Source organism: Pedobacter sp. FW305-3-2-15-E-R2A2, assembly GCF_038446955.1.
GTDB lineage: Bacteria > Bacteroidota > Bacteroidia > Sphingobacteriales > Sphingobacteriaceae > Pedobacter.
Genome location: NZ_CP151803.1, coordinates 6746792 through 6804462, shown reverse-complemented (window position 1 = coordinate 6804462; position 57671 = coordinate 6746792). Strand labels below are relative to the sequence as shown.

The following is a 57671-nucleotide window of genomic DNA, read 5'->3' as shown; positions in this document are numbered from 1 at the left end:
GATTGTCTATAATCCTTCGCATTTATATGGTTTAGTTTCTGTGTTTAATCCCGATGTGGTGAACAACGTACAGATTTACAGGGATTATATGCCGGCTAATTTTGGCGGAAGGCTTTCTTCAGTGCTGGTGAACAAAATGGCGGAAGGCAACAACAAAGAGTACCACCTTAGTGGTGGAATAAACCTCATGTCAGCCCGCATGGCTGTAGAAGGCCCGATTGTAAAAGAGAAAGGTTCCTTTATCGTCGCTTTCAGGAGAAGCCTGCTGGATGTTTTTCAAAATAACTTCAAGTTATTTAGCCCCTATTCCGTCTATTACGACCTCAATGCCAAGGCCAATTATAGGCTCAATAAAAATAACAGCATTTTCTATTCTGTTTATGCTGGTCAGGATAAATTGTTATCCGAAAACTCCTATACCAACAACTGGGGAAACCTGACTTCCACATTGCGCTGGAACCATATTTTTAACTCAAAAATTTTCCAGAACATTTCTGTGATTTACAGCAATTATAGCAACCTGCTCGATCTGAATGCAGATACACTTTCACAAAAAACACAATGGAGTACGGGAGTGAGGGACATTACTGTGAAAGCAGATTATACCTATTATCACAGTCCGGTAAATCAGATTAAGTTTGGTGCTTCAGGCATCTACCACCTCTTTAGTCCGGGCGAAATCCATAAGTCACCAAAAGATGAGTTTAACATCTCCCGTGATGAATCTCTGGAAGCAGCATTGTATTATGTGCAGCAAATTACACTGAACAGATCTTTTGAATTGAGCTATGGCCTTAGACTGGGATTGTTTAAAAATGTGCAGGCACGTAACAATGTCTTTGATCCCCAGGGAAACCGCTTAAATGTAAACGATGTGAAGGTCTTTGTTAATCCGGAACCTCGTTTAAACCTCAGTTACCTGCCGAGTTCATCCGAACGCTTTTTTTTAACGTATAACCGCAATTACCAATATCTTCAGCTGATCCAGAACAGCACACTGGCATTTTCTTCATTGGAGCCCTGGATCCCTGCCTCAAAAACTATTAAGCCTCAGCACTCTGATTACTTTTCTATGGGCTATCGTTATTCTCCAACAGACTTCGCACTGTCAGTGAATGCCTATTATAAATATCTGGACCATCAGTTGGATTTGATTGATCATGCGCAAATCATTAAAAATCCGGAAGTGAGAAGCCAGCTGAGAGCGGGAAAATCAAATGCGTATGGACTGGAGATCGAACTGACCAAAACAGAAGGAAAGCTTAGTGGAACGATTGCTTACAGCTATTCCAGGGTATTTCGGAAGATCGCCGACATTAACTTCGGCAATAGGTTTCCCGCAAATTATGACATCCCGCACGAATTGAAAATAACGGCCAGATATGACCTGACTAAACAACTGTCCTTCCAGGGATTTTTTATCTATTCTACTGGAAGACCACTGACCCTGCCCGTTGGTTACTATCAGCATGATGGTTTAAATGTGCCGATTTTTGAGGAAAGAAATACCTCCAGGTTTCCCGATTTTAGTCGCCTGGACCTCTCCGCCCAATACCAGTTTCAAACCAGATTATTTGGAAAACGCCACATTTCCAGTACCATCTCTATAGGTACCTATAACTTGTACAACCGGAAAAATCCATTGTATTATCACTTGAATTCTTCTTCATTTGAAACAAAAAAGAGTAGTATTGAATACGGTTTCGGTTTTTATCCATGGATCGCTTACAGTTTTAAGATTTAATATGAAGAACTATCTGCTGTTAATGGTACTTCTTATCCTTGGATTTTCAGGATGCAAAAAATCTCTGGACGATCGGTTCCTTACTCCAAAACGTCAATATGATCTGTCTGTGGAAGGAGGTTTTAATACCCGGATCACCACCCAGTCTATCAGGCTTTCCAAGCCAGCCATGAGCCCTGGTCAGAATCCTACACCCATTTCAAAAGCAATAGTCAGAATAAATGATGGGAAATCCGACATCATATTCAACGAATCCTCAGTAAAGGGAGTGTATACAGGGACGGCGGTAAATGAACCCAATTATAATGGAGCATATACCTTGACTATCGAATACAACAACAAATCGTATACTGCCGTGGATACCTTAAGGCAAGTGGTTAATATCGTGGATGATTTCCTGCCGTTGTCGACAAAAATGACCGCCGACGGAAAGTATAGCGGAACGATTCCTAAACATACCTTCGGCTATTTGAATCCTAATAAATGGATGATTTCTTATCTGGATCTCCCGGTATGGAATCCCGGTAAATTTGACCAGTCCAAATATTACAGTTATACCCATTTTCTAGGCTCTCCGAATTCGCTTTATCCACTCAATAATTTAAAAAGAACTTTTAGCCTGAACAAAGAGGATTACATCACGATCGTCAAGCTGTCGCTTTCGGAGCGTTATGCCAAATACCTCTATGATGTGTTTATGGAGACCGATTGGAGTGGCCTTTTTTCCAGTGTTCCGGTCAATGCTACGGGGAATATATCTGGAAATGTGCAGGGTTATTTCTATGCGATAGACGTCGATACCCGGAGGTATAAGGCAAGCGCATTGTAATGCACCCTGATTTGTGGCCCTGATATTGCAGGTCGTTATTACAATCAGGAGCTTATGGCACAAGAAAAATCAGTAAAAAGAAATTGGTGGAAATGGGTCGGTGGAATTTTGGCGACCCTTCTCCTTATTGGGATTGGATCAGGACTTTACCTTTACCATAAATGGAAACCGATTCTTTCTGAAAAAATAAAAAAAGTGGTTGTAAATAGCTCTCAAGGCTTATATACCCTCAATTTTAAAGACATTCATTTAAATGTACTGACGGGTACAGCCTCCATAGATGAGGCAGTGTTGACTCCGGACACCACGGTGTTTTCTATGTTGAAAATGGCTGGATTGGCACCGGCAAACTTGTTTCAGGTTAAAGTCAAAAAGCTGCAAATCAATCATGTTGGACTGTTAAATGCTTATTTTAATAAAAAGGTCAATATCAAAAGTATTGTGCTGGATCAGCCTTCCATTAATATGATCCACTATAAGGTCCGCAAAAGAAAAGACAGCCTGAAGCCAGACCTCAGCCTATATCAACTCCTGCCGAGGAGAATAAAATCCATCCAGGTCAATGCCATCAGAATCGTAAATGCGGATTTTGATTATGTAAAAGGAGAAACCTCGAAAACTTTAAACAGAATCAGGAAACTAAACCTGAATGTGAAAGATTTGCTGATTGATTCTCTGTCACAATTTGATACCACCCGTTTTTATCATACTAAAGATATTGGTTTTGAATTGACGGGATACCAGTCTAAAGATAAAATGTACCTGATGAAAGCAGATACCATTTCGGGTTCTGCAACTGGAAAGACCATCCGGATCAAGGGACTCAAAATGATCCCTTTGCATCCTGATCTGGCCTTTAGCCGGATGTTCAAATATGGAAAAGACCGCTATGATCTGAACTTTAGCGAGATCCGCTTTTCTGGAGTAGATTTTCTGCGCTTAAATGAAGAGGAAGCGTTTCATGCGAAAGCATTGACCATCGGCCCGTCTAAAGTGGGCATATTTTTAAACCGGGAGATGCCGGCAGTCCCGGGCCTGGATAAAGGCGCGAATTTCCCGCACATGGCCCTGAAAAAACTCACCCTGCCTGCGACTATAGATACAGTAAAACTCGATAATATCGATCTCGCCTACACCGAGTACAACCCCATTAGTCAAAAGAGAGGAACGGTTTATTTTCAAAACCTGAATGGAACAATACGCAACGTTACCACCGACTCCTCAAGCCTGGTTAAAAGCAATCATGCCATCGCCAATCTGAATGCTTTAGTGATGAAAAAGACTAAAATTAATCTTCGGATAGATTTTAACCTGACCGACAAAAACGGCGCGTTCAGCTATTCCGGTGCTACAGGGCCCTTGGATTTGAAAGCCCTGAACCCGGTATCCGTTCCATTGGGACTGATCGAAATTGAAAGCGGCAATATGCAGAAAGTGGACTTCAATTTTAGCGCAAACCGCAATGGCTCTTCTGGTAAAGTTCATTTTTATTATACTGATTTGAAGCTAAAATTGCTCAAAGAGGGAAAAAATGGGGAAGCGCCTAAGAAAAAAGGACTGTTGTCTTTCCTGGCCAATAATCTGCTCGTAAAAGATGCAAATCCCACAAAGGGAGAAACAGCAAGAACGGCCAGCGTTACTTTTCAGCGTTCTCCGGCCGCCTCCTTTTTTAACCTGCTCTGGAAAGGGGTGTTTGTGGGCATGCGCGAAACAGCTGGCCTTGGCATTGTTCCGGTAAAAACTCCGGAAAAAGCAATGGAAGCGATCAGGGATAAGAAAAAGGAACGTAAGGAGAAAAGTATAGCGCGAAAGGAAAAGAAGCCCGAAAAAAAAGTATCTTAGGATATTCAGCGTAAGGCCTATGATTGAAAAATCCAGAAAAAGAAAGAAGATACTGGTATGGACAGGGGGCATTATACTAATATTGGTACTGGGCATCAGCCTGACCTCAAGGTATTTTGCCAATAAGTTCAAACCCTTAATAAAGGCACAGATCAAAGAGCTGGTTTTAAGGTCTACGGACAGCCTGTACCATATAGAATTTTCTTCCATCCGGATTAATCTGCTCACTGCAAACGCTTCTTTAACGGAAGTGAAAGTCATCCCCGATACGCAGGTTTTCAAAAAACTGATCGCTTTAAAAAAAGCGCCCAATAACATCTATTATGTGGAACTGGAGAAATTGGGAATCAGAAATTTTCACCTCTTCCGGTTCCTTAGACACCGCAAACTAGATATCAGTCAGCTTCGCCTGGACAATCCAAATGTGGTCATGATCAATAAACAGTTCGACTTCAATGAGGATAAGCCGCCACGTCCCAACCAAAGTCCCTACGATTATATCTCTGGCTATCTGAAAGAATTCAGGATTCATGCCATCGATTTTAACAACATCAGGTTTAAATACATCAACAATAACAAGGCAAAACCGGAAATGGATTCCGTGAAAAATCTGAACATTACGCTGAAAGATTACCTGATCGATCCTCATTCTGCAACAGACAAAAGCCGCTTGTACTTATTGAAGGAGGTGAAGATCAATTTAAACAATTATACTTTTGCTACACCGGATAGCCTGTACCACCTCAACCTGAATCAACTGGATTTCTCTGCCGCTTCCGGCAAACTGAACATTAAAAGCTTTAGCCTGATCCCCAGATACGATGAGATGAAGTTTGGTCAGGTGCTCGGTTATGCGAAAGACAGGTATGAGATTCAAATGAGCGATATTAGTCTGGACGGCATCAATCTGCCTTTGTATATTCTTAAACAGGAGCTTTCTGCCAAAGAAATGAACATTGCCAATGGCTCCGTTGCGGTATTCAATAACAACTCCCTCGCCAAAAAGAATACGGAAAAAATTGGAAGGTATCCCCATCAGCTGCTGCAAAAGATAGAAGCAAAGCTGAACATCAGTAAACTTAACCTGAGCAATGTAAATATCAGTTATTCTGAATTTGACCGCGATAGCAGACAGAAGGGAACGATTAGCTTTGAAAATACATCGGGGAGTTTTAGCAATGTGACGAATACCCCGAAGTACAAATCTATAAACCCATTTATGACGGCTGGTTTAACGAGCTATCTGATGGGAAAGGGGAAGTTGGATGTGAACTTTAAATTCGATCTGAATGCCAAAGATGGTGCCTTTTCCTATTCCGGGGTTCTGGGTGCCATGGAAGGACGATCGCTAAACCGAATCACGAAGCCATTGGGAATGATAGAAGTGAAAAGCGGAACAGTGAAGAAACTCGAGTTTCTGATTGATGCCAATGACCAGAAGGCCAGCGGGATGATGAAATTCCAATACAACGACCTTTCGGTAAATCTGCTGAAAAGAGAAGAAGGAGAGAATCGTTTGGTGCGACAAGGCTGGATGTCTTTTCTGGCCAATGCGATAATTCTTAATCCCAATAATCCCGACAGCAGTGGCATCCTGATTACCGCACCAATTCATGAAGTCCGTAAAACGAACGGTTCCTTCTTCCAGTTTATCTGGAGAAGCCTTTTACAGGGAATCAAACATAGTGTCGGCGTAACTGAAGCGAAACAGCAAAAGATCAAAACACAAATTGCCCGTTTTGGACAAATGAAGATCGATAGAGAAGCCAGACAGGCCAGGAGAGAAAAAAGAAGGCTCCTGCGGAAAAAAGCAGAAGCCCTTAGAAAAAAATAACTATTTGTTGATGGATAACTGTTTCCCTGCAAGGTCTTCCCAACGGTAAAACTGGAAAGTCTTATCATCGCTCATGGCCACAAATAACCCATGTTTAAAGTCTCCGTTTAGTGGGCCTGAATAAATGTCGGAACCATCACTGTTGTTGGTAGAAACGGGAATACTGGTCAGTAAAACATGGTCATGAGGACCGGACTTTCCTTCGCGGTTAAAGACCTGGAAATGATTTGCCGCCTGATCGGATACGAGGATATAACCAGTAGTAGGGGATGTTTTATAAATGCTGATTCCTTCATTGTCCTCTTTGAATCCTGTTTTTGCAAATAGCGCAAGTTCTTCATTTCCTTTGGCAGGATCTGCATAATATTTTCTTACCCCAAACTGCTCATCGGAGTAATAGATATAACCCAGCTCATTGTCTACTGCAATCGATTCGATTTCTTTCTTTCCGCTGTATTTACCGAACTTTCTTTTCAGGCTGGCCTTCAATTTGCCTGTGCCATCGTCCTCCAGCAGGTATTGCCATAAATAACCATCAGCAGGACCTGTTTTACGGCCTACAATGGCGTAAATTTCTCCTTTTGGCGTTGTGTATAGGGCAATGCCCATCAAGTCTCTGTGCATCTCTTTTTCTTCTCCTTCGAAAACCGGTATTCCTCCATTATCGATAGGTTTCATGTCTGGTAAGGAAAAGATGCGAAGTTGATGCGTCATTCTTTCAGTGGCCACTGCGATGTCTACCTTTTTGCCGCCGAGCAGCAGGCCATAAGCGATGTCTACGTTGTTGGGTCTTTTCAAACCTTTGACCGTCTTTTCTTTGATCGCTTTTCCTTTAAGGTCGTAAACATATAGGCCGCCATTTTCATCTTTGTCGGTGCCAATTACCAAAGATTGGGCAGGATCAGAAGGGTTTACCCAGATCGCAGGATCATCAGAATCAAACTGTACCGGATCTGAAGTATATAAGGGTTTTACGGCTGAAGAATCTTTTTGTACGGTAGAACAAGAGATATTTAGTGTCAGCAATAATGCGGAAAGACCAAGGGTTAATGTAGGTTTATTCATTAAAAAATTCTTTATAGTTGGTTAAAATTGATTAGTTGGTTCCAAAAGCACCGATATAGCTGGCTGCTGCCGGAGAGGTATAGCTGATTCCGTTCATCACGAGTCCATTTACCGCATAGTGTGGTTTGATGTCCGTTTTTCCTTTGCCCAATGCCGGTGATCCTGCCTGAAGGTGGAAATCCCATGCCGGAGTAAAGGTCGCATTGTTAACAAGAGTGGTTAAAGGGTAATTTACAAATTTAGGATCGTTCAATCCTGCCGTTTTACCAATGATGTCGTTCGTTCCTGCAATGATATCAGCAGAAGGCTGAAACTGGTCTACGGTAACCTGACTATTTCCATAGTAAAGGTTATTCCCGAACAGGGATCTTTTGTCTTCTGCTTTTTTAGTGTCTCTTTTAATGCCGAAGCGGGTATTGGCGAAGAGATTGTTAAAGACCTCAACGCGTACGGTTGCTTCTACCCATATTGAGCCCCCTTTAGCAGTGGGTCTGCGCCATCCGGTATTGACCATGGTATTGTTATACACCATCACATAGGCCTGTGGCGTACGGTCGCCGCTGTTCGAAAGCTTCAGGGCATTGGTATTTGCACTATAGATCAGGTTATAGGCCACATCTGCCACACAACCGGATTTCAGGTTAATGGCCTCGCCACCGGACACTCCGGTTGTGTAGAATTTATTATTGGAAAAAATGATTTTCCCTCCATCAATATAGGTACAGTCTTCCTGTAGATTTCTGAAGATGCTATTGGTTACGACCAGCTTTCCGTTGACATTGGCAAACCAGAGCGCAGGCAGGTTCTCTCCAGCTTTTCCTTTGTACAGGTTCTGTTTTACTGAGGTGGAAGCATCTGAAGTCGTTGCTCCGGCATATTCAATAATGGTATGGTCTAATAATAACTCCTGACAACTTGGGGCTGCAAGAATCCCTCCCCACAAACGACCAAATTCTTTAGTTCTGGCCCCTTCTGCTACCGTAAATCGGATTGGAAATTCTGAAGTTCCCTGTGCATAAAGATTTCCCTTTACAATGATCTCTGGTTTTGCAAGGGTATCCATGAGCACAGTAACACCTTCTTCAATCGTTAAAGATTGTCCTTCCGGGATGATGATGTCACCTTTAATCAGCTGGGTACTTCCTTTTTTCCAGACTCCGGATGCCTCTCCCGAAATGGTACCATTGCCGGTATCCGGATCTACGTCACTATTGGCTTTCTTACATCCTGCAAAAAGTGCTGCGGTTAAAGCCAGGCAGATAAATAGTTGTGTTGCTTTCATGTCTTTTATAATTTATAGCGAAGGCCTAATAAATAATTTTGTTTGTAATAATCGTTACGAATGAGGGTATTGCCATCAAATTCCTGAGCAGTGGTTTGTAAGTTTTTCTCATTCGTTCCTTTGATGAATAATTTTAATGGCGTATTCAACAGGTTTCCGGCTTTAACAAATACGCTCAGGTTGTTCTTGAATTTCTTCTCTGCCGATGCATCCATTTGGATAAAACCCTTTTGCCAGAGATCATTATTTAAAAACTGAGAGATGGTATTGATTCTTTCGCCGGTATAAGAGGCCGCCAATTGGGCATCCCAACCTTTTTTGCTGTCTTTATAAAGCAGGGATATATTTGCGATGTTAGCAGATTGTCCAAACAGAGGCCTGCTTTGGTTGGCGCTGAGTGGCTGAAGATCTCCGTTTGCATCACGTACTCTATACGTTTTAGTGGTGGTAATCCTTGAATGGGTATAAGTGTAATTGGCCTTCACGCCGAACTGATGGAAGAACTTGATGTAATCCAGTTCCAATCCATAATTTTTTGCCGTTCCGAAATTTCCAGGCACATAATAAGTATCCTGTCCGCGGGTAGCATCAGCCTGAAAGGTATATTCTATAGGGTTTTGTATGTTTTTATAGAATGCACCCACCATGAGCTGATCTGTCCCATTGGGAAACAACTCATAACGCAAGTCAAAGTTATCGGCCAAAGCCCTTTTCAGATCCGGATTTCCTCTTTCCTTATATTCTTCCCTGTTTCCACCACCGGGAATGAGTTCATAAAAACCAGGACGGTTTAGAGACCTGAAATAGGAGGCACGAAGCTGTTCCTTCTTGTTGAGCTTATACTTTAAGTTCATGCTGGGCAGATAGTCAGTATAAACCTGCTTGCCTGTAGGACGAAGTTCTCCTGCAGGAAATAACATGCGGTATCCCTGGTCGGTATGTTCCACACGTAAACCACCAATCACCTCAAGGTCTTCCGCATTCAGTTTAAACATCCCGTATCCTGCGCTGATTTTCTCCGAAGCGTCATAAGTTAGCGGATTATTTACTGCTCCGGCAGGGTTCTTTACGGTCCAGGAAATGTCGCCGTAATTGCTGAAATCTTTACCATATTCCAGGTTCTGCGTAGCAGGAGTCAAGGTGTAGTTGTTGTAAAAACTGCTGCGTTGTTTGTCGCGGTATAAACCTCCGGCGCTGAAATCTACATTCATTCCGGCAATAGGTACCGTATAAGTCAGGTCCAGATAACCTGCCTTATCTTCTTCCGTATTGCGTTCCCAACGACGGGTGTATACGTCTCCAATCGACTGCACCACGGTTTTCCGTTCTGCAAAATTCTCCCTTATTCCAAGGATATTGATGGTGCTTTGATCAGGAACATCGTTTTTTGCTGAAGAGTATACCGCAGACCAGTTCAGCTTCAGTTGTTTCGGAATCAGCTGGTGGTCACCCTGAAGGGTGGTATTGAAAATCTGCTGTTCTGTAAAGCGGGAACGGGTTTCATAGTTTAATTTGGCATTTCCTGAATCCTGGTTATAACCCGAAGAAAAATCAGTTTCTTTTGAATCGCGGAGTTGCGTGCTTTGCAGGTTCACATAAGCATTGTATAAACTTAATTTATGCTGCGGATTAAAGGTGTAATCTAATTTTGCATGGGTGCCATAGCGTTGTTGCCGCTCCGAATACTGACGGTCCTCCCTGGAGGTAATGGTTGCAAAAGGATCGGTATCCACATTGGAGGAATTATAAAAGGTACTGTTGCTGCCGCGGTAAGTATTTTGGTAACTTCCGGCAAGGAGTACACCGAGTTTATTATCCAAAAAGCGTCTGCCAATAGATAATCCACCTACCAGACCTGGAGCAGGATGTTTTGAACTGTAATCTATGGTCCCTTTTGGAAAATCAAGCTGTGTGGCTTTATAGTCCTTTCCATTCATTTCATAAGGGGATTTCCGATGGATGCCATTGGTCTGGAAAGTGGTAAAACCACGGTCCAGAAATAACTGGCTATAGCCAGTTGCCAGATTTACTTTCAGCTGTAATTTATCGGGAGCATCTTTCATGACCATGTTGATGGCACCACCAACGGCATCAGCTTCCATATTGGAGTTGAGCGTTTTGTAAACTTCTAACCTTTCCAATAATTCGGAAGGAAAAATATCCAGGGGCACATAACGGTATTTATTGTCCGGACTGGGGATTTTCACGCCATTCACGAGTGTGTAATTATACCTTTTATCCATTCCGCGAAGAATGGCATATTGTCCATCTCCACTGCTGCTTCTTTCTACAGATACACCGGAGACGCGCTGAATGACATTGGCAACTGTCAGGTCGGGAGAGACTTCCATTGCCCTGCCGGAAACAACATTGACCAGTTGGGGGGATTTCTGCTCAATCCTTCTGGCTGTTTTCTCTGCTGATCCGTCATTTTTTGCAGAGATCATGACTTCATGTAACTCGGCATCTTTAGTTTCGGACAAAAAAATCTTAACTACAGGGTTGTCTTCTTTAAGGATACTGATCTGTTGGCTAAAGGTTTTGTACATCAGGTAAGATACTTTTATGGTAAATGTTCCTGTTGGCGGATGTTTGATCACAAACGATCCATCGAGCCCGGTTAGAACGGCACGATCTGTCTTTTCCAGAAGAACAGATGCGCCTACCAATGCTTCCCCTGTTTTCTGGTCGTAAACATAGCCCTTCAGGCTGGTCGCCCGGGCTGCGGTAATGCTAAATAATAGGCAAAAAAGAACGGGTAATAGTGTCTTCATTTTCTTAATTAATTTGTTGTTGCTGGTTTGTGTTTGCTAACGTTGGTCAAATGTGAGCACTCGCAGATCAGCTTCGAAATTATTGCCGTGAACAAAATGTATACAGCGTTACATGAAGGGTATACAAAACGCGTACAGCGTGAACATGATTTGTTTAATTGATTGATTTACAGTATATTGTTGGTAACATAAAACGCCATTACCATTTGATTAGCGTAATGTTATGCTATTGTTAAGTGTCGGTGATTTTGAAAAAATGCCTATAAAGTCTGTATAAAAGTGCTGAGGTTTTCTCCTTGCGGGAGGTTCAGTTTCTTCCTTAATCTATAGCGTGCTACCCGCAAACTGTCTTGTGAAATTCCAAAAAGTGCGGCCATATCTTTGGAGCTTAAATTCATTTTGATCAGGGCGACCAGCCGGATGTCATTTGCGGTGAGTTCATCACAATGTGCTTTCAGATGATCGAAAAAAGTCTGATGAATCTGTTCAAACATTCCTGTGAAATCTTTCCAGTGTTGATCGTGACTGATGCTTTGATTGATCCGTTGCACAAGCTGTTGCAATTGTTTCTTCTGGTCCCGCTTGTCTTCTTTCACCATTTCTTCAATCTGTGACCTGAGGCTCTCCAGGAACTGATTGCTTTGAATGATGTGCAGGGTATTGCTGGTCAGTTCTTTGCTCTTTAACTCCAGGGCGTCTTTGATGGCCGTTTTCTGGGTTTCGTATAACCTGTTGTTCTGCTCGTTTACCTTTTGTTCATTCCTGATCTTCAGCCTTTGACGGCTGATGGTGCTTGCGGCGAGGGAAATGAGGAGCACAATAATGAGGACAGCGGCAATCACCATAATGCGGTTGATGTCTTTTTCATTTTCAAATTGAAGAATAGCATCATCTTTTTGTTGTATCTCGAATAAAGTTTGCAGGAGCGCCAGCTGTTTATTGTTGTCCTCCGTAAAGATTTTCAGAAAGATGTTCCTGCCCAGTTCACTATAATGATAGGCGCTGTCGTATCTTTTCATGAGGTCGAAATTTTTGGAAAGGTCTCTGTAGGCGCTGCTGAGCTGGTATTGATCGTTCATTTGCCTGGCCAGGCTTTCTGCTTTTCTGGTATAACCCAGCGCTTCTGTATATCGGCCGGTCTTCCGGTACACATCCCCGATGTTGTTAATGATCTCTATCTGTGCACGGTTATTCTTTAAAGCCGTATTCCCTTCCAGGGCCAGGGTGTAATATTTAAGTGCAGAATCTAAATGAGGTTTGTCTTCGTAAATGCTTCCGATATTTTCATAGATCTTCTCAATTCCGGTCTGGTCTTTCTCTTTTTTATAGACGTTTAATGCCAGTTGCTGGTATTTCATGGCATTCTGATAGTCCAGACTTTTCTCGTAGGTCTGCCCGATAAGACCATAAGATCTGGCAATTCCTTTAGGATCACCGGATTGCTGGTAGAGGCTTAAAGCTTCCTGGAATTTCTCCAGACAAACGCGGTATTGGCGGGCATAATAATAGGTTTCCCCAATCTTATGCAGGTTTTTTGCCAGGTTATTCCGGTCCTGTTGCTGCCGGAAAATCTGATCAGCTTTATAATAATAAATGATGGCCTGAGAATAGGCTGCCTGATAATAAAAGAGTTCTCCGATTTGCTGATAGCAAAGTGCGGCGGTAATAAAGTCCTCCTTTTTCAAAGCCTCTTTTAAGGTTTGTTTGATCTTTAGAAAGGCGGTATCCGGAGCCTGATGTATTAGCGTATCAATTACAGGGAAATTGGGTTTGATATTTTCCTGGGGGAATGCCGCAAAGGGAGATAGGTTGCCGTATAACAGCAGAAAGAACAGGATCCGGAAGGTCCGGCTTGGATATACTTTTTTCACCCTTTAAAATTACAGGGCACAGTATTAAGGAATTGTTAAATCGGCTGGAATACTTAACGCAAAAAAAGGGCCGCTTCTAAATCATAGAAGCGGCCCTCAAAAGCGTATAAAAAGAGTTAGAATTTATCCCAGAAAATTTTAGAACTTACTGCATCTCCACCCATTGCGGCAGAGGCAGCTTCAACATTTGCCTGGTTTAAAGTTCTTTCATTATCAGGATAGGTGATACGTAAAGGAATCACGCTGACAGAACTGATCGCACGTTCCAATACCGGGAAATCCAGACGTCTCCATTCTACCCAGGTGTCATACCCGCGGTTATATAAAGCAAGGTACTTCTGGATGCCTATTTTTTCCTTAATGTTTGCAGAGGCAGTGGCATAAGCTACTTTAGGTTGAGCTAAATAAGCAGTTGCTTCGGCTTCGCTGCCTCCCCAGTAGAGGATAGAAGCAGTGATCCCTTTATTATAATGGTCTACAGCTGTTCCGGCAATTCCCCATCTTGCTGCAGCCTCAGCCAGGATCAGCTCCACTTCAGGATAATCCAAAAGAAGGGCCGGGAAATCAGGTGCAATTATTTTATCACTGATATGTGAAAAGTTAGCAAAAGTGTTATTTATACCAATGATTCCACCAATATAATTTCCATTAATAGGGGTAAAATACTGCGGCCTTCTGGGGTCGTTAAGGTTATTCATGATGTCTATCATGGTTTTTCCACCAATATAATCCTGCCTTTTAGTGAATGCACTATTCAAATCAGTTGAAATAGGATTATTATTAGGCGTTTCCTTCAGGTATTTAAAGGTTGCATTGTCAGCATTACTGGTGAAAGCTTTATCTGCGGAAGATTGGATCACACTCTTTGCGGTCGCTTCATCCACATCAGCCAGGGTAATCGCCAGTTTCAGCTTCAAACTGTGTGCAAATTTTATCCAGCCTGCAGTATTGTCATTATAAAGCAAATCCGTTGGGCCGAAATTTGATCCTGGAGTCATTTGCGCAATTGCTCCATCCAGTCGTTTCAATAAATCAGCATAGATGTCTGCTGACTTATCATATTTTGGTTGATTGACATCGCCCAAAGCCTGAGAATATGGAACATCTCCCCACGTATTTACCAATACAGACCAGGTATATACGGAAGCGATCTCTGTTAATGCAATTCGGTTATTCTTTACTGCATCGCTTATTTTGGCATCGGCTTCTGTAAGTCTTCTGCTTTCTTTCAGATCCTGGAGAATCTCACTATACATAGGAGTCCAATAGGCGGTGTGAACCTCGCGGGTGATATAGTCGTACCTGGGTTCATCCTGGTAGGAAGTTGCGGTCCATTGCTGAACCCAGTACCTGAAAACATTTACGTTTACGTTTGGAGAGGTCTGATTGTCGGCCAGTTCTTTCAGCGCATTTGCAAAAAGAGAACCTGCAGAGACGTTATCCGGATTTTTCTGATCGATGTTGTAATCGTCCAGGCTTTTTGCACATGATACCAACAGCATCAGGGGCAATATATATATTAATAATTTTTTCATAATCTGTTGTCGTTAAACGGGGTTATAATCTAAATTTGAAGTTAAAACCAAAGGTTCTTACTGATGGGTATGCGCCACTTTGGTACCCCTGAATATTTCCTGAACTTAAACCTGCTTCCGGATCTGAGTAAGGAAGGTTCTTATGGATGATCCAAAGGTTCCGTCCCACCAATGATACGTCAACAGACTTAAATACTTTTTCGCCGATCCATTTTTTAGGTAACGAATAGGTAATTGCAGCCTCACGTAGTTTAACAAAACTGGCATCGTATACGAATGCCGCTGGTGGATTGTTAATGTATCCATAAGGAGTAGATGTTCCGTCGAAGGCTTCTGCCCTGACCTTATTGGGATTTCCATCTTTATCTACGCCAGGAAGAAGGACACCACCACCTTGACTAACAGGAAGCCTTTTCGGGTTGCCCAGCTCATTTAGCCCTGCAGTTTCGGGATAAATACCTGTTGCTTGTCCGTATGCCTGATCTAAGGAGAATACGCTTCCGCCGTGTTTAATATCTACAAGGAAACTTAAGGAGATATCTTTGTATTTAAAGTTATTCTGAATACCTCCGGTCCAATCGGCGTTGATGTCGCCGAGTACCTGGTTTGGAGCAGATTTAGCATAGTATCCATTTTCTTTAACCACTTTTTGTCCGTTGATATATTGGAAGTCCACTCCGCGGATGGTGCCATAAGCTTCACCTAATGTAGCATTCAGGGATACGCCACCACCGCCAAGATCTCCAACCTGCAGGTTGGTATTTCCTTCATAAAGTTCAATCACTTTATTTCTGTTTCTTGCAAAATTGATGTTCATTGTCCAGGTAAAATTATCATTCCTGACAGGAAGGACGAATGCAGAGATCTCTATACCCTGATTTCTTATCGTACCCGCATTTACCCATTTCTGATTAAAACCGGTGGTATTAGAAACATCAACCGGCATGATCTGGTTGACAGAGTTGGTGCGGTACCAACTAAAGTCAAAACCTACTCTTCCCTGTAAGAAATTCATTTCCAGACCGGCCTCTATACTTCTGGTGCGTTCCGGTAAAAGATTAAGATTGTTTTTGATAGTACGCATTGAGGTTAGCAGATTTCCACCAAAGATTGGGTTGATGGTGTATACATCATATAAGCTTAGTGCTGCTGCATCATTACCTACTTCTGCGTAATTCAATCTTAATTTACCATGGCTTAACCAGGTTGATTCTTTCATCAGGTTGGAGAAAAGAAAACTTCCCGCTACTGATGGATACCAATAAGTGTTATTTTTTAGTGGAAGGGTAGTGGATTGATCCCGACGGATACTGGCATCCAAGAAAAAAGTTTCTTTATAACCGAGGGTAGTACTGGCAAATAAACCATCTACTCCTACGCGCTCATAACGTTCAAGAGGAGCGTTGATCGCATTTACCGAGTTGGATAAAGAATATAATTCAGGTACAACCAGACCTCCGTTTGTTACTGCATTGATGGAAGTTAATTTGGCTCTCCTGATGTTACTTCCTAATAAACCTGTGAATTTAAGGTCGGGAGTAATCTCTTTATTGAAGTTAAGGAGCAGGTCAAAGTTAACCTCTGAGTTTGTACCGTTAATTCTTCTGTATTCAGGGATATCCGGACCGCCTATCGCGATACGTTCTTCCTGCATTTCGCTGGTGCCATCATAGGTTACGCGACCAAGGACATCAAACCAATCTAATGGTTTCCAGGTCAGGGCAACGTTTCCGAAGTACCTGTCTCTGCTATCATTTTCGAAGTTCTTGTATCTGGTCCAATAAGGGTTATTGGAATAGATTGCACCTTGTGCTGTTTCGTCAGCCCAGTTCCAGGTGACGTTTTTTTCTTCTCTTTCGTAAGCTGCTTTTTGTTCTTTTATGTCAACATTGGTTTGCCACCATTGTCTGAACTGCTGATTGACGTTTTTTCCGTCATATCCGGTACCGTAGCGGCCTAATCCAGCAATATTCGTGTAATTTGCAGCAGCACTTATTTTTAGTTTTTTGTTAATCTCATGGTCAGCGGCAAAGTTAAAACCGTTTTTGATGATCTTACTGTTTGGTAAAACACCGGTTTCGTCACTTCTTTGATAGCCAAATTTAAAGGTAGTGCTTTCTCCGCCACCATCTAAAACAACACTGTGACTAGAGCCGATTGCCGTTTTATAAAATGTGGATGGATCATTCGCTGAGGCTACCCATGGCGTTGCTTTCTGATAAGAAGGAGAGGTCGGATCAAAGGAGTTCCACTGATAGATCAGGAGATTCGGATCAAATTTACCACCATAAGATGCATCATCAGTAAATGGGGTCATTAGGCTGTTTCCTTTACCAAATATATCCCGGTACCAGAAGTTACCATCAGGTGATTCATTCTTGCCCTGGCCACTATATTGATTGGCATAGCCAGCGCCGTACTCTTTCTGATATTTGGCAAAGGTTGTTTTGTCGATATTTCCAAAAGTAACACCGCTGTTTAAGGTTACTCCCAAAGCGTTTTTCTTGCCTTTCTTGGTGGTGATCATAATGACACCATTCGCTGCTCTGGAACCGTATAGGGCAGTTGCAGCAGCACCTTTAAGTACGTTTACAGAAGCAATGTCATCAGGATTGATATCCGCTGCGGCATTTCCATAATCATACCCTCCTCTACCTGTTTTTTGGTTGGCACTGTTTGTATTAACGTTGCTTACCGGAACTCCATCTATAACAAAGAGTGCCTGATTATTTTGCGTCATTGATTTGATACCCCTCATGACTACGTTGGTAGAACCTCCCATAGCATTGGATTGCTTAATGTCCAGGCCGGCTACTTTTCCGGATAAGCCGTTGATGAAGTTGTTATCTCTGGTTCTGGTGAGGTCTTCGCCTTTAACTTCCTGAGCGGCATAAGGCAGCTCATTTTTTTTACGTTGAATACCTAGTGCAGTGATCACGACTTCCGACAAGGATTGATCATCGTTTTCCAAAACTACGTTCAATACGTTTGATGTAGGAATGACTTTCGCCTGGCTCCCAAAACCAAGGGAGGAGAAGGCTAGTGATTTCGCTCCCTGGGGAACGCTGAGTGAATATTTCCCTTCTGCATTGGTTAGCGTTCCGCCCTGGGAACCCACGATTTTTACGGTAACTCCGGGTATTGGAAGCCCGTCTTCTTTTCCTGTTACTGTGCCGGTAATCGTCCGATTTTGTGCAATCGCCGATCCGAAGAGGCACAGAAAGGCCATTAAACTTAGGATAAGTTTTTTCATGTGAATGAATTTGATTAGGATGTTAGTTAATAATTATACAATATATGAATAATGTCATATTATGTAGAATTTTTTTGTCACATAAAAATTTTTGCGCCAAATGACCTTGCTTAAATTGATTCAAAAGGCAATTAAATTTACAAGTAGGAATCCTAATCTCTTTTGTGTGTATGTTGATGCTTTTTTTATAGGCCAATACTGACATTTTTATTCCATTATGGAATGTTTATTGTTTTTTACCGTTTTTTTTTACTCATGTTGACCAATATGACTGTCTGTTTAGTCGTTTTGATTAAATGAAATTTCTTGTTATTGGAGGCTGAATCTGAAAGAGAAATCCAACAAAAAAGCCCTGAAAGTTTTATCTTTCAGAGCTTTGTAAAATATTTGTTTCAGGAAGGAGTTCCGCTAGTTGAGTAATGTTGCGGGAACAGGCTTATTCAACAGATGCTCATAATAAAAACGGTAACGTTCTGCTTTATCATGAGGCGTTTTTAAACCTCCCCAGCCATGTCTTCCTCCGGGATAAATCATCAGTTCAAAATGCTTGTTTGCATTCTGTAATTTATCGATCAGCTGGATCGTATTCTGCATATGCACATTGTCGTCCATATCACCATGCATAATGCGCAGCAAGCCCTTATACTTGTTTACATAAGTAAGTACGGAACCATTTTTATAACCTTCAGGGTTTTCCTGTGGCGTATCCATAAAGCGTTCTGTATAATGACTGTCGTACAACTCCCAGCTGGTTACCGGTGCACCTGCAATTCCGAAATCGAAATCATCGGCACCCATAGTTAAGGCCATACAGGTCATATAACCACCATAACTATGTCCGGTGATCAATAGTTTTTTGTTGTCTACCCAGGATTTTGCTTTTAACCACCTCGCGGCAGTAGTATAATCTTTCATCTCCCATTTGCCAAGGTTCCGGTGCATGAGTGCAACGCCCTCTTTTCCAAACTGTCCTGATGCACGGTGATCCACAGCAATCTGAATGATGCCTTCATTTGCCCACCATTGGCTTGCGGTTCCTTTCCAGGTATTGGTTACTGTACCTGCATTAGGACCACCATAAATGCTCATGATAACCGGGTATTTTTTGTTCTGATCAAAGTCGGTAGGATAGGTGATGACTGCGGGTAACTGATAGCCATCATCGGTAGGGATGCTGATCATTTCTGTTTTTCCGAAGTTGTATTGGGAAAAATCAGCAGATTTGCTGTCTGCAAGTTCTTTAATCACTTTACCGGTATTGTCTAACAATGTTCTTTTTTGTGGAGTAGATACGTTAGAATAGGTTGTAATAAAATACTGGCCGTTTGGAGAGATTTGTACCTGGTGTGTATAGTCTCCAAAGGTCAGGCGTTTCAGGTTTTTTCCATTATAGTCTACGCGATAGAAATCTTTCCGGGTCGAAGCTTCTTTACGGGCGGTAAAATAAATGACCTTATTTTTCTCATCCACATGTTCCAGGTCGGTCACCTGCCATTTCCCACTCGTAATCGGGTTAATCAGCTTTCCTGCTAAAGTGTAAAGGTAAAAATGTGCCCATCCGGTTTTGTCGCTTTTTAGGATATAGTGTTTCTTGTCCTGAAGGTACTCGATGCGGCCATCGTAATCCAGGTCCACCCAGGAAGATTGTTTTTCATCATAGATCTCTTTTTTAGCTCCTGTACCCGGGTTAACCGTAAAGAACTTTAGGTTGTCCTGCCCACGGTTCATCCATTGCACCATTAAGCTGCTGCCATCATAACTCCAATAAGGCGTACCAAAATACTGATCGTCTTTTTCGTTGAAATCAGCCCAGGTAACGGCACCTCCTGTTACAGGGACAAAGCCGACTCTGACTTCCGGATTGGCGTCTCCTGCCTTAGGGTAACGGGTTTTCTCGGTATAGCCATGTTGTCCTGTTGACCCGTTGATCGGGAACATCGGAACTTTAGTGTCGTCAAAACGCATAAAAGCAATGTGCTTGCTGTCCGGGGCCCACCAAAATGCTTTGTACTGAGTGGGACGTCCTAAAATTTCTTCAAAATATACCCATGACGACCAGCCGTTGTAAATCACATCCGTGCCATCATTAGTATACCTGGTTTCTTTGCCGCTGCTTACTTCCACCGAATACAAGTCGTTGTCGCGGGTAAAGGCAATGTATTTCCCATCCGGAGAAAGGGTAGGATTCTTTTCTTCTTCTTTGGTGCTGGTGAGTTGTTTTGCTGCTTCTTTTCCATATTGTATAAAGACATCATTGCCTTTTAAAAAAACATTTACATTGCTTTTCGGAGGCCGGGTATAAGGTGTCTTTGCACCGGATTTCGGATCTACAGCATAGAGTTCCCGATCTCCGGGAGCAGCTTCGATATAGCGGTTGTCATCGCTCCAACCCATCACCATGGGGATTGGTTTGGTAAGAGAGGGTTGGTTTCCAAGGGTTTCCTGCTGACTTAACCTTTTTAACTGCGCCTGGGCAGTCAGGTTAAAACAAAAGGATGCAGCTAAACCGAGAAGTATTGTTGTTTTCATTCGTTGTCTGATTGGTTTAAAAATTTGAAGCTATAAAAAAGGCGCCCTGGTTCAAAGGCGCCTCACAAGAATTATTTACAATGTAGCTGTAAATTTACACGATCCAGTTCCATCCGAACTCGTCAGGAGCAAGTCCGTAACGGATGTCATTTAATGTTTTTGCGATACCCGCAGAAATCGTACGTGTAGCAGGGTCCGTTAAAGTATATAACTTACCTTCATAACTGATTTCTCCAATTGGCGTCACAGTTGCGGCAGTACCTGCTGCGAATGCATCTGTTAACTGACCATTTTCGATACCTTCGATTACTTCTTTTACACTTACCCTTCTTTCTTCCACTTCAATGCCTGCTTTTTTTGCCAGCTGAATAATGGTATCTCTTGTTACCCCATCCAAAACGGTACTTCTTACAGAAGGAGTAACCAGTTTCCCGTCGATCACAAAGATTAAGTTTGCTGTTCCTGCTTCCTCGATAAACTCATGAGAAACGGCATCAGTCCAGATCAACTGGTCAAAACCTTCTTTTAATGCCTCAGCAAAAGGGTGTAAAGAACGGGCGTAATTTCCAGCAGTTTTAGCATAGCCAACACCACCTTCATCTGCACGTGTAAATTCAGTTTCAATTTTTACTTTTAGTGCTTTGCTGTAATACGGTCCTGTAGGAGTCGTTAGTAAAGCAAAGGTATATTTATCAGATGCCTTTACACCCAGGTAAGGATCGGTAGCGAACATCACCGGGCGGATATATAAAGAATAACCATCCTGATTCGGAACCCAGTTTTTATCAATATCAATTAATGCCGCGATTCCTTGTCTGAAAATATCCTCAGGAATAGCAGGCATCGCCATGCGTTGTGCTGATTTATTAAAACGCTCAAAGTTTTTGTCTGCTCTGAAAACACTGATTTTACCATCAGCCTGACGGTAAGCTTTCATGCCCTCAAAAATTGCCTGTCCGTAATGCAGGGCAGAAATTGCCGGGCTCATCGGAATCGGGCCATAAGGTAATACCTGTAAATTTGTCCAGGCGCCATCTTCGTATTCGGCAATAAACATATGATCGGAAAATACCTTTCCGAAGGGAAGTTGAGAAAAGTCTGTTACTGTTAGTCTGCTTTGCTCAGCTTTCGTGATGGTTATATCCAGTGTATCGTTCATTTCTATTCGTATTTCTTCCTGCAAATTTAATAAAATTGCCCTGCTTATTTCTTTTTATTTTGCTTTTGAACAGGATTGTTAAGTGTCTTAAGTACACTAAGATCCTCTTTGTCCGGGCAGGTCAAAATACTCCTTAGTGGGTATTTCCTGCCGGAATGCCTTTCTCTAAATTTGGTCATCATCCTCATCCTCCATCTTAAAATTTAAATCATGAAAAAGAAAATTACTGTCTTACTCTGTTTTTTTGTACTCAGCAGTATTGTAGTTCAGGCACAAAGCTGGCCCAAAACAATTGGGGAGTTTAACTATTACCTCGGTCACAAAACTTCAGACCTCAAGAAGGCAATGAAGAAAGGAGGACCCTTTGTTTATGATAAGGAGCTGGATGAACAAAAAGGGCCCTTTATGATGCGTTATTACGAGTATGAGAATTATGATTTAACCTTGTACTGCCTGGAAGATAAAGTGGTTGGCCTGATTTGTCAGGAGTTGACAAAACCGGATGCCCTTGCGATGGAAGCTTCCTTGAAAAGCAATGGATATAAGCTTAGCCAAAACATGCAATATATGGGCGGTTTTCCTGCCAATTATGCCAATTTATGGACCAGTGCAGATGGGACAAGGCAATGTCGGGTGGTCTATAAAGGTTTTCTGGACTTCGAAAACGGCAAACCTATTACCGATATGGATAAGCTTGACTTTGTTGCCCTCACTTATGCAACAGACATCATTGCCCTGGCTGTTAAAGATAAAAAATAGACATGCTTAAGCTAAACTTAATTGCTGTGTTGTGCTGCCTTACATTTTTGTCGTACGCACAAACTACCGAAAACATGGTAGCATGGTTAAATGAAAAAACAGATTTGGTCATGGTCAATCAATGCAACCGGCTTAATTTTATGTCCTCATCAACAACTGTAGCAGCAGATGAAATGACCTTTACCTATGGGGGAGGAAAGAAACTGCAGGTAAAATGGGCAGATGTAACAGGAATTGATGATTTGAATGAAAAGTATAAATGCGTGACGATATACTTCAATCCGGGATCTGAAAATACCTGCAACCGCGTCATCTTCGTGCAGGAGGATAAAACAGTTCGCAGTCAATACCTCGCTTATGCAAAAGCGATAGCCCTGCATAACAAGGCGAAATTAAAATAACAATAACCCTAAAAATAATGGGAACCACGCAAAAGCGGGTTCCCATTTTATATGATTTAACTTCTGAGATCTTTCAGAACGCTCAGTACCCATCCTTTTCCCCATTCTTCCATTTGTTCTTCTGTCCAAAGGAAAGGGTAGAAAATTCTTTTCTGAAAACGCGGAGGCAGGTATTTCTGCCAGTTGGTTCCACCAGTAGCGGCAATGTCAACGGGATCTCTTTCCAGATACCTGACCGCAGATTTATAATGCGAAAGTGGCCATTCAACATTGACAAACAGATCAAGTTTCCTCAGTTCTTCCGTTAAAGCGGTTACGTCTTGTCCTTCGTCTTTTACTTTGTGGTAAAGTGCAGAGAAGTTGCTGTCTTTTCTGTCTTTGACCAATTGCAAAAACTGACTTGCATATTTATTGATAAACTGTTTTAAAGTGAGTGTTTCTTTTCCCGTAGCCAGCTCCGTTGCACCTGATTTCCAGTAGATATGCTCAAACTGTTCTTCAATAGGGGCATTGGCGAGTGCTGCTCTTTTGTCTTTATCTACCAACCGGCCGAAATCTGTAGCACTGATTTCAATCATTCGGTATTGTCCTGACTGAAACCCGCTTGCCGGTAGTAAGGACATTCTGAATTTCAGGAATTGTTCTTTTTCCATTCCGTTGACCATCACTTCGAATGAAGAAACCAGCGCGTTAAAATAGGCGTTAATCCTTTTCACGCGATCGGTAAAGAAAGTAGCAGTTAAGGTTTCCCTTGCAGCGGCAACCTGGTTAAACTCATGCAGTGAAAGCTTAAAATAAAGCTCTGTAATCTGATGGTACATGATAAAGATCTCTTCATCAGGAAAAGATGTTTTTGGTGCCTGTAGGCTCAACAGCGTATCCAGATGAATGTAATCCCAATAGGTTAAGAAATCTGCATACAAGAGGCCATCCAGATAGGCCGACATGTCCTGGCCCATTGCAGTATATTTTTCCTGCAGCTTGTCCAGTTTGTCTTTGATTTGTGGTGTTAATTCCATGGTTTGAAAGCTAGTACAGTACCCTGAATTTTATGGTGTGTTCAATCTTTTTTAAAGATTTAAAGAGTTGTTTGTCGTATTCTGCATTGATGTCAGTAATCACATATCCGATGTTCTGATTGGTCATCAGAAATTGCGCCACAATGTTAATGTCGTGCTTGGCAAAAACCGTGTTGATTTTAGCCATAATTCCCGGAACATTCTGGTGGATATGGATCAGTCGGTGAGACTTGTCAATCCTTGGCAGCTGTAAATTCGGGAAGTTATTGCTCAGGTGCGTCGTTCCGGTATTCATAAAGTCGATCATTCGTTTCGGAATGAAGGTCAGGTTTCTCGGGTTCGATTTTAAATCATCAAAAACTACGACACCCTGTTCGGTGCAGGTGGCAATGTCAACCTTGTTCTTTGCCTGTCCGAGGTAGCCTAATGTTTTTAATTTCACGGCCCTTTTCAGCTTCTCCAATTCTATTTTCTCGCCTTCTGCAAGCAATAGCATGTGTACATCTGCCACATATTTCTCCTCGAATGAGGTTTTATGACGAATGGAAAAACCATCTTTCTTCAATAAGGCAATGCTCTGTGGGTCTACTTCACCAATGACCAGGCATAGAATCCTGTTCTTAGGATAAGAGATGGCTCTTGGCAGGTTGTTCACATATAGGAACTCGTCGAAGCTCGGCGTCACATGGTCTGCTTTTTCTACAATGCTTTCTCTGGAGATATTTTCCGTAAAGGCATAGAATTTTTTGATCATTCCACTTTCCCTGAGCTGGAAATCGGAATAGCCGTCACCGATTCCGTAAAGGTTTCCCTCCAGGTTCAATTGCTGCATTAATTTCACTTTGCCACCTTCTTCACTCAAAGGGTTGGCATGGTCGTAATCTATAATTTTACCATCGCCGGTGGTGACAAAAGTGTTGGCGTAAATGTTTTCTTTTTTGATGTGGTATTGGCTCACCACAGGGGTGATAAACTCTTTAAATCCACCTGAAACGATCAATACTTCATCTGCATGTTTCTTAAAGAATGCGGCATTGCGGGAGAAAGAAGCAGATACTTTTTTCTTTAAGCGGGTGATCAGCTGTTTTAAATGATCTTCCGAAGCTTCCAAAAGTTTAACCCTTTGTGCAAGACTCTCTCCGAAAGACAATTTTCCTTCCATGGCCAGGTTGGTATAGTCTTCGATTTTCTTGAAGATGGCTTCTTTTTCAGGATGCTTTTTGAGGGAAATACGGGCCAGCTCATCCAATGCCTCTACCTGGGTAAAGGTGCTGTCGAAATCAATGATGTAAATATTCTTCTGATTCATAATTTTAAGGAAGTGGGAGCTGTTTCAGGGCCTGACAGGTTTCTGCTACGGTCTGATCCAGCGGCTTAAATGTTATTCCAATGGTCTCAATTATTTTTTTATTGCTGTATAAACTCTCGTTCAGGCTGCTTCTGGCGGCATCACTTGTTAAAGCGGCCGGTTTTCCGGTAAATAAAGAAGCCAGTTTTGCGGCTCTCCATGCAATGCCGAGCATCCATGGTTTCGCTTCTTTAGCAGGTGCTTTAACGCCAAAACCTTTGGCGATCTCTCCAAAGAAACGCTGGTAATGGTAATTTTCTGCACTGATGGTGAAGCGTTCTTCTGTGATCTTGCTGTTCATCAGGGCGATCATGCTTTTAGCCACATCCTGAACATCAACAATTCCGGTGGCCCCTTTGGTATAGAAAGAAAGACCTTCTTTTACGAGTTTAAAAATCGCTCCGCTACCCTGAAATCCTGCAGCGCCACCAATGATGACCGATGGGTTTACGATGACGGCTTCCAGGCCTTCGGCAATGCCACGCCAGACTTCCATTTCTCCTTCATATTTCGAAATGGCATAAGAATGTGCCTTGGAATCGTATTCCCAGAAGTCTTTTTCTGTGATCAGCTGCCCTTTTTTTGCATTTCCCAAAGCGGCAACAGAACTGACATGAAGCAACCTCGCCTGGTTTTCCACACAAAGGTTCACGACATTGCTGGTACCTTCAATATTTACTTTCAGTAATTTTGCTTTGTCTTTGGGGTCAAAAGAAATCATTGCTGCACAGTGATACACCTGATGGATATCTTCAAATGCAGTATCCAGTGTAGAAAGGTCGTTGATGTCTGCAACCGCCCATTCTATCAGGGGATTGTCTTTTATTAAATCCGGAATCACAGAGTGCTCGCGCTTTAAGGCCCTGAGCTTTGTTCCCTGTCCGGTTAGCTGATGTATTAATTCTGCTCCTAAAAATCCAGTAGCACCGGTAACCAATATCATTTCATTTTTTTTAGGATGTTCATTAAAATATGCTCTCAAAAATAGATATTTGACAGATACATTTATAGTACAATATGTCTTTATCAGATTTTTTTTCTCCGGTCAACCCTGACAAATTTGCCCCAAAACATGGATTCTATACCAGCCAGTTGGGTTTAAAGGCAGGTTTTTACACGGATAAATTTCCGGAACTGGAGGGAAATCAATACGATATTGCCATTTTTGGAGTACTTGATGATCGTGCGGCAGTGAATAATGAGGGTTGTGCGTTGGCGCCGGACTATTTCAGGGCGCAATTTTACACTTTAAATGAGGGTGCTTTTAACAGCAGAATCATTGACCTGGGAAACATCAAACCCGGAGCTTCTATCTCCGATACCTATGTGGCAGTCAAGATGGTTGTGGCCGAGCTAATCAGCCTGAACATCCTTCCTGTTATTATTGGGGGTGGACAAGACCTGACCTACGCACAATACCTGGCTTATGAAAGCCTGGATCAAAAGGTAGATCTGGTTGTGATAGATAGTAAATTTGACCTCGATGAAGAAGATCAGGAGGGGCTGGCTGCAAAGTCTGATACCTATTTGAATAAAATCCTGTTACATCAGCCTAATTACCTCTTTAATTTCAGCAATATCGGTTATCAAACTTATTTTGTGAATCAGGAAAGCCTGAAAGTAATGAATAAGCTTTACTTTGATGTACACCGTCTGGGTGAATTTATGGATGACATTACGCTCACTGAACCGATTGTACGGAACGCGAATATGATCAGTTTTGATATTGGTGCCATCCGTTCTTCTGATGCCAGGGCGAATGCCAATGCGGGGCCAAATGGTTTTTATGGAGAACAGGCCTGCAGGATTACCCGTTACGCGGGGATGAGCGATAAACTGACTTCCATTGGCTTTTATGAGTTTAATCCGGCTTTCGACAACAATGGTCAGACGGCGATGTTGCTGGCACAAATGGTCTGGTATTTTATCGATGGTTTTTACAACCGCAAGAAAGATTTTCCACTTACACCAAAGTCCCAGTACCTGGTATACCGTGCGAGTTTAAATGATGGATCGGGGGAGATGCTCTTTGTAAAGAGTAAGAAGTCCGACCGCTGGTGGATGCAGGTGCCTTATCCTTCAGGAATCACTAAAAATGAACGCTTCCATTTGGTACCTTGCCGTTATGACGATTATACGATGGCGGTAAATGGAGAAATGCCGGATCTTTGGTGGAGGACGTACCAAAAGTTATTGTAATTTTACCTAAAATATAACGTTTAAGAGGAGATCAGTACCGTTAAGATCACGATCCCTTCATCACCATAAAAAAACAATATAAACTCATGAAAAAAACTTTAATCGCTGCAATTTGCTTATTGCCTGTTGTAGCAATGTCCCAGGGTAAATTTACTGTTAAGGGCAAGGTAGGAAACTTAAATGCACCGGCAAAGGCTTTTATCGCTTATAGGGTAGGCCAGAACCAGGTTACCGACTCTGCAGCAATTGTAGCTGGGAAATTTGCGTTCTCGGGTCCGCTTAGTGGAATTGCTCAGGCACAAATCAGAATCAAACACGACAATGCAGTGGTAGATCCGGCAAAACGTGTTCCTGTAGATGTGATCAATTTTTATCTTGAGCCTAAAGCGATAGAGCTTACTGCGCCTCAGGATTCTATAAAATATGCGACCATCAAAGGTTCTAAACTAAACGATGAAAACGAGAAATATAAATTGCTGACTAAAGCTGTCAATGAAAAAGGTGCTGCTTTAATGCGTGAGTATCGCAGTAAAACTGAAGAGCAACGTAAAGATGAGGCTTACATGAAAACGGTGATGAGCCGTGATGATGAAAATCAAAAAGAACTGGAAGCGATCAATAAAACCTTTATTGAAGCCAATCCGAATTCTTATGTGAGTTTAGTTGCTTTTAGAAGCGGTTTGTCTGAGATCGATGTGAATGTAGTGGAGCCCCAGTTCAACAAATTTTCTGCTGAAGTAAAAGCTACAGATCTTGGTAAAAATATCGCCAATATGATCGCTTCTGCTAAGAAAACTCAGGTTGGACAAATGGCAATGGATTTCACACAAAATGATGTGAATGATAAACCCGTAAAATTGTCTGATTTCAAAGGTAAATATGTATTGCTTGATTTCTGGGCATCATGGTGCGGACCTTGTCGCCAGGAGAACCCTAACGTAGTAACAGCTTATAAAAACTTTAAGGATAAAAATTTCACCGTTCTGGGTGTTTCTTTAGACCGTCCGGGTAAAAAGGCAGATTGGTTACAGGCGATAGAAAAAGATGGATTAACATGGACACATGTTTCTGACTTACAGTTCTGGGACAATGCGGCTGCAAGAGCTTATGGCATTCAGTCTATCCCTGCAAATTACCTGATCGACCCAACAGGTAAAATTATTGCTAAAAACATCAGAGGCGAAGAATTACAAAAGAAATTAGCAGAAATTTTGGGAGCAGGACAATCTAAATAGTCTTGTTTCTTAGATTCAAAATTCTTATTTAAACATCATCAGGGAGCCGTTTTGAAGATCATTTGATCGTTATACAACTCCCTGGCTAAATGGCTGAATACCTAATTTGCAAAGCAAATGGGAATTCAGCCATTTTGTTTTAGCAGTACCAGCCCGCTTCAGGAAACTGTTTAAGCTGCATTTCATTTGGTTCAGCCAGTATCCTCGCTTAGGCCCGGGCTATACCAAGCTTCCAATTGCTCCTATTTTGCTTCTTTTTTGAGGGTAGGTTGCTAGGGCCCTGTAGGGTCTGTAGCCCTGTCAACCCCGATTATTGTACGCTGAAATTTAATAGTAACCTAAAAGTAATTGGCAGCATGTTATACGTTTGATGTTGGCTTTAATAAAACTAATTGCTTATATTAGTATTGTTGGTATTTAAAATGTTAACTTTTATTATTTAACGATTAATCTATTGAATATGGCAAAAGCGCCGAATGGGCCTTTGGGGGCTTTAAATGGAAAATTACACAACCTGGTTTTCTATGTCTTAAATGGACAACCGATCGTTCGCACGATTGGCGATCCGGGTAAACCGAGCGGAAATCAGCTGGCTAACCGTCAGGCGATGTCAGTGACTATGGAAATGGTGAGCAGGATCTCTGAGTTTACCAATGTCAGCTTTGAGCTGGAAGCAAGAGGAACGGTTCGAAATGCCCATAACCTCGCCACTTCTTATATTAAAAAACACGCTTTAAAGGGGGAATACCCTAATATTTCTGTGGATTACAGCAAGGTCATACTCAGCAATGGCAATTTACCCGGTGCAAATGACCTGAAAATCGAAAAGAAGGAAAAAGGAGTATTGGTGAGCTGGGATCCCAGTGGTCAGCACAACGATACGGTGATGATTCTTCTTTATCATCCCCTGGAAAAAACGGCAATGTCTGTGATTAATGCCTGCAGGAGAGATGCCGGGAGTTACTTTATCGATTTGTACGAGCAGCGGGTTGAGGAACCGATAGAAGCTTATATCTGCTTCAAATCCGCCAATGGTAAGGCCATTTCAGACAGTGCCTACATCGGCAACCTGAACGGAGCAGTGGAAAGCCCGGAGGAAATCAGGCAAAAGCAAAATTATGCACTGGTAAAACAACGTTTTGACGTTCTGGAGGCCGATTATTTGCAGCAAATGAAAGATAACCGGGGAAATCCCGTCAATAGCAAAGCATTTCGAAATCTGGAAAGAGAGTATGAGGTGCTGAAAAATAAACTGGAACACCTCCCCGGAAAGCCCGGCTAATTCATTTCTGGTACCAGGAGCAGGAAGTTTATCGGGAAGAATATCATAGAAAAGCTGGAAACGGAGGAAGATTTTTATGGGCAAAAAAGGCTACAAAAGGATGATGATTTAATTAGCCTGCTAAAGGATTATATTATTATTTTTGACTGCCGTTGATCAAAGCGGTTTGAACCATAAATAGAATATATGCGGATTCGCTTACTCTTGACTTTTGCTGTATTGTGTACAGCCTTTAATAACATTTATGCCCAGGAACTGGAAGGGAATTTAAACTTCCACGGTTTCGCAGACAACAGAGAATATGCAAGGTCGAAACGGTTTTCGGAAACCATTTTCGGAATGAGGGTGACCCCATCGGTAGGATTGCTGATAGACAGTGCTCATCGAATCAGACTCGGTGTGAATGTGATGCATGAGTTTGGCTCTCCGAAATTCAGCAACAAGGCGGATATCGTAGCTTACTATCAATACCTTAAAAAGGATTGGAATTTCTATATGGGTGCTTTCCCGAGAGAGGGTTTGATCTCTGATTTTCCAAGGGCAATTTTAAATGATACGCTCAATTACTACCGTCCGAATGTGGAGGGGATGTTGGTAAAGTATGAAAATGAAAACTGGAAGCAAGTCATCTTTATCGACTGGACCAGCAGACAAACGGCAACAGCAAGAGAAAACTTTATTTTCGGATTTTCCGGACGTTATAAAAAAGATGCTTTCTTTGTTTCTCACTATGCCATGATGCTGCATAATGCAGGTCCGGGAATTCCTATTCCTGATGATCATATTCAGGACAATGGTGCGGCAATGGTTAAAGCCGGAGTAGACCTTTCCCACAAAACATTCCTGGACTCCCTGACGATTAGCGCGGGAGGAATGATGTCCTTTGAGCGGACTCGTACCCAAGGAGGCTGGCAAACACCAAAAGGCTTAGTGGTAGACCTAAGTATGGAGTACCATAGGTTTGGGATCACCAATTTCTTTTATAAGGGAGAAGGCCATCATTTGATTATGGGAGATAAGTTTTATACTTCTAAAACATATAACAGAACGGACCTGACCTGGAGACCTATTATTTATAAAAACCTGGAAGGTAAACTGGCATTGTCTTTCCACTTTGTGGATGGGGTGATTGATAGCCAGCAGGCTTTTGGATTGCGGTATAATCTCTTTGGAAGCAGGTCGCTGAAAAGAAAATAAGAATAAACGGAAAGCGCTAAATTTTAGCGCTTTTTTGTTATAACGTATGATGTATTGTTGATAAGCGGATAATCCCTGCAATAAAATGACAATGGACTTAAAACTGATAGAGAAATATATAAGGATTTAGGTATAGCAAATTTTTGAGGATTAAATTTAAAGGGAAGCGACAAAAATTCCCGCATAAAAAAACTCCCTGCTCCATTCAGAGCAGGGAGTTTTTTTAGGATAACGATCCAGGTTTACATCAAATCAAACCCGATATCTTCTCTAAAATATTTACCGTCAAAATAAATGCGTGCGGCATCTCCAGTCGCCGATTGTAAAGCATCAAACTGGTTGTCCTGAAGACTGGTTACTGCCAATACTCTTCCGCCATTGGTTTTTACCACACCACCTTCTAAATTCGTGCCCGCCTGGAATACCAGGGAGTTGCGTACATTGTCAATCCCCGTGATAGATTTCCCTTTTTCGTAATCTCCGGGATAGCCACCTGCAACGATCATTACGGTTGCTGCATTTTTAGGGCTGATTTTTAACTTATAATCTTTTAGTTTCTTCTGTGTGGTTGCTACAAAAAGTTCAACCAGGTCATTTTCTATACGTGGGATCACGCTTTCTGTCTCAGGGTCTCCCATGCGGCAGTTATATTCGATGATCAATGGTTCATCCCCAACTTTGAACAAGCCAAAGAAGATGAATCCGGTATAATCAATTTTGTCTTTTTTTAAGCCATTAATGGTCGGGATAATGATCTGCTGTTCTACTTTAGTCATGAATGCCTCGTCTGCAAAAGGAACCGGAGATACAGAACCCATTCCTCCTGTATTCAGACCCGTATCTGCTTGTCCGATCTTTTTGTAATCTTTTGCTTCCGGAAGAACCACATAGTTTTCTCCATCAGTCAACACAAATACAGAAAGTTCGATTCCATTTAAAAATGCTTCTATTACGACTGTACTTCCCGCATTACCGAATTTACCACCCAGCATGAGCTTTAGCTCCGCTTGTGCTTCCGCAATATTATCCAGGATCAATACTCCTTTGCCAGCTGCAAGTCCATCTGCTTTTAACACAATAGGCAATGCATGTGATTCCAGGTATTTTAAGCCTTCTTCCAGGGTCTCATTAGTGAAAGACCTTGAAGCCGGGGTAGGAATGCCATGACGGGCCATAAATTGCTTAGAAAAATCCTTGCTGCCTTCCAGTATCGCACCTTCTTTTTTAGGTCCGATCACAGGGATATGAGCTAAGGCTTCATCATTGACAAAAAAGTCATGAATGCCATTTACCAGCGGTTCTTCAGGGCCAACCACCAACATATCGATGGCTTCTTTTAAGGCAAAAGCTTTTACGGCTTCAAAATCATTTGGGTTTAGGTTGATGTTTTTGCCATAAGCACCCGTTCCACCGTTACCCGGAGCAATAAATAATTGGGAACATTCAGCAGATTGGCTCATTTTCCAGGCTAAAGCACTTTCCCTGCCGCCAGAACCTAATAGTAAGATATTCATCTATGTATGGTTTGTTGTTTGAATTGTTTTGATGGAGAACCATATCCGGTTCATATTGGCAAATATACCGCTTTAGCTAAATTATCACAGTTTAAGTTTGAATTTAAGAGATAAAGTGATAAGATAGACCTTGTTGGCGCAAAAATTTGATAGATATTGGCTCGGCTGAAGTTTAATTTTCGGAACTTGTAATTTTTAGTCCAACCTTTACGACTTACCCCGCAAATAAAAGAAGATGGAAAAAGTATTTATCGAAATGATAAACGAACATCGGGGGATTATCTACAAAGTCTGTAACCTGTACTGTCTGGAAAAGGAGTATAAGAAAGACCTTTTCCAGGAAATCGTATTACAGCTTTGGAAGGCCTTTCCTTCATTTAGGAATGAGTCGCAACGTAGCACCTGGATGTATCGGGTCGCCTTAAATACCGCCATCACCATTTTTAGAAAGGAAAGCAGGGCCCCGGAGCGGAGAAGTATTTCTGATGCTGAATTTGAAATCCCTGATATGGATTCATTTGAAGATCAACAGGAACAAATGGGGCTGTTAAAACACGCGATAAACACTTTGACTCAAATTGAAAAGGCGATCATCCTGTTGTATCTGGAGGAGAAGAGCTATGAGGAGATCAGTGAGATCATTGGAATCACTAAAACCAATGTGGGCGTTAAAATCAACAGGATAAAAATCAAACTGGAAAAAGTTATTAAATCAGATCGTTATGAACTTAGATGAACTAAAGGGAGCCTGGGCAGCATATGATGATCAGCTCAAATCAACCAGGGATATTGATGACCAGGTGATCGCTGGCATGATTAGAAAAAGATCCATTTCTACTGTTGCCACGATAAAGAAAAGTTATTTGTATGGCATCTATTTTTGTTGCTTCTATGTCCTGGCCTTTGCCTTGTTAAACATCGGCGACCCTTTTGATTATACCCGTGACTTTGATCAAATCCCATTGAATGCTATGCTTGGGGCTTTGATCCTGATTCTTGTGATTCTTTTGATCGCACGCCATGCCATGAAAAAACTGGAGGTTCCGGGACAATCCTTACTGACCTATCTGGAAAATGTCATTAAGCAGTACCGTACAACACAGAAATTATTGCTGTGGTTGGTTTGCACGATTATGTTTTCTGCTTCTGTATTGTTCCCGCTGAGCTTTCTGTCTAGAAAGATCACTAAATCGGGCTTGTGGTGGGGTTTGATCGATACCTTTAGTTTATTGATTGTAGTCGTGATCTCGAATGTGATTGCTCACCTTCTTGCGAAGAGAAAGGGCGTTGGAGAGCGTTCCTGGTGGAGTTTCAAGGTCATCATTAAAGAATTGGAGGAGCTGAAAGTCATGGCCGCAGAATTAAAGAACAGCTAATCTGCTTGCCCTTTCTTTTTGAGTGCTTTACCAGGGACAGGGAATACTTTTGGGAAAATGATAAAGATTGTTAAATAATATTGGCATACTAAAGCAAAGTACAGGATATTTTGTAATTTTAGCGCCCGACAACTGCCATTCTGACTTATTGTTTGATATGGCTTGGTTGTTGTAATTTAGTCATTTTTCAATAAGTAATAAATAATAAACACAAACATAAAAGATGTTAGGATTTTTAACCAAGGTATTTGGAAGCAAATCGGAAAGAGATATTAAGGCATTACAGCCTATAGTTATCAAAATAAACGAAGAATATTCGAAGCTTTCTGTACTGAGCAATGATGAGTTGCGTAATAAAACAGTTTACTTTAAAGATGTTATTGCAAAAGCCTTAACAGAGATTGACGGTAAGATCAGTGGTTTAAAAACGGATGCTGAAGGTCAGGATTTGTCATTGGCAGCAAAAACTGCACTATATGATCAGATCGATGAGTTGATCAAAGATCGTGATAAAGAATTAGAGGTTGTTTTACAGGAGATTCTTCCACAGGCATTTGCGGTGGTTAAAGAAACTTCAAGACGTTTTTCTGAAAATGAAAGCCTGGAGGTGACCGCGACTCAGCATGACAGAGATTATGCGGCACGCAGAAACAATGTTAAAATCCAGGGTGATAAAGCCTTCTGGGCAAATACATGGGATGCTGCCGGTACTGAGGTGAAGTGGAACATGGTACATTACGATGTACAGTTGATCGGTGGTATGGTTTTACATAGTGGTAAAATCGCGGAGATGGCTACAGGTGAGGGTAAAACTTTGGTAAGTACATTACCGGCATACCTGAATGCTTTGGCTGGAAAAGGGGTTCACATTGTAACCGTGAATGATTACCTGGCACGACGTGACTCGGAGTGGAATGGTCCTTTATTTGAATTCCATGGGATTAAAGTAGATTGTATTGATAAGCATGAGCCAAACTCTCAGGAGCGTAGGGATGCTTACCTTGCTGACATCACTTATGGTACAAACAACGAATTTGGTTTTGATTACCTGCGTGACAATATGTCGCAAACGCCGGATCAGCTGGTGCAACGCAAATTGCATTTTGCAATGGTGGATGAGGTCGATTCCGTTTTAATTGATGATGCCCGTACCCCTTTGATCATTTCCGGTCCGGTTCCTTTTGGTGATCAGCATGAGTTTCATGAACTGAAGCCAAGGATCGAAAGATTGGTTGCTGCACAGAGAGAATATGTGACCAAAGCTTTGAATGAAGCAAAAAAACTGATTAATGATGGTAAAGCCGGAACCGAAGAAGGAGAAGGTGGTTTAGCGCTTTTACGTGCGCACCGTGGTTTGCCTAAAAATAAAGCGCTGATCAAGTTTTTAAGTGAGGGTAGTGTAAAACAAACCTTATTGAAAACGGAGAACCATTATATGGCGGATCAGTCGAAGAACATGCCGAAAGTAGATTCGGAATTGTTCTTCTATATCGATGAGAAAAACAACCAGGTAGAGCTTACTGAAAAAGGTATTGAGCTGATCACCAAATCTGGCGAAGATGCACATTTCTTCGTCTTGCCTGATGTAGGTACTGAGATTGCTGATATTGAAAAATCTGCTTTGAGCAGCGAAGAGAAAATTGCTCAGAAAGATGCGTTAATGCGTGATTATTCGATCAAGGCAGAAAGAATCCACTCGGTAAATCAGTTATTGAAAGCTTATACTTTGTTTGAGATTGATGTAGAATACATCATCGATGAAGGAAAGATTAAAATCGTAGATGAGCAGACAGGTCGTATCATGGATGGCCGTCGTTATTCTGATGGTTTACACCAGGCGATCGAAGCAAAAGAAAATGTGAAAGTAGAAGATGCTTCACAAACTTATGCAACGGTGACCTTGCAAAACTTCTTCCGTATGTACCACAAACTTTGTGGTATGACGGGTACGGCGACTACGGAAGCTGGTGAGTTCTGGTCGATCTATAAACTGGATGTAGTGGAAATCCCTACAAACAGAGTGATTTCGAGAAAAGATCATCAGGATTATGTCTATCGTACGGTTCGTGAGAAATACAATGCGGTAGCGGAAGAGATTGTGAAATTGACACAGGCAGGCCGCCCGGTATTGGTAGGTACAACCTCCGTAGAGATTTCAGAATTGCTAAGCCGTATGCTGAAACTTCGCGGAATTAAACACAATGTGTTAAACGCGAAAATGCACCAGAAAGAGGCAGATATTGTTGCTGAAGCTGGTCAGGCCGGACAGGTAACGATCGCTACCAACATGGCGGGTCGTGGTACGGATATTAAATTGGGTGCAGGTGTTAAAGAAGCCGGAGGTTTGGCAATTGTAGGTACAGAGCGTCATGAGTCCCGTCGTGTAGACAGACAGTTGCGTGGTCGTGCAGGTCGTCAGGGTGATCCGGGTTCATCTCAGTTCTTTGTGTCTCTTGAGGATAACTTAATGAGGTTGTTCGGTTCTGAAAGAATCTCCAACATCATGGTGAAAATGGGAATTGAAGATGGTGAAGTGATTCAGCATTCGATGATCACCAAATCTATTGAGCGTGCACAGAAGAAAGTAGAAGAAAATAACTTCGGTATCCGTAAGCGTTTATTGGAGTATGATGATGTGATGAACTCACAACGGACGGTAATCTATGCTAAACGTAAAAATGCCTTGTTTGGTGAACGTTTAGACGTAGACATGAACAACATGACCTTCGATGTGGCGGAAGATATCGTTACTGAATATAAAGAAGAAGGTAACTATGAAGGTTTCAAACTGGAAGTGATCAAAAACTTCTCTGCAGATACTTCAATTGATGAGGCAGAATTCAGTTCCAGAAATATTCATCACCTGACGGACAAATTGTTTGAGGAAGTGACTGCATTTTATGCAAGAAAATCAGAAGCAATCATTGCGCAGGCAATGCCGGTATTGAACCAGGTATATGAAGAACGTGGGGAGCATATCGAACAAATCATCGTTCCTTTTACAGATGGTATCCGTAGCATTCAGGTTCCGGTAGGATTGAAAACCGCAATTGATAACGGTGGCCGTGAGGTGACTAAATCTTTTGAGAAAACAATTGTACTTGCCTTGATCGATGAATCATGGAAAGAGCATTTGCGTGAAATGGATGAGTTGAAACAATCGGTTCAGAATGCGGTTTATGAGCAGAAAGATCCATTGATCATTTATAAAATGGAAGCCTTCAACTTGTTTAAAAATATGTTGAATGCAGTAAATAAAGAAGTAGTAAGCTTCCTGTATAAAGGAGGAATTCCTGTTCAAACTGATCCAAATGATGTGCGGGAGGCGCAGGCTCACCGGCCGGCACCCAGTAGACTAAAAATGTCTAAACCGGAATTTGTAGGTTCAGAAGGAAGTATCGACGGAATGCCAATGGAGGATACCCGCGAGCTTGCTCCACAACAACCGATACGTAAAGAAATTACAACGGGAAGAAACGAACCATGTCCTTGTGGAAGTGGTAAGAAATTCAAAAACTGCCATGGTGCGGGATTGTAATTTGTAATACACATATAGAATGCCGATTTTTGTAACAAAAAATTCGGCATTCTTTTTTTTAAGCCATTTCATGAAAATATTAATTACCGGTATATTTTGTTGTTTTTCCATTGCCCTGTTTGCTCAGGACAAAGGTCATGTGAAGATTGTTAAAGATCCAATGATCGACAGCCTGATTGCCAAACGTATTGCTTTAAATACGAAATCTACCGCCGTAATTGCGACGGGGAAGCCATCTTCGGCCATCGTTTCCCAAATGGGATATCGGGTGCAGATATTCTATGGCTCAGACAGACGTAAAGTGTTTACTGAACAGGCACGTTTCAGATCCAGCTACTCCTCACTGAATACTTATATTACCTATAAGGAACCGAATTATTATTTGCGTGTAGGTGATTTTAGAACGAGACTGGAAGCCCAGCGTCTCTTAAATGAACTGAAACCAATGTTCCCGACCTTGTTTATTTTCAGAGAGAAAATCAATGCCCCTAACTTAGATTACAGCAATGACAATTAAAGATAAGATCCAAAGCCTTTCGGCTGACATATTTGAACAGGTAAGAGGCTATCGTCAGCACATTCATGCCAATCCTGAACTTTCCTTTAAAGAGTTTGAAACTTCTGCTTTTATCAAACAGCATTTGGAAGAATGGGGAATCCCTTATACGGAGATGGCAAATACTGGTGTAGTCGGCCTCATCGAAGGAGGTATCCCTTCCGATAAGATTGTCGCACTTCGCGCAGATATGGATGCGCTTCCGATCATTGAAGCCAACGATAAACCTTATGTATCTAAAAATACGGGTGTGATGCATGCCTGCGGCCATGATGTACACAGTTCTTCTTTACTGGGAACTGCTTATATCCTGAACAGCATGAAAGCAGAATTTGCCGGAAAGATCAAACTGATCTTCCAGCCGGGAGAAGAAGTATTGCCAGGTGGAGCAAGTATCATGATCAAAGAAGGGGTTTTGGAGAATCCTAAGCCTCAGGCGATCATCGGACAGCATGTGATGCCATTGATCGATGCAGGGAAGGTTGGCTTCCGCTCAGGTATTTATATGGCTTCTACAGATGAATTATATGTGACGGTACATGGTAAAGGCGGACATGGTGCCCAGCCTCATCAGAATATTGACCCGGTATTGATTGCAGCGCATATTGTAGTGGCTTTGCAACAGATTGTCAGCAGAAATGCCGACCCACGTTTACCTTCGGTACTTTCTTTTGGAAAGGTACAGGCCAATGGTGCGACGAACATCATTCCGAATGAAGTGAAAATGGAAGGTACTTTCAGAACATTGAATGAGGATTGGCGTAAAGAAGCTAAAAAGCTGATGAAGAAAATGGCGGAAGGTATTGCGGAGAGTATGGGGGGAAGTTGTGATTTCAACATCATGAACGGTTATCCATATCTGATCAACGAAGAAAAACTAAGCGACAATGCCCGTTTGTATGCGGAGGATTACCTGGGTAAAGAGAATGTACTGGACCTGGACATCTGGATGGCAGCAGAAGATTTTGCTTACTATTCTCAGGTAACAGATGCTTGTTTCTACAGGTTAGGAACAGGAAATAAGGAAAAAGGAACGAGTTATTCGGTACATACACCAAATTTTGATATTGATGAAGATGCGCTAAAGCTGTCAACAGGCTTAATGGCTTATATCGCGTTAAAACAATTGGGAAATTAGGGTGCTTCAAATGAAGAAAATTGGGTTACTGGTTGTTTTTGTCCTCTGTTATTTAAAAAACTCAGGTCAGGAAATCGTCCGCTTTAATCCGGATACGATCAAGACGATTCAGCTGGATTCGGCTGTGAACATCACTGCCCAGAAATTCGGTGTGGAGACCTTCATCAATGCGATCATCACGGATAACAGCTTTTATCAGGCGTTCCGGAATATGAAGAAGTATGGTTTTATTGCTGAAAACAGAATCTTTACCTATAACAAGAAAAATAAGGTAGACGGTAAGATTTACCGGAAAATCAAACATCACCCTTCTGGTCCGGTTAAAATGGAATACCTGGTTAAACAGGATACGGGAAAGGTGTATAAAAAAAATGGCAAGTACCAGTTGTATACGATAGAGATGTTCGATTACATCTTTATGAATGCTTACAATTCGGAATTTGTTGCGGAAGGACCAATGACGACAGGGAAGGGAGGAGAAAGCAATGAGAGCTATAAGAGTAAGCTAAAAACATTGATCTTTGCCCCGGGCAGACCGATTAAAGGATTACCTTTTATAGGAAGTAAAACCCAGATCTTTACGGCAAATATGCGTCAGTATTATGATTACAGCTATTATAGCGGAACTTATCTGGATTCTATTCCGGTATACTGGTTTAAAGTGAAGGTGAAGCCTGACCTCAGTAACGGAACTAAAGATGGCCTGATGATCAAAGAGCTGACGACCATTTTTGATAAAAGAAATTTTGAGATTCTGGGCCGCTATGTGGACATGAAATACAGCAATATGCTGTTTGATTTTGATGTACAGATGAATATCGAAATGAGCTATTTTGAGGGGGAGAAACTACCCAGCAAGATCTCTTACCAGGGGAATTGGGATTATCCTTTTAAAAAGGAGGAACGAGCAAGCTTTTTAATCGTTCATAAAGACTATCAAAGCGAAAAACGTTAACTTTATTTTCATGAATAAACTCAGCTTCCTGATTCCGGTATGTTTGCTTTTGATGGTAGGGGTAACTCCCGTAAATGCACAGGTCCTCAATGATAAACAGGTGGATAGCCTGGTGGAAAAAACGCTCAAAACCTTTAATGTTCCGGGAATTGCAGTAGCCATTGTAAAAGATGGAAAAGTAATTCATTCTAAAGGATATGGACTTCGTTCGCTGCGTACAAAGGAGCCGGTAAATGAAAATACTTTTTTTGGAATCGCTTCCAATAGCAAGGCTTTTACCGCCGCGGGTTTGGGTATACTGGTGGATGAAGGAAAGCTGAAATGGGACGATAAAGTAGTGGATATCATTCCCGGCTTTAAGTTGTATAATCCGTATGTAACGCAGGAGTTTACCGTAAGGGATCTGTTAACGCACCGCAGTGGATTGAGCCTGGGAGCAGGAGACCTGATGATTTTTCCGGATTCAAACCGGGTGACTAAAGCGGAGCTGATTCATAACATGCGTTACCTGAAACCAGTTTCCGGATTCAGAACGAAATTTGATTACGATAACCTGTTGTATATTGTAGCCGGGGAAGTGCTGGCAAAAGTATCGGGAATGAGCTGGGAAGACTTTATGGAAACCAGAATCATGCGCCCGATTGGAATGAGTCAAAGTGCTGCCGATTACCCAAGGTTGAAAGATAAAAACAATTCTATAGATGCACATACCTCCATTGACGGGAAATTAACGGTGATCAGTAAAGGCTTTCCGGAGATTTCGAATGCTGCGGGTGGAATCTGGTCGAATGTGACGGAAATGAGCAAATGGGCAATCATGCAGATGAATGGTGGTAAATACGGTCAGGATTTAAATACAAAGCTATTCAGTACAGCAGTGCATGAGGAAATGTGGAGCCCGCAAACAATTATAGCAGGGTCTTCTTTTAGCAGCTACGGACTGGGCTGGTTTTTGAACTTAGTAAATGGGAAACTTCAGGTTTCTCATACCGGAGGCCTGAGTGGGATCGTTACACAGGTGACTTTAATTCCGGAGTTAAAACTAGGGATCATCGTACTGACCAATCAGGAGAGTGGCGCTGCTTTTTCTGCCATCACGAATACGATCAAAGATGGTTATTTCGGGATTAAAGGGAAAGATCGGATCGCTGCCTATAAAGCGAATGTTGTAACCAATGAGGCTGAAGATAAAAAGATAACCGATCAGATCTGGGCAGATATTACTGCGGAAATGAAAAAGAGTACGCAGAAAGTAGACCTGAGCAATTATGAAGGTTCTTTTACAGATCCCTGGTTTGGAGAGGTGACGATTAAAAATCAGGGAAATAAGCTTTTCTTCCAATCGGTAAATTCTCCAAAACTTGGCGGACAAATGGCTTTTTATAAGGGGAATACCTTTGTGGCAAAATGGACGGACCGAAGCATGCATGCAGATGCTTTTGTGATTTTCTCCCTTGGTAAAGATGGAAAGGCTTCGGGTATAAAAATGGAAGCCGTTTCTCCTGCAACAGATTTTAGTTACGATTTTCAGGACCTTGATTTCACACGGTCTGTTAAAAAATAAAAACAATGAAAGCATTTCAAAAACTAAGCCTTCTGCTGGCGCCATTTGCGCTGCTTATCTTATTTACTTCAATGAATATGAAGCCTAAAAAGATTATTTTTTTTGGTGATTCTATCACCCAAATGGGGGTTGCTCCCGGTGGATATGTAGACCTGATCAGTAAAGCACTGGATCCTTCAAAATATGAAGTGATTGGTGCCGGAATTGGTGGAAATAAGGTATATGATCTTTATTTAAGAATGGAACAGGATGTGCTGGTTAAAAAGCCAGACCTGGTGGTGATCTATATCGGGGTGAATGACGTATGGCATAAACAATCCATGCATACTGGAACGGATTATGATAAGTTTATTTCTTTTTATCAGGCATTGATCAACAAGATTCAAGGCGGTGGGGCAAAGGTGGTCTTATGCACCCCAGCTGTGATCGGAGAGAAAAAAAATGGTGCAAATGAGATGGATGCTGACCTGGACAAATATTCTGCCGCAATAAGGGATCTGGCTGTTAAAAATAAATTGCCGCTGTGTGACCTTAGAACATTGTTTAAAACTTACGGAGCGCAACATAATGCGGAAGATCTCGCCAAAGGGATATTAACGACAGATGGTGTACATTTGAACGATAAAGGAAATCAGACCCTGGCAGAAGCATTACTGCCACTTGTAAAATAAAAATTAATCTGGCATAGATCAGGAAGGTCTTAATCAGGGTGATGAGAGAAAGAGAAAATAAAACAACAGATAATGATTAACCACGATACCATAACCAAAATCATGGAAACCGTCCGTATTGAGGAGGTTGTCGGTGATTTTGTGTCTTTAAAAAAACGTGGTACCAGCTTGATTGGGAATTGCCCTTTTCACAATGAGAAAACGCCCTCTTTCCACGTTTCTGTGGCCAAAGGGATTTACAAGTGTTTCGGTTGTGGTAAAGGTGGTGATTCGGTCCATTTTATCATGGACCATGAAAAGTATTCCTATCCGGAAGCTTTAAAGTTCCTCGCTCAGAAGTACAATATTGAGGTTGAGGAAACAGTGCAGTCGCCCCAAAACATCGAGGCGCAGAATGCAAGAGAAAGTCTTTACATCGTTTCAGAATATGCGGCAAGTTATTTTGCCAATGAAATGTGGGCGGGTGAGCAGGGCCGGGCAATCGGTTTAAGCTATTTTAAAGAGCGCGGGTTCAGGGAAGATATCGTTAAGAAATTCCAGCTGGGTTATTCCCCGGATGTCTGGGACGCCTTGATTCAAAGTGCCCTTGCAGCAGGGCATAAAGAAGAATATCTGGAGAAAACAGGCTTGTCGATCAGAAATGATAAGGGCAAACTGTACGACAGATTCAGGGGGCGGGTAATGTTCCCGATCCATAACTTCACCGGCAGGGTGATTGGTTTTGGCGGAAGGACCCTGAAAACGGATAAAAACGTCCCTAAATACGTTAACTCTCCTGAAAGTGACATCTACCATAAGTCGAATGTACTTTATGGCTTATTTCACGCTAAAAAGGCAATCAGAGATACGGATAACTGTTATCTGGTAGAAGGATATGCGGATGTGCTCGCGGTACACCAGGCAGGGATTGAAAATGTAGTAGCCTCTTCGGGTACCTCATTAACGACAGAGCAGATCCGTCTGATCGGTCGTTTCTCTCAGAATGTAACCATTCTTTACGATGGGGATGCTGCGGGAATCAAGGCCTCGTTACGTGGACTGGACATGATCCTGGAAGAAGGCCTGAACGTTAAGGTCGTGCTGTTTCCGGATGGTCATGATCCGGATTCTTACATGCACCATGTGGGTTCAGGTGAGTTCAAAAAATACATAGAGAACAACCGGAAAGATTTTATCCTGTATAAAGCCAGCATTCTGCTGAAAGAAGCAGGTTCTGATCCGATCAAAAGGGCTGGCATTATCAGGGATATCGTAGAGAGTATCGCTAAAATTCCGGACGACATTAAGGCTTCGATCTTTATCCGGGAATGCAGTGGTTTACTACAGGTAGAAGAGCGGATTTTACTCTCTGAACTCAATAAGATCAGGGTTGCTAAATTCAAAAAATCTTCTGGTGGCTCACAAGGGCAGGGATCATCTTCCTTTCAGCAACAGAACCAGGGACAAAATCAATATCAGCCTTATCCCGACGGACCTCCTGATAACCTGTTTGAAAATCCGGATTCTGCTTCGGAATTTATTGAAGCGCCTGTTGCGGAAGAAAATGACTTGCTGCAGGAGCAGGAGATCATCAGACTTTTACTGGCTTACGGACATGAACTGGTGAGCTGGGACAAGATCGATAACATGTATATCGGTTCTTTTATCATGCAAAACCTGGCAGATGTGAGTTTTCAGGATGAGCTTTGCAAAAAGGTCATTGATACCTACCGGGATGAAATAGAGAATGGACATTTGCCGGTGGCCAGCCAGTTTATCAATAATGAAGACCGGAAGATTGCAGAGCTTGCGATTACCCTTTCTACCTCCCCTTATTCCCTGAGTGAGAACTGGTACAATAAGCACAACATCTATGTTCGCGACGAAAGTATCAATCTGAAAGCGACCATTCTTGGTGGATTGTATCACCTGAAAAAGGGAAAGGTAGCCAGGATGTTAATGGACATTGCCAAAGAGCTTAAAACAGAAACAGATCCGGTAAATCAGGAGATTCTGATGCAAAGATTTATCTTTATCAAGGGTGTGGAGAAAGAGATTTCAAAGTTCCTGGGAACGGTGATCTTAAAATAAATGGCAGTACACAACGAGCTCGGAAAGCGTGGTGAAGGGATCGCCAGGGAATATCTGGAAAATGCAGGATACCGCATTTTAAATGTAAACTGGAAATACGCCAGGGCGGAAGTTGACGTTATAGCTGAACAGGGTGGAAAGCTGATCTTTGTGGAAGTAAAAACGCGGACTTCTACAGATTACGGACACCCGGAAGATTTTGTAGACCGGAAAAAGGAAAAGCAACTCGAGTTTGCTTCTGCTGCCTACATAGAAATGAAGAACCATCAGGGAGAGGTTCGTTTTGATATTATTGCAATTGTTTTCGAAAATAAAGACCTTTATAAAATTAATCATATTGAAGATGCATTCTGGCCAAGTTAAAAAAATCATTAACCTATCTAAGTTAGTCCTGGCAGTAGTGGTACTATCAGGCATTTCACTGATCATTTCCTGTAAAGACACCGGCTCTTCTGGCGCAAGTGTGGGATTTAAATTTCCGGAACAGGGACAGTCATTTGGCCTGGGTGATGAAGTTAAAATCGCACTGGATGTGCCTGCAGGGAAAAGCATTACCTCGGCTACTTATACCCTGGATGGAAAAGCGGTAGGATCAAAAAATAACGGGGAACCTGTTGCGGTAAGTACTGCTGGTCTTAGCCTGGGCTATAAGCTGATCACAGCAGTGGTAGAAGCCGATGGGAAGAAAGATACGCTGACCATCAATATTGAGTTGAAATCTTCGGTAAAGCCGGTTCAATATACCTATAAGATCGTGAATACATTTCCGCATGATACCTCTGCCTATACACAGGGATTGGAATATCACGGAGGAAAATTTCTGGAAAGTACGGGTCAGGAAGAACATTCTACGGTAAGATGGGTAGATGTTAAATCCGGAAAGGTGTTGCAGCAAACTAAACTTGACGATCAGTATTTTGGCGAAGGTTCCAGCCTGGTTGGTGATAAGGTGGTAATGCTGACCTGGCAGAACAGGTTGGGTCTGGTATTTGACTCGAAATCATTTAAACAACTTTCTACTTTTCCTTATCAGTCGAGCATGGAAGGCTGGGGCTTGTGCTTTGACGGAAAACAACTGATCAAATCTGATGGAACGAATAAAATCTGGTTCCTGAATAAAGACAATTATAAAGAAGAAAGTTCCATAGAGGTTTACAACAATATAGGGCCTGTAGATAAGTTAAACGAACTGGAATACATTGACGGAAAGATTTACGCGAACGTATACACCAAAAATGTGATTGTAGTGATTGATCCTAAATCTGGTGTAATAGAAAAGGAAATTGACTTTACCGGACTTTTGCCGGCAGGTTTTTACAAGGATGAAGTGGATCAGGCAAACAATGTCCTGAATGGAATTGCCTGGGATAATGCGGGAAAAAGATTGTTTGTGACCGGCAAGAAATGGCCGCATCTGTTTGAAGTAAAAATCAGTCCTAAACAATAGGATTTGGTAATCAGAATCGTCATACTTTGTTTCACAAGGTATGACGATTTTTTATGGGTTACTTTTTGTCTTCTTTGGGTGCTGCAATGACCCCATTGAAAGAGATGGCTTGTCTGTTGTTGCTGTTTACATTGAGTACGGCATAACCATTTTCAGATACACTTAAAGTCATGTTTTGTACATCTTTGGCATCCTTAGGTGAAATGTTGATGACCCAGCCTCCTTTTTTCTTTTTCGTCGTTTTATAGCTGAACTTTTTAGACTTAAACTTGATGCCGGCATCGTCCGGGTTCATAGAGGCGGTATATGCACGTCCGTAATAAGGCAAATAAGCCTCTACACTGTCTTTATTGATTTTCAACTGGTATTGAGAGCCGGAAAGCTGAATCATGCCTCCTCCGCTTCCATTTTGCATTTTGTTCAATACAGCGCTTACGTCTGCATTTGCCATAGGCATTGCCGAGGTGGCATTGAATACCAGATGCTGATCTGCCACCAGTTTGGTCGTGGTTTCTTTATCTGTCTGGGCCATTGCCTGTACCGCACTGAAAAGAATCAGCAGGGTGAACAGTTTTTTAAATGTTTTCATATTTGTGTATTTTACTGTATTAGAACAAAATAGCGCTTAAAAGGTTTAATTCCAAGCGCTATTTTATAAGGATTTATATGGAGGTTCTATCTCCAGCTCTTATACTGATTGATCAGACCATTGGTAGATCCGTCATGTGTCGATACCTCTTCATCGTTGTCCAGTTCCGGAAGGATACTTTTGGCCAGTTGCTTGCCCAGTTCTACACCCCATTGGTCGAAACTAAAGATGTTCCAGATGATGCCCTGAACAAAGATTTTATGTTCATAGATCGCAATCAGGCTACCCAGACTGGAAGGAGTTACTTTTTTCAAAAGAATGGAATTGGTTGGTCGGTTTCCTTCAAATACTTTGAACGGCGCCAGTTTTTCAATTTCCTCGGCAGTTTTGCCCTCTTTTTTAAGCTCTTCGGTAACCTGTTCTTTGGTTTTTCCGTTCATCAATGCTTCTGTTTGTGCAAAGAAGTTAGACAGCAGGATAGGATGGTGGTTACCCAATGGGTTTAAGCTTTGTGCCGGAGCGATAAAATCGCAGGGGATTAAGCGTGTTCCCTGGTGAATCAATTGGTAAAAAGCATGTTGTCCGTTTGTTCCGGGCTCTCCCCAGATGATCGGGCCTGTTTCATACGTTACGTCATTTCCATTACGGTCTACATGTTTTCCGTTACTCTCCATATCTCCCTGTTGGAAATAGGCTGCAAAACGGTGCATGTACTGATCGTAAGGCAGGATTGCCTGTGTTTCTGCATCAAAGAAATTGATGTACCAGATGCCGATTAAGGCAAGGATCACAGGAACATTGATTTCGAATTCTGCATTTTCAAAGTGCTCATCAGCGGCATGTGCACCTGCAAGTAATTGTTTGAAGTTGTCATAACCAATGCTCAGGGCAATAGGAAGTCCGATGGCACTCCATAAGGAGTATCTTCCGCCTACCCAGTCCCAGAATTCGAACATGTTCTCGGTGTCGATACCAAAGGCGGCAACATCTTTTGCATTGGTAGAAAGTGCGGCAAAATGTTTGGCTACATCTGCCTGTTTTGCACCACTATTTAAGAACCAGTCCTTTGCACTGTTGGCATTGGTCATGGTTTCCTGGGTCGTGAATGTTTTAGAAGCAATCAGGAACAACGTGGTTTCCGGATCTACGTTTTTTAAAGTTTCTGCAATATGTGTTCCGTCGATATTAGAGACGAAATGCATATTCAAATGATTTTTATAGGCTTTTAAGGCTTCGGTGACCATTACGGGACCTAAATCAGAACCGCCGATACCGATGTTGACTACGTCGGTGATGGCTTTTCCGGTATAGCCTTTCCATGATCCGGAAATGATCTCTGTGCTGAATTTCTCCATTTTTGCCAGGACACGGTTTACTTCTTCCATGACATTTTTGCCATCCACGAGAACCGGATTGTTGCCCTGGTTGCGTAAAGCAGTATGTAATACCTGTCTGCCTTCGGTCTGATTGATCTTATCCCCGTTAAACATGGCTTTAATCGCTTCATCCAATTTACATTCCCTCGCCAGCTGAATCAATAAAGCCATTGTGGTGTCGTTAATCCTGTTTTTTGAATAGTCGACAAGGATGTCTTCAAAGAGCAGGGAGAATTTCTCAAAACGGGTTTCATCTTCAGCAAAAAGATCTTTCAGACTTTTCTCATTGATGTCAATAAAATGATCGGTAAGGTACTTGTAGGCCTCAGTTTCTGTAAAGTTTATCGTTGGTAGCATCATATTCGTGTTTTTGTAAATGTAGGGGTTTATTTTATTTGCTGAAATGTCATTAATAATATTTATCAATGGAAATGAATCTGCATTGATAATCTTATATTTAACGTAAAAATGATATTTATGAGAAGATTTTACTTGGTGTTATTGGTCATGATTTCGTCAAACGTTCTCGCTCAAAAAGGGAATTTGAGAATGGAGGTTTCAAAAAAAGCATTAAGCATAGAAAAAAAGGTGATCGATTGGCGCCGGGATCTTCATGAACATCCTGAATTGGGAAATAGCGAGGTCAGAACAGCAGGCATTGTAGCAAAACACCTGGAATCTCTTGGCATTGAGGTGCAGACCGGAGTGGCCAAAACGGGTGTAGTAGGGATCTTAAAAGGAGGTAAGCCCGGTCCGGTTGTTGCCTTACGCGCCGATATGGATGGGCTTCCGGTAACAGAGCGCGTGAACCTGCCTTTTGCTTCTAAAGTGAAAACAACTTATAACGGTCAGGAAGTGGGGGTGATGCATGCCTGTGGCCATGATACGCATGTGGCGATTTTAATGGGCGTGGCTGAAGTATTGGCTTCGATTAGAAAAGACATCCCGGGAACGGTCAAATTTATATTTCAGCCAGCGGAAGAAGGTGCTCCGCATGGAGAAGAGGGAGGTGCAGAGCTGATGGTCAAAGAAGGGGTATTGGAAAATCCTAAAGTAGCCGTCATCTTCGGTTTGCACATCAATTCACAGACGCCTGTTGGCGACATTACCTATCGTCCGGGTGGCGTGATGGCGGCAGTAAACGACTTGAAAATTACGGTTACCGGCAGACAGGCACATGGTGCTTATCCATGGAGCAGTGTGGACCCGGTGGTGATTTCTGCACAAATTGTGAATAACCTGCAAACAATTGTGAGCAGGAACCTGAATGTGACGGAAAATCCGGGTGTAGTAACGATTGGCGCCATCAATGGCGGCGTCCGGTCTAATATCATTCCTGAAAAAGTAGAAATGCTGGGAACGATCCGGAACTTCACAAAGGAAGATGAAGCGATGTTTATAGAAAGGGTAAAGACGATTGCCACGAAAACAGCAGAAGCAGGCGGCGGAAAGGCAGAGGTTCAGATTCCTTATAGCAATCATTATCCGGTGACTTTCAATGATATTCCTTTAACAGAAAAAATGCTGCCGAGCTTACAGGCTACTGCAGGTAAAGATCATGTCAGGTTGAAGCCTCCGGTTACGGGTGCAGAAGATTTCTCTTTTTATCAGGAGAAAGTCCCTGGCTTGTTTATTTTTCTGGGTGGGATGCCAAAGGGAGGAGATCCGCTGAAAGCACCTTCACACCATACCCCTGATTTCTTTATCGATGAAAGTGGTTTTACACTGGGCGTGAATGCCCTTAGTAATCTGGCACTTGATTACATGAACTTAAAGAAATAACAACATGTTTTTGATTTTGGCATCATTTTATTTGATTATATTTAATTAAAGAAAATAGTACGTCACCTAGAAAAACAACAACCATGTTAGAAAATTTAAATGAATTGGTAAAAGAAAGTACTCAGGAAGCGATTGTTAATAATAGTGCAATCCCTAATGAGCAGAACGAAGCCGCTATTCAGGCCGCTTCAGGTTCTATCTTTGATTCACTAAAGCAACAATTATCATCTGGAAATATTGGTGGTCTTGTGGATGCTTTTAAAGGTGGAAACGTAGAAGGAAGTGCTGTGGTACAGGATGCTTCGTCGGGGTTCGTAGAGAAACTTGCGGGAATGGGGATTAATCTGGACTCTGCCAAAGCAATTGCAGCGTCTGTTATTCCCGGAATTGTAAGTAAATTCATAAATAAGACAAATGATCCTAACGATAGTTCTTTCAACATTCAGGATGTGCTGACTAAAATCTCCGGTGACGATGGTAAGTTTCAGTTGTCAGATTTGACAGAATTGTTCAATGGCAACAAAGAAGGAGGAGCGAAAGAAGGCGAAGGCGGAATTGTAGACAAGCTAAAAGGACTTTTTAATTAATACTTTCAGGTATTTTTCAAAGGCTATTTAAACAATGTTTAAATAGCCTTTTGTATTTTATATATTTGTGATTATGACTAAAGAACAAATACAGGATTTAAGGGACAGAGTAGCGTCGCTGAGGAGGCATCTTTGACGTCGAAACACGTTTAGAAGAAATTTATATAGAGCAGGAGCTTACCCTGCAAACTGATTTCTGGGATGATCCCAAAAAAGCGGAGAAACATCTTGCAGGAATCAACTCAAAAAAGGTCTGGACCGATGCATGGCAGGCGGTCAGTAATGAACTGGAAGATACCGAAGTTCTTTTTGATTTTTTACAGGCAGGTGATGCCACAGCAGAAGAGATGCAGGAGCAATACAATAAGTGTTTGCTGATGGTCGAAGAGCTGGAATTAAAAAACATGCTGAGCAGTAAAGAAGATCAGTTGCAGGCCGTGATGCAAATCACAGCAGGTGCAGGTGGTACGGAAAGTTGCGACTGGGCAGCAATGCTCATGCGGATGTACATCATGTGGGGAGAAAAGAATGGCTATAAGGTTACCGAACAGGATTCTCAGGAAGGGGAGGTGACGGGAATTAAATCCGTAACCCTTCAATTTGCAGGCGACTTTTCTTATGGTTACCTGAAAGGAGAAAATGGGGTACACCGGTTGGTACGGATTTCGCCATTTGATTCCAATGCGCGGCGTCATACTTCTTTTGCGTCTGTTTACGTATATCCCTTAGTGGATGATACGATAGAGATTGAAGTGAAAGATTCTGAAGTTGAGTTTGAAACTTTCCGTTCCGGTGGTGCTGGTGGACAAAATGTGAATAAAGTGGAGACTGCTGTTAGGTTGTATCACAAACCATCAGGTATTGTGATCAAAAACCAGGAGTCGCGCTCTCAGTTGCAAAACAAAGAGAATGCACTGCGCTTATTGAAGTCGCAGTTATATGAAGCGGAAATGCGCAAGCGTATGGAAGCAACAGCGGCGATTGAAGGGTCTAAGAAGAAGATCGAATGGGGATCGCAAATCAGGAACTATGTATTGCATCCTTATAAGCTGGTGAAAGATTTACGGACCAATTATGAAACTTCTAATGCACAGGGGGTATTGGATGGAGAGCTAAACGAATTTTTGAAAGCATATTTAATGGAATTCTAAAAATGAAATACCTTATTGTACTGCTCATGGCAAGTCTTATTTCAGTAGCTGGCCTTCGGGCCCAGGAAAATGTACTTTTATATCCCGGAGCAATTCCGGGATCAAAACCAACACCTGTTGATTTTAAAGAGGTCGTTGAAGATGGGAAAGACGGAATCCTGAGGGTCAGTAAGGTTTCTCAGCCTACCCTAAGTGTCTTTTTACCTGCAAAGGAGAAGGCAACAGGTGCAGCAGTGATCATTTGTCCGGGTGGGGGCTACGGTATTCTTGCTATCGGACATGAAGGTTATGATGTGGCGAAGAGATTTAATGAAATTGGTGTGGCAGCCTTTGTCCTTAAATACCGCTTGCCGGATAATGCCATCATGCTGGATAAATCATTTGGTCCTTTACAGGATGCACAGCAGGCGATTTATGAATTGAGAAAGCATGCGGCAAAATGGAATATTAATCCGTCGAAGATTGGAATTATGGGTTTCTCTGCCGGAGGTCATCTGGCAGCCAGTCTGACCGTTCATTATGGAGATGTTAAAATAGAAAATAAAGAAAAGCTGGACCTTCGTCCTGACTTTTCTGTTCTTATTTATCCGGTGATCTCTTTCAGAGCATCGCCGCATACCGGTTCAGCAAAGAATCTGGCGGGACCAAATGCAACGGAGGCACAGAAAGATTACTTCTCTAATGAGAAATATGTGAATGCCCAGACACCGCTTACTTTTTTAGTGCATGCCAACGATGATCAAACCGTTCCTGTAGAAAACAGTGTTGTTTTTAACCAGGCGCTGGTAAAAGCGGGGGTTAAATCTGAAATGCACCTTTATCAGGGGGGCGGACATGGTTTTGGTTTAAACAATAAAACCACTGCTGATCAGTGGTTCGATCGTCTTGTCAACTGGATGAAAGCCAATCAAATTATTTAAAGATCGGTATTGGTCAGGATATCCTGTAATTCCTTCAGTTCTTCTACTTTTTCTTTTGACCCCAGGTTCTCATAAGCAGAGATCAGGTTTCTGATGATTCTTCTGATGATCTCTACATTGCTGCAGGGTGCATAAAAGCCGGGCAGAGGATCCAGGTTTAATTGCCTCAGGAATTGATCCACATCGTGTTTACCGAAGATGGCTCCTTTATTAAAGGCGTTGATGTAAAAGAGTACGCCAAATTCATGTTCTTCTCTTTTACTTTCATCAATATAGCCTAATATGAAATGCTGCGGGAGATTGACCCCATATACGGGAATGTCCAGTTTCTGGGCAATGGTGCAATAAATGATGGCCAGGGAAATCTGGTTTCCTTTTTTACTTTCCAGCACCTGATTAATATAGGAATTCTGCGGATCATGGTGATTTTTGGTGTTTCCGCTAAAACCGTATACATTATAAAATATATGATTGATGAGTTTGATCTTTTCAATGGAACTCATTTCATATTGCAGGCCCATCCAGATTTCTCTTTTGATTTCTTCAATCTGCAGGATGATTTTTTGTTCGTCAAGATCCGGGTATTGGTATCTGTTGATCACTAGAGCACCCTGAAGGAGATCGAATGCCCCGCTCTGATACCAAAGGTTAAGGTCTTCCTTAACACTTGAAAATTGGATCTTGTGGACAATATTTTCGATTCTTTCCTGAAGCAGGGAATCCAGCGACTGTTCCCAGGCGTTTTCCAAAAAATGAACCACTTCTGAACCATACTCCAGCAGGCGTTTTTCAATATGCTCATAGATCTCCGGATCGGGATCATCAAGCAATTTGACCAATGCACTTATTTCTTTACTATTTTCCATTAAACATGCAACTTAGAATCTTATGATTGCTTATTTTTGTAGCTATGGTTTTCAATTTCATCAGTGACTATCTGAAGCATCGCTTTACCTCTAAAAGCAGACATGGTACCCACTCCCCCTTCGTATATAAGCTTACGGATGAGGTAATTTACGATTTTAACGCTAAAAGTGACTACAAAAGCATAGAGGCACAAAGAAAAAAACTTTTCAATGACGATTCTTTAATCCAGGTAACTGATCTGGGAGCCGGTTCTCATCTGAATAAGAACAGGACTAAAAAGGTAAAACAGATTGCTAAAAATGCCTTAAAAAATCCGAGACTGGCCCAGCTGATCTATCGTTTGGCCAAAGATAACCAACCTAAAAGCATTATCGAGCTTGGGACCTGTCTGGGAATTACCAGTGCCTATCTTTCTAAAGCTTGTCCGGAGGCGGATGTAATTACAATTGAAGGGTGTCCGGAAACTGCGAAAGTTGCTTATCGTAATTTTCAGGAACTGGAACTGGACAATGTAGAGCTGCGGGTAGGGAATTTTGATACCTTACTTCCGGGCCTTATTGAGCAGGAGCCGAAACTGGACTTTGTGTACATTGACGGAAACCACAGAAAAGAAGCAACCATCAATTACTTTAACTGGTGTTTGCCTAAAGTGCATGAAGGTTCCTTATTGATCTTTGATGATATTTATTGGAGTGAAGGTATGAAAGAGGCCTGGGAAGAAATCAAGCGCCATCCGGAAGTAACGGTTACGGTGGATCTTTTTTGGATCGGATTGGTTTACTTCAAAAAAGGGCAGGCTAAAGAACATTTTAAAATTAAGTTTTAAAATGCTTCTGCCAGGGTAATGTAGAATCCACTCTGGCGTTTTTCATTTGTTCTCTTTTCGCCAACTGCATAATCCATGCGGACACTCAGCCCTTTTTCAGGATCAAAGAAATATCTTCCGCCTGCGCCAAAAGAAGGTTTGAAACTTTTCATGGATAAATCACCATTGTCAAAAACCTGTCCGGTTCCCGCAAAGACTACGGCTCCGAAACGGTTGTTGTAGCGGTAGCGTAATTCTGCCTGCCCGGCGAGCAGGTTTCGTTCCCGGTAACGTCCGGTATAATAACCCCTCATCATTTCGTCATTGCCCATCTGTGGCAACAGGTAGAATGGGGTGTTCTTTCCTTGCACACTATGGAACAGGGCATTTACCCCAAGGACGAATTTTTTAGAGAGTGGCCAGAAATTACGGACATTGGCTTTGATCACACTTCCGGTAAAACTTTCTCCGCCCCAGAAGTCTGGTGCGTATTGGTAAGTTACCCTACCCAGAAACCCTTTAGTCGGATAATTGTTGGAGTTTCTGGTGTCATAACTTTGAGAGATTCCAATATAAGCCACATTGCCGCCACTTTTATGAATCAGGTTCTGATCAGTTGTAAATATTCCTCCTGCGACTTCATCTTTATAGTTGTAGTTTTCATAACCGATAGACAAACCGGTATAAGCATGGGGTAATAATCTTTTTTCGGCTTCGAACATCACTCTGGATTGACGTTGTATCAACCGGTCGGAGTTTGCTTCGAGGGTTTCGTTGCCCAGGCCATAGAAATTAAAAGGCATTCTTTTAAACCTGAACTCAGTGATCAAATGGTAATCGTTGCCTTTGGTCCAGATGTCGCTTTTTAAGGAGAAGTTGTATTGACCTTTGGTAGATATGGTAGCTACACCGGAAAAGTTGGAGCTCCGGTTGCTGCTGTCTTTTCTATCGACATAAGTAGAGTAGAGTGCGCCCAGCCCGAATTCCGCACCAATTTCCTGGGAATAGCGAAATATAGGAACCGGCATGAAACTCGCCCTGCGGGAGCTGTCTGTTTTATCTGATAGGTATCTTTTGATAAATTTCTTTTGCGCTGATACGTCTGCGACAGTAATAATAAGTATAGTAATGCAAAGCGAAATTTTCTTCATTGGCCTAAAATAGTATAAAGATTTAAATTATCCTGTTATCCGCGAACCCTTATCAAGATTGAGGCCAGTTATTCCTAACGGATTTATTTTTAAAGAATTGTTTTTAGTGCGAAGATTCTTTTTGGTAACAGTTCGGTTGTTATCATTAGTCCTTTAGGATTATTTGCCTATTTTTGCCGCAACAACAAAATTTAATCAAAGATGAGTACAACAAGAGGACCTATCTCGCAATTCATGGAGAAACATTATCTCCATTTTAATGCGGCAGCTATGATGGATGCGGCTAAAGGATACGAAACACATTTAGATGAAGGTGGTAAGATGATGATTACCCTTGCAGGTGCGATGAGTACTGCAGAGCTGGGAATCTCCTTAGCCGAAATGATCCGTCAGGATAAAGTTTCGATCATTTCCTGTACCGGTGCCAACCTGGAGGAAGATATCATGAACCTTGTTGCGCATTCACATTATAAAAGAGTACCTAACTACCGTGACCTGAGCCCTCAGGACGAGTGGGATCTTTTGGAAAACCATTATAACAGGGTTACCGATACTTGTATTCCTGAAGAAGAAGCTTTCCGCAGGTTACAAAAGCACATTCATAAGATCTGGACAGATGCGGAAAAAGCAGGTGAGCGTTATTTCCCGCATGAGTTTATGTATAAGATGTTATTGAGTGGAGATTTAGAGCAATACTATGAAATTGATCCTAAAAATTCATGGATGCTTGCAGCGGCAGAGAAAAATCTTCCGATCGTGGTACCAGGATGGGAAGATTCTACGATGGGTAATATCTTCGCTTCTTACGTGATGAAATCTGAATTGACGGCAACGACGATGAAAGGTGGAATTGAGTATATGGGATATTTAGCAGACTGGTATATTAAAAACAGTTCTGGCAAAGGAATTGGATTCTTCCAGATTGGTGGAGGTATTGCCGGTGACTTCCCGATCTGTGTGGTACCGATGCTTTATCAGGATATGGAAATGGAGAATATTCCGTTCTGGAGCTATTTCTGCCAAATCTCTGATTCGACCACTTCTTATGGTTCTTATTCCGGCGCGGTACCTAATGAAAAAATCACCTGGGGTAAACTGGATATCAACACGCCTAAGTTCATCGTTGAATCAGATGCAACAATCGTTGCGCCACTGATCTTTTCATGGATATTAAAAATGTAAATTGAATTTACAAATATTGCCAATTCGAGGTTGGCTGTCGGGAATCAGCAATTTTTTAAAAATTGCTGATTTTCCTCGTTTAAAGCCCCAAAAACGAACTATTTAGATTGATTATAAATTGTATTTACTGTCATTTATTTGTCATTGGTAAGTTAATAAATTTTACTTTTGTGGACGTTTTGGTGAAGAACCTAAGTTCAAACACCAAATGCGGTTTACAAGTTTTTTAAAAAATAGCATAAAATACTCATTATGAGGGATATCTCATTGATCATTAGAAGAGTTTGGAAGTCGACAGTCATGTTAACGGCCCTATCTGTTTTAATCGTTTCTGCAACACAAGCGCAAGATGTAGTGGAGGGAAGAAAAATATTTAAAGATAAATGTTCTTCTTGTCACCAATTAGACCGTAACAGTACAGGTCCGGCTTTAACTGCTAAAGTTAACGAGCTGGATGAAGCATTTACCATCAAGTGGGTTAAGAACTGGAAGGCTTTAGTTGATGCAGGCGACAAGCAGGCGATTGAAGCATCTAAGTTTTCTCCATCGGAGATGACTACGTTCCCTCAGTTGACGGACGACCAGATTAAAAATGTAATCGCGTATGCAAAAGCAGGCGAGCCTAAGAAAGAAGCTGCAGCTGGTGGTACCGCTGAAGCTGCTTCAACAGGCGTGTCTGATTTCTCTATCGCCGGTATCGTTGCTATTATATTAATATCGATTGCGGTATTGGTGATACTGGGACGTGCCATCAAAATGTTAGAGCGTTTGATTCTACAGAGACAAGGTGTTGTTCTTGCAGAAGAAGAAAACGTTTCTCTGGCAACAGGCGTTCGCAGATTATTCAAAAACAAGAAATTTGTATTCTTCTTCATTCTATGTTTAGTAGTGAGCTTAGGTTCATTTGGCTGGATGGGCATGTGGAATACAGGTGTACACACTGGTTACCAACCGGTACAGCCGATTAAATTCTCTCACGAATTACACGCTGGTACAAACAAGATTGATTGTCAGTATTGCCATGCGGGAGCATTTAAATCTAAAAATTCAACGATCCCATCTGTGAACGTTTGTATGAACTGTCACAAATCGGTACAGGCTACTGAAAAATACAACGGTGAGATTTCTCCTGAGATTCAGAAGATCTATACTGCTATCGGTTATGATCCTGCAACCTTGACTTATGACAAGACTAAGGAAAAACCAGTAGAGTGGGTACGTGTACACAACCTTCCTGACTTTGCTTATTTCAACCACTCTCAACACGTAGTAGTA

Annotated in this window: 44 protein-coding genes (2 of these 44 running past the window's edge); 28 read left to right on the top strand and 16 right to left on the bottom strand. The window is 42.0% G+C overall.

The window, feature by feature from the left end; genetic code table 11:
* The 4 genes in view from AAFF35_RS27640 to AAFF35_RS27625 are tightly spaced (at most 54 nt apart) and all read left to right on the top strand, a layout consistent with a single transcriptional unit that may run on beyond the window.
* Nucleotides 1-1744, top strand: partial view of a TonB-dependent receptor gene (locus AAFF35_RS27640; RefSeq protein WP_342329695.1) — the 3' portion only. 806 nt of this gene lie to the left of the window's left edge; 1744 of the gene's 2550 nt are visible here — the last part of the coding sequence; its start codon lies beyond the left edge, outside the window; the stop codon is at nucleotides 1742-1744.
* A gap of 1 nt (nucleotide 1745) precedes the next feature.
* On the top strand, nucleotides 1746-2573 hold the full coding sequence (locus tag AAFF35_RS27635) for a hypothetical protein (RefSeq protein ID WP_342329694.1): 828 nt from the start codon (nucleotides 1746-1748) through the stop codon (nucleotides 2571-2573).
* Nucleotides 2574-2627: 54 nt separating this feature from the next.
* Nucleotides 2628-4415, top strand: a complete 1788-nt coding sequence (locus AAFF35_RS27630; protein WP_342329693.1) for a hypothetical protein — start codon at nucleotides 2628-2630, stop codon at nucleotides 4413-4415.
* A gap of 19 nt (nucleotides 4416-4434) precedes the next feature.
* Nucleotides 4435-6249 (top strand): hypothetical protein, encoded by a 1815-nt coding sequence (locus AAFF35_RS27625; protein ID WP_342329692.1) that lies wholly within the window; start codon nucleotides 4435-4437, stop codon nucleotides 6247-6249.
* Here AAFF35_RS27625 and AAFF35_RS27620 read toward each other — a convergent pair whose 3' ends face one another.
* The 8 genes from AAFF35_RS27620 to AAFF35_RS27585 all read right to left on the bottom strand — a co-directional run bounded on the left by AAFF35_RS27620 (nucleotide 6250) and on the right by AAFF35_RS27585 (nucleotide 21717).
* On the bottom strand, nucleotides 6250-7314 hold the full coding sequence (locus AAFF35_RS27620; RefSeq protein WP_342329691.1) for a phytase: 1065 nt from the start codon (nucleotides 7312-7314) through the stop codon (nucleotides 6250-6252). It lies immediately after the preceding gene.
* 31 nt (nucleotides 7315-7345) lie between these two features.
* Nucleotides 7346-8596: a right-handed parallel beta-helix repeat-containing protein gene (locus tag AAFF35_RS27615; RefSeq protein WP_342329690.1), complete on the bottom strand. Its 1251-nt coding sequence runs from the start codon at nucleotides 8594-8596 to the stop codon at nucleotides 7346-7348.
* Nucleotides 8597-8601: 5 nt separating this feature from the next.
* A complete protein-coding gene (locus AAFF35_RS27610; RefSeq protein ID WP_342329689.1) occupies nucleotides 8602-11370 on the bottom strand; it encodes a TonB-dependent receptor in 2769 nt (922 codons plus the stop codon).
* 260 nt (nucleotides 11371-11630) lie between these two features.
* On the bottom strand, nucleotides 11631-13241 hold the full coding sequence (locus tag AAFF35_RS27605; protein WP_342329688.1) for a tetratricopeptide repeat protein: 1611 nt from the start codon (nucleotides 13239-13241) through the stop codon (nucleotides 11631-11633).
* Nucleotides 13242-13357: 116 nt separating this feature from the next.
* The gene (locus AAFF35_RS27600) at nucleotides 13358-14776 is read right to left on the bottom strand and encodes a SusD/RagB family nutrient-binding outer membrane lipoprotein (protein ID WP_342329687.1); all 1419 of its coding nucleotides are present in this window, start codon (nucleotides 14774-14776) and stop codon (nucleotides 13358-13360) included.
* Nucleotides 14777-14798: 22 nt separating this feature from the next.
* The gene (locus AAFF35_RS27595; protein ID WP_342329686.1) at nucleotides 14799-18029 is read right to left on the bottom strand and encodes a SusC/RagA family TonB-linked outer membrane protein; all 3231 of its coding nucleotides are present in this window, start codon (nucleotides 18027-18029) and stop codon (nucleotides 14799-14801) included.
* Nucleotides 18030-18437: 408 nt separating this feature from the next.
* Nucleotides 18438-20558 (bottom strand): DPP IV N-terminal domain-containing protein, encoded by a 2121-nt coding sequence (locus AAFF35_RS27590; RefSeq protein ID WP_342329685.1) that lies wholly within the window; start codon nucleotides 20556-20558, stop codon nucleotides 18438-18440.
* A 94-nt stretch (nucleotides 20559-20652) separates the two neighbouring features.
* A complete protein-coding gene (locus AAFF35_RS27585) occupies nucleotides 20653-21717 on the bottom strand; it encodes a branched-chain amino acid aminotransferase (RefSeq protein ID WP_342329684.1) in 1065 nt (354 codons plus the stop codon).
* A 210-nt stretch (nucleotides 21718-21927) separates the two neighbouring features.
* Between AAFF35_RS27585 and AAFF35_RS27580 the strand changes: the two genes are divergently transcribed.
* Together AAFF35_RS27580 and AAFF35_RS27575 are read left to right on the top strand one after the other, a co-directional pair.
* Nucleotides 21928-22476, top strand: a complete 549-nt coding sequence (locus AAFF35_RS27580; RefSeq protein ID WP_342329683.1) for a hypothetical protein — start codon at nucleotides 21928-21930, stop codon at nucleotides 22474-22476.
* A gap of 74 nt (nucleotides 22477-22550) precedes the next feature.
* Nucleotides 22551-22877, top strand: coding sequence for a hypothetical protein (locus AAFF35_RS27575; RefSeq protein ID WP_342329682.1), 327 nt, complete (start codon nucleotides 22551-22553; stop codon nucleotides 22875-22877).
* Nucleotides 22878-22933: 56 nt separating this feature from the next.
* Here the strand turns inward: AAFF35_RS27575 and AAFF35_RS27570 are convergent, their stop codons facing one another.
* The 3 genes from AAFF35_RS27570 to AAFF35_RS27560 are packed head-to-tail and all read right to left on the bottom strand — an operon-like array spanning nucleotide 22934 to nucleotide 26187.
* Nucleotides 22934-23896 carry a tryptophan 2,3-dioxygenase family protein gene (locus AAFF35_RS27570; protein ID WP_342329681.1) on the bottom strand — a complete coding sequence of 321 codons (963 nt, stop codon included), beginning with the start codon at nucleotides 23894-23896 and terminating at the stop codon, nucleotides 22934-22936.
* Nucleotides 23897-23906: 10 nt separating this feature from the next.
* The gene (locus AAFF35_RS27565; RefSeq protein WP_342329680.1) at nucleotides 23907-25205 is read right to left on the bottom strand and encodes an HAD-IB family phosphatase; all 1299 of its coding nucleotides are present in this window, start codon (nucleotides 25203-25205) and stop codon (nucleotides 23907-23909) included.
* 4 nt (nucleotides 25206-25209) lie between these two features.
* Nucleotides 25210-26187: an NAD-dependent epimerase/dehydratase family protein gene (locus AAFF35_RS27560; protein WP_342329679.1), complete on the bottom strand. Its 978-nt coding sequence runs from the start codon at nucleotides 26185-26187 to the stop codon at nucleotides 25210-25212.
* A gap of 74 nt (nucleotides 26188-26261) precedes the next feature.
* On the opposite strand from AAFF35_RS27560, the gene AAFF35_RS27555 reads away from it, so the two are divergent.
* The 4 genes from AAFF35_RS27555 to AAFF35_RS27540 all read left to right on the top strand — a co-directional run bounded on the left by AAFF35_RS27555 (nucleotide 26262) and on the right by AAFF35_RS27540 (nucleotide 31157).
* On the top strand, nucleotides 26262-27443 hold the full coding sequence (locus tag AAFF35_RS27555; protein ID WP_342329678.1) for a formimidoylglutamase: 1182 nt from the start codon (nucleotides 26262-26264) through the stop codon (nucleotides 27441-27443).
* 86 nt (nucleotides 27444-27529) lie between these two features.
* Nucleotides 27530-28678, top strand: a complete 1149-nt coding sequence (locus AAFF35_RS27550) for a TlpA disulfide reductase family protein (protein WP_342329677.1) — start codon at nucleotides 27530-27532, stop codon at nucleotides 28676-28678.
* A 460-nt stretch (nucleotides 28679-29138) separates the two neighbouring features.
* On the top strand, nucleotides 29139-29960 hold the full coding sequence (locus AAFF35_RS27545; protein ID WP_342329676.1) for a DUF6266 family protein: 822 nt from the start codon (nucleotides 29139-29141) through the stop codon (nucleotides 29958-29960).
* A 186-nt stretch (nucleotides 29961-30146) separates the two neighbouring features.
* On the top strand, nucleotides 30147-31157 hold the full coding sequence (locus AAFF35_RS27540; protein ID WP_342329675.1) for a hypothetical protein: 1011 nt from the start codon (nucleotides 30147-30149) through the stop codon (nucleotides 31155-31157).
* Nucleotides 31158-31399: 242 nt separating this feature from the next.
* On the opposite strand, the gene purD is transcribed toward AAFF35_RS27540, so the two are convergent.
* A complete protein-coding gene (gene purD / locus AAFF35_RS27535; RefSeq protein ID WP_342329674.1) occupies nucleotides 31400-32671 on the bottom strand; it encodes a phosphoribosylamine--glycine ligase in 1272 nt (423 codons plus the stop codon).
* 235 nt (nucleotides 32672-32906) lie between these two features.
* Here purD and AAFF35_RS27530 point away from each other — a divergent pair, with 235 nt between their 5' ends.
* From AAFF35_RS27530 to AAFF35_RS27480, 11 genes are all read left to right on the top strand, one after another.
* Complete coding sequence (locus tag AAFF35_RS27530) at nucleotides 32907-33407, top strand: sigma-70 family RNA polymerase sigma factor (RefSeq protein WP_342329673.1); 501 nt, start codon at nucleotides 32907-32909, stop codon at nucleotides 33405-33407.
* Nucleotides 33394-34047 (top strand): hypothetical protein, encoded by a 654-nt coding sequence (locus AAFF35_RS27525; RefSeq protein WP_342329672.1) that lies wholly within the window; start codon nucleotides 33394-33396, stop codon nucleotides 34045-34047. The genes AAFF35_RS27530 and AAFF35_RS27525 overlap by 14 nt, the downstream gene beginning before the upstream one ends.
* A gap of 223 nt (nucleotides 34048-34270) precedes the next feature.
* Nucleotides 34271-37585 carry a preprotein translocase subunit SecA gene (gene secA, locus AAFF35_RS27520; RefSeq protein WP_342329671.1) on the top strand — a complete coding sequence of 1105 codons (3315 nt, stop codon included), beginning with the start codon at nucleotides 34271-34273 and terminating at the stop codon, nucleotides 37583-37585.
* Nucleotides 37586-37655: 70 nt separating this feature from the next.
* Nucleotides 37656-38102 carry an SPOR domain-containing protein gene (locus AAFF35_RS27515; RefSeq protein WP_342329670.1) on the top strand — a complete coding sequence of 149 codons (447 nt, stop codon included), beginning with the start codon at nucleotides 37656-37658 and terminating at the stop codon, nucleotides 38100-38102.
* Nucleotides 38092-39279 carry a M20 family metallopeptidase gene (locus tag AAFF35_RS27510; RefSeq protein ID WP_342329669.1) on the top strand — a complete coding sequence of 396 codons (1188 nt, stop codon included), beginning with the start codon at nucleotides 38092-38094 and terminating at the stop codon, nucleotides 39277-39279. The genes AAFF35_RS27515 and AAFF35_RS27510 overlap by 11 nt, the downstream gene beginning before the upstream one ends.
* Before the next feature lie 10 nt (nucleotides 39280-39289).
* Entirely contained in the window at nucleotides 39290-40234 is a 945-nt protein-coding gene (locus tag AAFF35_RS27505; RefSeq protein ID WP_342329668.1) for a hypothetical protein, read from the top strand.
* A gap of 10 nt (nucleotides 40235-40244) precedes the next feature.
* Nucleotides 40245-41798: a serine hydrolase gene (locus AAFF35_RS27500; protein ID WP_342329667.1), complete on the top strand. Its 1554-nt coding sequence runs from the start codon at nucleotides 40245-40247 to the stop codon at nucleotides 41796-41798.
* Between the two features lie 5 nt (nucleotides 41799-41803).
* Entirely contained in the window at nucleotides 41804-42469 is a 666-nt protein-coding gene (locus tag AAFF35_RS27495; RefSeq protein ID WP_342329666.1) for an SGNH/GDSL hydrolase family protein, read from the top strand.
* A gap of 72 nt (nucleotides 42470-42541) precedes the next feature.
* Nucleotides 42542-44539: a DNA primase gene (gene dnaG, locus AAFF35_RS27490; RefSeq protein ID WP_342329665.1), complete on the top strand. Its 1998-nt coding sequence runs from the start codon at nucleotides 42542-42544 to the stop codon at nucleotides 44537-44539.
* Complete coding sequence (locus AAFF35_RS27485) at nucleotides 44540-44902, top strand: YraN family protein (protein WP_342329664.1); 363 nt, start codon at nucleotides 44540-44542, stop codon at nucleotides 44900-44902. It abuts the gene before it with no gap.
* Nucleotides 44883-45986, top strand: a complete 1104-nt coding sequence (locus AAFF35_RS27480; RefSeq protein WP_342329663.1) for a glutaminyl-peptide cyclotransferase — start codon at nucleotides 44883-44885, stop codon at nucleotides 45984-45986. The genes AAFF35_RS27485 and AAFF35_RS27480 overlap by 20 nt, the downstream gene beginning before the upstream one ends.
* 58 nt (nucleotides 45987-46044) lie before the next feature.
* Here the strand turns inward: AAFF35_RS27480 and AAFF35_RS27475 are convergent, their stop codons facing one another.
* Both AAFF35_RS27475 and pgi read right to left on the bottom strand, forming a co-directional pair.
* Nucleotides 46045-46575 (bottom strand): DUF4251 domain-containing protein, encoded by a 531-nt coding sequence (locus tag AAFF35_RS27475; RefSeq protein ID WP_342329662.1) that lies wholly within the window; start codon nucleotides 46573-46575, stop codon nucleotides 46045-46047.
* 86 nt (nucleotides 46576-46661) lie between these two features.
* Nucleotides 46662-48308, bottom strand: coding sequence for a glucose-6-phosphate isomerase (gene pgi, locus AAFF35_RS27470; protein ID WP_342333382.1), 1647 nt, complete (start codon nucleotides 48306-48308; stop codon nucleotides 46662-46664).
* 120 nt (nucleotides 48309-48428) lie between these two features.
* Between pgi and AAFF35_RS27465 the strand changes: the two genes are divergently transcribed.
* From AAFF35_RS27465 to AAFF35_RS27450, 4 genes are all read left to right on the top strand, one after another.
* Nucleotides 48429-49733, top strand: coding sequence for an amidohydrolase (locus tag AAFF35_RS27465; RefSeq protein ID WP_342329661.1), 1305 nt, complete (start codon nucleotides 48429-48431; stop codon nucleotides 49731-49733).
* Between the two features lie 83 nt (nucleotides 49734-49816).
* Nucleotides 49817-50320: a hypothetical protein gene (locus AAFF35_RS27460; protein WP_342329660.1), complete on the top strand. Its 504-nt coding sequence runs from the start codon at nucleotides 49817-49819 to the stop codon at nucleotides 50318-50320.
* A 73-nt stretch (nucleotides 50321-50393) separates the two neighbouring features.
* A protein-coding gene (prfB, locus tag AAFF35_RS27455; protein WP_342329659.1) for a peptide chain release factor 2 occupies nucleotides 50394-51471 on the top strand; the annotation gives its coding sequence in 2 pieces (ribosomal slippage) (nucleotides 50394-50453 and nucleotides 50455-51471; 1077 coding nt in all).
* Between the two features lie 2 nt (nucleotides 51472-51473).
* Nucleotides 51474-52391 carry an alpha/beta hydrolase gene (locus tag AAFF35_RS27450; protein ID WP_342329658.1) on the top strand — a complete coding sequence of 306 codons (918 nt, stop codon included), beginning with the start codon at nucleotides 51474-51476 and terminating at the stop codon, nucleotides 52389-52391.
* On the opposite strand, the gene AAFF35_RS27445 is transcribed toward AAFF35_RS27450, so the two are convergent.
* On the bottom strand, nucleotides 52388-53257 hold the full coding sequence (locus AAFF35_RS27445; protein ID WP_342329657.1) for a transglutaminase-like domain-containing protein: 870 nt from the start codon (nucleotides 53255-53257) through the stop codon (nucleotides 52388-52390). The genes AAFF35_RS27450 and AAFF35_RS27445 overlap by 4 nt on opposite strands.
* Nucleotides 53258-53301: 44 nt before the next feature.
* Here AAFF35_RS27445 and AAFF35_RS27440 point away from each other — a divergent pair, with 44 nt between their 5' ends.
* Nucleotides 53302-54084, top strand: coding sequence for a class I SAM-dependent methyltransferase (locus AAFF35_RS27440; RefSeq protein WP_342329656.1), 783 nt, complete (start codon nucleotides 53302-53304; stop codon nucleotides 54082-54084).
* On the opposite strand, the gene AAFF35_RS27435 is transcribed toward AAFF35_RS27440, so the two are convergent.
* Nucleotides 54081-55214 carry a BamA/TamA family outer membrane protein gene (locus tag AAFF35_RS27435; protein WP_342329655.1) on the bottom strand — a complete coding sequence of 378 codons (1134 nt, stop codon included), beginning with the start codon at nucleotides 55212-55214 and terminating at the stop codon, nucleotides 54081-54083. The two genes, AAFF35_RS27440 and AAFF35_RS27435, sit on opposite strands and share 4 nt — an antisense overlap.
* Nucleotides 55215-55415: 201 nt before the next feature.
* On the opposite strand from AAFF35_RS27435, the gene AAFF35_RS27430 reads away from it, so the two are divergent.
* Nucleotides 55416-56396: a deoxyhypusine synthase family protein gene (locus tag AAFF35_RS27430; protein ID WP_069379415.1), complete on the top strand. Its 981-nt coding sequence runs from the start codon at nucleotides 55416-55418 to the stop codon at nucleotides 56394-56396.
* A 252-nt stretch (nucleotides 56397-56648) separates the two neighbouring features.
* A protein-coding gene (locus tag AAFF35_RS27425) for a c-type cytochrome (protein WP_342329654.1) crosses the window boundary here: on the top strand, nucleotides 56649-57671 show its 5' portion. 273 nt of this gene lie beyond the right edge of the window; 1023 of the gene's 1296 nt are visible here — the first part of the coding sequence; the start codon lies at nucleotides 56649-56651; its stop codon lies beyond the right edge, outside the window.

What these genes read in the sequence shown, in the direction of transcription:
- AAFF35_RS27635 (WP_342329694.1), top strand. Translation starts at nt 1,746, where the DNA reads ATGAAGAACTATCTGCTGTTAATGGTACTTCTTATCCTTGGATTTTCA.
- AAFF35_RS27630 (WP_342329693.1), top strand. Translation starts at nt 2,628, where the DNA reads ATGGCACAAGAAAAATCAGTAAAAAGAAATTGGTGGAAATGGGTCGGT.
- AAFF35_RS27625 (WP_342329692.1), top strand. Translation starts at nt 4,435, where the DNA reads ATGATTGAAAAATCCAGAAAAAGAAAGAAGATACTGGTATGGACAGGG.
- AAFF35_RS27620 (WP_342329691.1), bottom strand. Translation starts at nt 7,314, where the DNA reads ATGAATAAACCTACATTAACCCTTGGTCTTTCCGCATTATTGCTGACA.
- AAFF35_RS27615 (WP_342329690.1), bottom strand. Translation starts at nt 8,596, where the DNA reads ATGAAAGCAACACAACTATTTATCTGCCTGGCTTTAACCGCAGCACTT.
- AAFF35_RS27610 (WP_342329689.1), bottom strand. Translation starts at nt 11,370, where the DNA reads ATGAAGACACTATTACCCGTTCTTTTTTGCCTATTATTTAGCATTACC.
- AAFF35_RS27600 (WP_342329687.1), bottom strand. Translation starts at nt 14,776, where the DNA reads ATGAAAAAATTATTAATATATATATTGCCCCTGATGCTGTTGGTATCA.
- AAFF35_RS27595 (WP_342329686.1), bottom strand. Translation starts at nt 18,029, where the DNA reads ATGAAAAAACTTATCCTAAGTTTAATGGCCTTTCTGTGCCTCTTCGGA.
- AAFF35_RS27590 (WP_342329685.1), bottom strand. Translation starts at nt 20,558, where the DNA reads ATGAAAACAACAATACTTCTCGGTTTAGCTGCATCCTTTTGTTTTAAC.
- AAFF35_RS27585 (WP_342329684.1), bottom strand. Translation starts at nt 21,717, where the DNA reads ATGAACGATACACTGGATATAACCATCACGAAAGCTGAGCAAAGCAGA.
- AAFF35_RS27580 (WP_342329683.1), top strand. Translation starts at nt 21,928, where the DNA reads ATGAAAAAGAAAATTACTGTCTTACTCTGTTTTTTTGTACTCAGCAGT.
- AAFF35_RS27575 (WP_342329682.1), top strand. Translation starts at nt 22,551, where the DNA reads ATGGTAGCATGGTTAAATGAAAAAACAGATTTGGTCATGGTCAATCAA.
- AAFF35_RS27570 (WP_342329681.1), bottom strand. Translation starts at nt 23,896, where the DNA reads ATGGAATTAACACCACAAATCAAAGACAAACTGGACAAGCTGCAGGAA.
- AAFF35_RS27565 (WP_342329680.1), bottom strand. Translation starts at nt 25,205, where the DNA reads ATGAATCAGAAGAATATTTACATCATTGATTTCGACAGCACCTTTACC.
- AAFF35_RS27560 (WP_342329679.1), bottom strand. Translation starts at nt 26,187, where the DNA reads ATGATATTGGTTACCGGTGCTACTGGATTTTTAGGAGCAGAATTAATA.
- AAFF35_RS27555 (WP_342329678.1), top strand. Translation starts at nt 26,262, where the DNA reads ATGTCTTTATCAGATTTTTTTTCTCCGGTCAACCCTGACAAATTTGCC.
- AAFF35_RS27550 (WP_342329677.1), top strand. Translation starts at nt 27,530, where the DNA reads ATGAAAAAAACTTTAATCGCTGCAATTTGCTTATTGCCTGTTGTAGCA.
- AAFF35_RS27545 (WP_342329676.1), top strand. Translation starts at nt 29,139, where the DNA reads ATGGCAAAAGCGCCGAATGGGCCTTTGGGGGCTTTAAATGGAAAATTA.
- AAFF35_RS27540 (WP_342329675.1), top strand. Translation starts at nt 30,147, where the DNA reads ATGCGGATTCGCTTACTCTTGACTTTTGCTGTATTGTGTACAGCCTTT.
- purD (WP_342329674.1), bottom strand. Translation starts at nt 32,671, where the DNA reads ATGAATATCTTACTATTAGGTTCTGGCGGCAGGGAAAGTGCTTTAGCC.
- AAFF35_RS27530 (WP_342329673.1), top strand. Translation starts at nt 32,907, where the DNA reads ATGGAAAAAGTATTTATCGAAATGATAAACGAACATCGGGGGATTATC.
- AAFF35_RS27525 (WP_342329672.1), top strand. Translation starts at nt 33,394, where the DNA reads ATGAACTTAGATGAACTAAAGGGAGCCTGGGCAGCATATGATGATCAG.
- secA (WP_342329671.1), top strand. Translation starts at nt 34,271, where the DNA reads ATGTTAGGATTTTTAACCAAGGTATTTGGAAGCAAATCGGAAAGAGAT.
- AAFF35_RS27515 (WP_342329670.1), top strand. Translation starts at nt 37,656, where the DNA reads ATGAAAATATTAATTACCGGTATATTTTGTTGTTTTTCCATTGCCCTG.
- AAFF35_RS27510 (WP_342329669.1), top strand. Translation starts at nt 38,092, where the DNA reads ATGACAATTAAAGATAAGATCCAAAGCCTTTCGGCTGACATATTTGAA.
- AAFF35_RS27505 (WP_342329668.1), top strand. Translation starts at nt 39,290, where the DNA reads ATGAAGAAAATTGGGTTACTGGTTGTTTTTGTCCTCTGTTATTTAAAA.
- AAFF35_RS27500 (WP_342329667.1), top strand. Translation starts at nt 40,245, where the DNA reads ATGAATAAACTCAGCTTCCTGATTCCGGTATGTTTGCTTTTGATGGTA.
- AAFF35_RS27495 (WP_342329666.1), top strand. Translation starts at nt 41,804, where the DNA reads ATGAAAGCATTTCAAAAACTAAGCCTTCTGCTGGCGCCATTTGCGCTG.
- dnaG (WP_342329665.1), top strand. Translation starts at nt 42,542, where the DNA reads ATGATTAACCACGATACCATAACCAAAATCATGGAAACCGTCCGTATT.
- AAFF35_RS27485 (WP_342329664.1), top strand. Translation starts at nt 44,540, where the DNA reads ATGGCAGTACACAACGAGCTCGGAAAGCGTGGTGAAGGGATCGCCAGG.
- AAFF35_RS27480 (WP_342329663.1), top strand. Translation starts at nt 44,883, where the DNA reads ATGCATTCTGGCCAAGTTAAAAAAATCATTAACCTATCTAAGTTAGTC.
- AAFF35_RS27475 (WP_342329662.1), bottom strand. Translation starts at nt 46,575, where the DNA reads ATGAAAACATTTAAAAAACTGTTCACCCTGCTGATTCTTTTCAGTGCG.
- pgi (WP_342333382.1), bottom strand. Translation starts at nt 48,308, where the DNA reads ATGCTACCAACGATAAACTTTACAGAAACTGAGGCCTACAAGTACCTT.
- AAFF35_RS27465 (WP_342329661.1), top strand. Translation starts at nt 48,429, where the DNA reads ATGAGAAGATTTTACTTGGTGTTATTGGTCATGATTTCGTCAAACGTT.
- AAFF35_RS27460 (WP_342329660.1), top strand. Translation starts at nt 49,817, where the DNA reads ATGTTAGAAAATTTAAATGAATTGGTAAAAGAAAGTACTCAGGAAGCG.
- AAFF35_RS27450 (WP_342329658.1), top strand. Translation starts at nt 51,474, where the DNA reads ATGAAATACCTTATTGTACTGCTCATGGCAAGTCTTATTTCAGTAGCT.
- AAFF35_RS27445 (WP_342329657.1), bottom strand. Translation starts at nt 53,257, where the DNA reads ATGGAAAATAGTAAAGAAATAAGTGCATTGGTCAAATTGCTTGATGAT.
- AAFF35_RS27440 (WP_342329656.1), top strand. Translation starts at nt 53,302, where the DNA reads ATGGTTTTCAATTTCATCAGTGACTATCTGAAGCATCGCTTTACCTCT.
- AAFF35_RS27435 (WP_342329655.1), bottom strand. Translation starts at nt 55,214, where the DNA reads ATGAAGAAAATTTCGCTTTGCATTACTATACTTATTATTACTGTCGCA.
- AAFF35_RS27430 (WP_069379415.1), top strand. Translation starts at nt 55,416, where the DNA reads ATGAGTACAACAAGAGGACCTATCTCGCAATTCATGGAGAAACATTAT.